62 protein-coding genes (1 of these 62 running past the window's edge) are annotated in these 53,951 nt (G+C 70.8%); 26 read left to right on the top strand and 36 right to left on the bottom strand.

Features of this window, described 5'->3' with window-relative positions; translation table 11 throughout:
* The 3 genes from AW273_RS32025 to AW273_RS32015 form a co-directional block, all read left to right on the top strand.
* Window positions 1-1,202: the 3' portion of a phosphoribosyltransferase gene (locus AW273_RS32025; RefSeq protein ID WP_062356535.1), read on the top strand. It extends 76 nt beyond the left edge of the window; only the last 1,202 of its 1,278 coding nucleotides appear in the window; its start codon lies beyond the left edge, outside the window; the stop codon is at window positions 1,200-1,202.
* A 94-nt stretch (window positions 1,203-1,296) separates the two neighbouring features.
* Window positions 1,297-1,740 (top strand): DUF2267 domain-containing protein, encoded by a 444-nt coding sequence (locus tag AW273_RS32020; protein WP_062356532.1) that lies wholly within the window; start codon window positions 1,297-1,299, stop codon window positions 1,738-1,740.
* A 5-nt stretch (window positions 1,741-1,745) separates the two neighbouring features.
* Window positions 1,746-2,627, top strand: coding sequence for a universal stress protein (locus AW273_RS32015; protein ID WP_063910184.1), 882 nt, complete (start codon window positions 1,746-1,748; stop codon window positions 2,625-2,627).
* On the opposite strand, the gene AW273_RS32010 is transcribed toward AW273_RS32015, so the two are convergent.
* The 11 genes from AW273_RS32010 to AW273_RS31960 form a co-directional block, all read right to left on the bottom strand.
* Window positions 2,581-2,877, bottom strand: coding sequence for a gas vesicle protein K (locus AW273_RS32010; protein WP_062356526.1), 297 nt, complete (start codon window positions 2,875-2,877; stop codon window positions 2,581-2,583). The genes AW273_RS32015 and AW273_RS32010 overlap by 47 nt on opposite strands.
* Window positions 2,874-3,086 (bottom strand): gas vesicle protein, encoded by a 213-nt coding sequence (locus tag AW273_RS32005; protein WP_062356523.1) that lies wholly within the window; start codon window positions 3,084-3,086, stop codon window positions 2,874-2,876. Before AW273_RS32005 ends, AW273_RS32010 begins: the two co-directional genes overlap by 4 nt.
* A complete protein-coding gene (locus tag AW273_RS32000) occupies window positions 3,076-3,843 on the bottom strand; it encodes a GvpL/GvpF family gas vesicle protein (RefSeq protein ID WP_062356521.1) in 768 nt (255 codons plus the stop codon). Before AW273_RS32000 ends, AW273_RS32005 begins: the two co-directional genes overlap by 11 nt.
* Window positions 3,836-4,186, bottom strand: a complete 351-nt coding sequence (locus AW273_RS31995) for a gas vesicle protein (protein WP_062356519.1) — start codon at window positions 4,184-4,186, stop codon at window positions 3,836-3,838. Before AW273_RS31995 ends, AW273_RS32000 begins: the two co-directional genes overlap by 8 nt.
* Window positions 4,187-4,190: 4 nt before the next feature.
* Window positions 4,191-4,448, bottom strand: coding sequence for a gas vesicle protein GvpO (gvpO, locus tag AW273_RS31990; protein WP_030452768.1), 258 nt, complete (start codon window positions 4,446-4,448; stop codon window positions 4,191-4,193).
* Between the two features lie 3 nt (window positions 4,449-4,451).
* Window positions 4,452-4,685 (bottom strand): gas vesicle protein GvpG, encoded by a 234-nt coding sequence (locus AW273_RS31985; protein WP_062356516.1) that lies wholly within the window; start codon window positions 4,683-4,685, stop codon window positions 4,452-4,454.
* Window positions 4,685-5,443 (bottom strand): GvpL/GvpF family gas vesicle protein, encoded by a 759-nt coding sequence (locus AW273_RS31980; protein ID WP_232327697.1) that lies wholly within the window; start codon window positions 5,441-5,443, stop codon window positions 4,685-4,687. Before AW273_RS31980 ends, AW273_RS31985 begins: the two co-directional genes overlap by 1 nt.
* Before the next feature lies 1 nt (window position 5,444).
* The gene (gvpJ, locus tag AW273_RS39515) at window positions 5,445-5,879 is read right to left on the bottom strand and encodes a gas vesicle protein GvpJ (protein WP_062356512.1); all 435 of its coding nucleotides are present in this window, start codon (window positions 5,877-5,879) and stop codon (window positions 5,445-5,447) included.
* Window positions 5,880-5,882: 3 nt separating this feature from the next.
* Window positions 5,883-6,098, bottom strand: a complete 216-nt coding sequence (locus AW273_RS31970; RefSeq protein WP_062356510.1) for a hypothetical protein — start codon at window positions 6,096-6,098, stop codon at window positions 5,883-5,885.
* 101 nt (window positions 6,099-6,199) lie between these two features.
* The gene (locus AW273_RS31965) at window positions 6,200-7,117 is read right to left on the bottom strand and encodes a BtrH N-terminal domain-containing protein (protein ID WP_062356507.1); all 918 of its coding nucleotides are present in this window, start codon (window positions 7,115-7,117) and stop codon (window positions 6,200-6,202) included.
* Window positions 7,118-7,136: 19 nt separating this feature from the next.
* Window positions 7,137-8,087 (bottom strand): AraC-like ligand-binding domain-containing protein, encoded by a 951-nt coding sequence (locus AW273_RS31960; protein WP_063910183.1) that lies wholly within the window; start codon window positions 8,085-8,087, stop codon window positions 7,137-7,139.
* A 137-nt stretch (window positions 8,088-8,224) separates the two neighbouring features.
* Here AW273_RS31960 and AW273_RS31955 point away from each other — a divergent pair, with 137 nt between their 5' ends.
* The gene (locus tag AW273_RS31955; RefSeq protein ID WP_062356502.1) at window positions 8,225-8,449 is read left to right on the top strand and encodes a hypothetical protein; all 225 of its coding nucleotides are present in this window, start codon (window positions 8,225-8,227) and stop codon (window positions 8,447-8,449) included.
* A gap of 1 nt (window position 8,450) precedes the next feature.
* On the opposite strand, the gene AW273_RS31950 is transcribed toward AW273_RS31955, so the two are convergent.
* Entirely contained in the window at window positions 8,451-8,921 is a 471-nt protein-coding gene (locus AW273_RS31950; protein ID WP_062356499.1) for a MarR family winged helix-turn-helix transcriptional regulator, read from the bottom strand.
* A 74-nt stretch (window positions 8,922-8,995) separates the two neighbouring features.
* On the opposite strand from AW273_RS31950, the gene AW273_RS31945 reads away from it, so the two are divergent.
* The 3 genes from AW273_RS31945 to AW273_RS31935 all read left to right on the top strand — a co-directional run bounded on the left by AW273_RS31945 (window position 8,996) and on the right by AW273_RS31935 (window position 12,317).
* Window positions 8,996-10,360 carry a TrkH family potassium uptake protein gene (locus AW273_RS31945; protein WP_062356496.1) on the top strand — a complete coding sequence of 455 codons (1,365 nt, stop codon included), beginning with the start codon at window positions 8,996-8,998 and terminating at the stop codon, window positions 10,358-10,360.
* Window positions 10,353-11,012, top strand: a complete 660-nt coding sequence (locus tag AW273_RS31940; RefSeq protein WP_198168465.1) for a potassium channel family protein — start codon at window positions 10,353-10,355, stop codon at window positions 11,010-11,012. Before AW273_RS31945 ends, AW273_RS31940 begins: the two co-directional genes overlap by 8 nt.
* A 144-nt stretch (window positions 11,013-11,156) precedes the next feature.
* On the top strand, window positions 11,157-12,317 hold the full coding sequence (locus tag AW273_RS31935; protein WP_062356493.1) for an esterase-like activity of phytase family protein: 1,161 nt from the start codon (window positions 11,157-11,159) through the stop codon (window positions 12,315-12,317).
* On the opposite strand, the gene AW273_RS31930 is transcribed toward AW273_RS31935, so the two are convergent.
* Window positions 12,308-13,591: an ArsB/NhaD family transporter gene (locus AW273_RS31930; RefSeq protein WP_062356492.1), complete on the bottom strand. Its 1,284-nt coding sequence runs from the start codon at window positions 13,589-13,591 to the stop codon at window positions 12,308-12,310. The genes AW273_RS31935 and AW273_RS31930 overlap by 10 nt on opposite strands.
* Before the next feature lie 125 nt (window positions 13,592-13,716).
* Window positions 13,717-14,160: a CBS domain-containing protein gene (locus tag AW273_RS31925; RefSeq protein ID WP_062356488.1), complete on the bottom strand. Its 444-nt coding sequence runs from the start codon at window positions 14,158-14,160 to the stop codon at window positions 13,717-13,719.
* Between the two features lie 183 nt (window positions 14,161-14,343).
* Here AW273_RS31925 and AW273_RS31920 point away from each other — a divergent pair, with 183 nt between their 5' ends.
* Both AW273_RS31920 and AW273_RS31915 read left to right on the top strand, forming a co-directional pair.
* Complete coding sequence (locus AW273_RS31920; RefSeq protein WP_062356486.1) at window positions 14,344-15,270, top strand: sensor histidine kinase; 927 nt, start codon at window positions 14,344-14,346, stop codon at window positions 15,268-15,270.
* A complete protein-coding gene (locus AW273_RS31915) occupies window positions 15,270-15,914 on the top strand; it encodes a response regulator (protein WP_062356483.1) in 645 nt (214 codons plus the stop codon). Before AW273_RS31920 ends, AW273_RS31915 begins: the two co-directional genes overlap by 1 nt.
* Here the strand turns inward: AW273_RS31915 and AW273_RS31910 are convergent.
* From AW273_RS31910 to AW273_RS31885, 6 genes are all read right to left on the bottom strand, one after another.
* The gene (locus AW273_RS31910; protein WP_062356480.1) at window positions 15,889-16,434 is read right to left on the bottom strand and encodes an SET domain-containing protein; all 546 of its coding nucleotides are present in this window, start codon (window positions 16,432-16,434) and stop codon (window positions 15,889-15,891) included. The two genes, AW273_RS31915 and AW273_RS31910, sit on opposite strands and share 26 nt — an antisense overlap.
* 41 nt (window positions 16,435-16,475) lie before the next feature.
* Window positions 16,476-17,369, bottom strand: a complete 894-nt coding sequence (locus AW273_RS31905) for a GlxA family transcriptional regulator (RefSeq protein WP_062356478.1) — start codon at window positions 17,367-17,369, stop codon at window positions 16,476-16,478.
* Window positions 17,366-17,893 carry a cysteine hydrolase family protein gene (locus tag AW273_RS31900; RefSeq protein WP_062356594.1) on the bottom strand — a complete coding sequence of 176 codons (528 nt, stop codon included), beginning with the start codon at window positions 17,891-17,893 and terminating at the stop codon, window positions 17,366-17,368. Before AW273_RS31900 ends, AW273_RS31905 begins: the two co-directional genes overlap by 4 nt.
* A gap of 70 nt (window positions 17,894-17,963) precedes the next feature.
* Entirely contained in the window at window positions 17,964-18,689 is a 726-nt protein-coding gene (locus AW273_RS31895) for an amino acid ABC transporter ATP-binding protein (RefSeq protein WP_062356475.1), read from the bottom strand.
* Window positions 18,686-19,570 carry an amino acid ABC transporter permease gene (locus tag AW273_RS31890; RefSeq protein WP_232327696.1) on the bottom strand — a complete coding sequence of 295 codons (885 nt, stop codon included), beginning with the start codon at window positions 19,568-19,570 and terminating at the stop codon, window positions 18,686-18,688. Before AW273_RS31890 ends, AW273_RS31895 begins: the two co-directional genes overlap by 4 nt.
* Window positions 19,531-20,400, bottom strand: a complete 870-nt coding sequence (locus tag AW273_RS31885; RefSeq protein WP_062356471.1) for an ABC transporter substrate-binding protein — start codon at window positions 20,398-20,400, stop codon at window positions 19,531-19,533. Before AW273_RS31885 ends, AW273_RS31890 begins: the two co-directional genes overlap by 40 nt.
* A gap of 144 nt (window positions 20,401-20,544) precedes the next feature.
* Between AW273_RS31885 and AW273_RS38240 the strand changes: the two genes are divergently transcribed.
* The 3 genes from AW273_RS38240 to AW273_RS31870 are packed head-to-tail and all read left to right on the top strand — an operon-like array spanning window position 20,545 to window position 24,664.
* A complete protein-coding gene (locus tag AW273_RS38240) occupies window positions 20,545-21,891 on the top strand; it encodes a hypothetical protein (RefSeq protein WP_062356469.1) in 1,347 nt (448 codons plus the stop codon).
* Window positions 21,892-21,935: 44 nt separating this feature from the next.
* Entirely contained in the window at window positions 21,936-23,276 is a 1,341-nt protein-coding gene (locus AW273_RS38235) for a hypothetical protein (RefSeq protein ID WP_198168464.1), read from the top strand.
* Window positions 23,273-24,664, top strand: a complete 1,392-nt coding sequence (locus tag AW273_RS31870) for a hypothetical protein (protein WP_062356462.1) — start codon at window positions 23,273-23,275, stop codon at window positions 24,662-24,664. The genes AW273_RS38235 and AW273_RS31870 overlap by 4 nt, the downstream gene beginning before the upstream one ends.
* Here AW273_RS31870 and AW273_RS31865 read toward each other — a convergent pair.
* Complete coding sequence (locus AW273_RS31865; RefSeq protein WP_062356592.1) at window positions 24,606-25,568, bottom strand: zinc-binding alcohol dehydrogenase family protein; 963 nt, start codon at window positions 25,566-25,568, stop codon at window positions 24,606-24,608. The genes AW273_RS31870 and AW273_RS31865 overlap by 59 nt on opposite strands.
* Before the next feature lie 119 nt (window positions 25,569-25,687).
* Between AW273_RS31865 and AW273_RS31860 the strand changes: the two genes are divergently transcribed.
* A complete protein-coding gene (locus tag AW273_RS31860) occupies window positions 25,688-26,839 on the top strand; it encodes an AbeC-like domain-containing protein (RefSeq protein ID WP_062356459.1) in 1,152 nt (383 codons plus the stop codon).
* On the opposite strand, the gene AW273_RS31855 is transcribed toward AW273_RS31860, so the two are convergent.
* The gene (locus AW273_RS31855; protein ID WP_369409291.1) at window positions 26,817-27,158 is read right to left on the bottom strand and encodes a winged helix-turn-helix transcriptional regulator; all 342 of its coding nucleotides are present in this window, start codon (window positions 27,156-27,158) and stop codon (window positions 26,817-26,819) included. The two genes, AW273_RS31860 and AW273_RS31855, sit on opposite strands and share 23 nt — an antisense overlap.
* A gap of 156 nt (window positions 27,159-27,314) precedes the next feature.
* Between AW273_RS31855 and AW273_RS31850 the strand changes: the two genes are divergently transcribed.
* Entirely contained in the window at window positions 27,315-28,640 is a 1,326-nt protein-coding gene (locus AW273_RS31850; protein ID WP_062356454.1) for an MFS transporter, read from the top strand.
* On the opposite strand, the gene AW273_RS31845 is transcribed toward AW273_RS31850, so the two are convergent.
* A complete protein-coding gene (locus AW273_RS31845) occupies window positions 28,637-30,934 on the bottom strand; it encodes a phosphoketolase family protein (RefSeq protein WP_062356451.1) in 2,298 nt (765 codons plus the stop codon). The genes AW273_RS31850 and AW273_RS31845 overlap by 4 nt on opposite strands.
* A gap of 40 nt (window positions 30,935-30,974) precedes the next feature.
* On the opposite strand from AW273_RS31845, the gene AW273_RS31840 reads away from it, so the two are divergent.
* The 3 genes from AW273_RS31840 to AW273_RS37615 are packed head-to-tail and all read left to right on the top strand — an operon-like array spanning window position 30,975 to window position 33,484.
* Window positions 30,975-32,015, top strand: a complete 1,041-nt coding sequence (locus AW273_RS31840; RefSeq protein ID WP_062356447.1) for an acetate/propionate family kinase — start codon at window positions 30,975-30,977, stop codon at window positions 32,013-32,015.
* A 42-nt stretch (window positions 32,016-32,057) separates the two neighbouring features.
* Entirely contained in the window at window positions 32,058-32,624 is a 567-nt protein-coding gene (locus AW273_RS37620; protein WP_062356444.1) for a hypothetical protein, read from the top strand.
* On the top strand, window positions 32,621-33,484 hold the full coding sequence (locus AW273_RS37615; protein ID WP_062356443.1) for a PrsW family intramembrane metalloprotease: 864 nt from the start codon (window positions 32,621-32,623) through the stop codon (window positions 33,482-33,484). The genes AW273_RS37620 and AW273_RS37615 overlap by 4 nt, the downstream gene beginning before the upstream one ends.
* Here the strand turns inward: AW273_RS37615 and AW273_RS31825 are convergent.
* The 7 genes from AW273_RS31825 to AW273_RS31795 form a co-directional block, all read right to left on the bottom strand.
* A complete protein-coding gene (locus tag AW273_RS31825) occupies window positions 33,428-34,072 on the bottom strand; it encodes a pentapeptide repeat-containing protein (protein WP_062356440.1) in 645 nt (214 codons plus the stop codon). The genes AW273_RS37615 and AW273_RS31825 overlap by 57 nt on opposite strands.
* Before the next feature lie 17 nt (window positions 34,073-34,089).
* Window positions 34,090-34,620 carry an EF-hand domain-containing protein gene (locus tag AW273_RS31820; RefSeq protein ID WP_062356437.1) on the bottom strand — a complete coding sequence of 177 codons (531 nt, stop codon included), beginning with the start codon at window positions 34,618-34,620 and terminating at the stop codon, window positions 34,090-34,092.
* A gap of 85 nt (window positions 34,621-34,705) precedes the next feature.
* Complete coding sequence (locus tag AW273_RS31815) at window positions 34,706-35,428, bottom strand: dienelactone hydrolase family protein (RefSeq protein ID WP_062356435.1); 723 nt, start codon at window positions 35,426-35,428, stop codon at window positions 34,706-34,708.
* A gap of 12 nt (window positions 35,429-35,440) precedes the next feature.
* Window positions 35,441-35,995 (bottom strand): TetR/AcrR family transcriptional regulator, encoded by a 555-nt coding sequence (locus AW273_RS31810; protein ID WP_062356432.1) that lies wholly within the window; start codon window positions 35,993-35,995, stop codon window positions 35,441-35,443.
* Window positions 35,988-36,809 carry an alpha/beta fold hydrolase gene (locus tag AW273_RS31805; RefSeq protein ID WP_062356429.1) on the bottom strand — a complete coding sequence of 274 codons (822 nt, stop codon included), beginning with the start codon at window positions 36,807-36,809 and terminating at the stop codon, window positions 35,988-35,990. Before AW273_RS31805 ends, AW273_RS31810 begins: the two co-directional genes overlap by 8 nt.
* A 56-nt stretch (window positions 36,810-36,865) precedes the next feature.
* On the bottom strand, window positions 36,866-38,065 hold the full coding sequence (locus AW273_RS31800) for an RNA polymerase sigma factor (protein ID WP_062356427.1): 1,200 nt from the start codon (window positions 38,063-38,065) through the stop codon (window positions 36,866-36,868).
* Window positions 38,062-38,448 (bottom strand): YciI family protein, encoded by a 387-nt coding sequence (locus AW273_RS31795; protein ID WP_062356424.1) that lies wholly within the window; start codon window positions 38,446-38,448, stop codon window positions 38,062-38,064. Before AW273_RS31795 ends, AW273_RS31800 begins: the two co-directional genes overlap by 4 nt.
* 175 nt (window positions 38,449-38,623) lie before the next feature.
* Between AW273_RS31795 and AW273_RS31790 the strand changes: the two genes are divergently transcribed.
* Window positions 38,624-39,640, top strand: a complete 1,017-nt coding sequence (locus AW273_RS31790; RefSeq protein WP_232327695.1) for an NAD-dependent epimerase/dehydratase family protein — start codon at window positions 38,624-38,626, stop codon at window positions 39,638-39,640.
* Window positions 39,641-39,644: 4 nt separating this feature from the next.
* Here the strand turns inward: AW273_RS31790 and AW273_RS31785 are convergent, their stop codons facing one another.
* A complete protein-coding gene (locus tag AW273_RS31785; RefSeq protein ID WP_062356417.1) occupies window positions 39,645-41,090 on the bottom strand; it encodes an MDR family MFS transporter in 1,446 nt (481 codons plus the stop codon).
* Window positions 41,091-41,141: 51 nt separating this feature from the next.
* On the opposite strand from AW273_RS31785, the gene AW273_RS31780 reads away from it, so the two are divergent.
* The 4 genes from AW273_RS31780 to AW273_RS31765 all read left to right on the top strand — a co-directional run bounded on the left by AW273_RS31780 (window position 41,142) and on the right by AW273_RS31765 (window position 43,902).
* On the top strand, window positions 41,142-41,750 hold the full coding sequence (locus AW273_RS31780; protein ID WP_083950204.1) for an acyl-CoA-like ligand-binding transcription factor: 609 nt from the start codon (window positions 41,142-41,144) through the stop codon (window positions 41,748-41,750).
* A gap of 153 nt (window positions 41,751-41,903) precedes the next feature.
* On the top strand, window positions 41,904-42,209 hold the full coding sequence (locus AW273_RS38940) for a hypothetical protein (protein WP_232327703.1): 306 nt from the start codon (window positions 41,904-41,906) through the stop codon (window positions 42,207-42,209).
* Window positions 42,110-42,640, top strand: a complete 531-nt coding sequence (locus AW273_RS38230) for an acyl carrier protein (protein ID WP_232327701.1) — start codon at window positions 42,110-42,112, stop codon at window positions 42,638-42,640. The genes AW273_RS38940 and AW273_RS38230 overlap by 100 nt, the downstream gene beginning before the upstream one ends.
* Entirely contained in the window at window positions 42,637-43,902 is a 1,266-nt protein-coding gene (locus AW273_RS31765) for a condensation domain-containing protein (protein WP_062356412.1), read from the top strand. The genes AW273_RS38230 and AW273_RS31765 overlap by 4 nt, the downstream gene beginning before the upstream one ends.
* On the opposite strand, the gene AW273_RS31760 is transcribed toward AW273_RS31765, so the two are convergent.
* From AW273_RS31760 to AW273_RS38935, 4 genes are all read right to left on the bottom strand, one after another.
* Window positions 43,899-44,468, bottom strand: coding sequence for a carboxymuconolactone decarboxylase family protein (locus tag AW273_RS31760; protein ID WP_062356409.1), 570 nt, complete (start codon window positions 44,466-44,468; stop codon window positions 43,899-43,901). The two genes, AW273_RS31765 and AW273_RS31760, sit on opposite strands and share 4 nt — an antisense overlap.
* Window positions 44,468-45,259 carry a class I SAM-dependent methyltransferase gene (locus tag AW273_RS31755; protein WP_062356406.1) on the bottom strand — a complete coding sequence of 264 codons (792 nt, stop codon included), beginning with the start codon at window positions 45,257-45,259 and terminating at the stop codon, window positions 44,468-44,470. Before AW273_RS31755 ends, AW273_RS31760 begins: the two co-directional genes overlap by 1 nt.
* A 10-nt stretch (window positions 45,260-45,269) precedes the next feature.
* The gene (locus AW273_RS31750; RefSeq protein WP_062356403.1) at window positions 45,270-47,063 is read right to left on the bottom strand and encodes a tetratricopeptide repeat protein; all 1,794 of its coding nucleotides are present in this window, start codon (window positions 47,061-47,063) and stop codon (window positions 45,270-45,272) included.
* A 65-nt stretch (window positions 47,064-47,128) separates the two neighbouring features.
* Window positions 47,129-47,515 carry a rhodanese-like domain-containing protein gene (locus AW273_RS38935; RefSeq protein ID WP_062356401.1) on the bottom strand — a complete coding sequence of 129 codons (387 nt, stop codon included), beginning with the start codon at window positions 47,513-47,515 and terminating at the stop codon, window positions 47,129-47,131.
* A gap of 112 nt (window positions 47,516-47,627) precedes the next feature.
* On the opposite strand from AW273_RS38935, the gene AW273_RS38225 reads away from it, so the two are divergent.
* The 4 genes from AW273_RS38225 to AW273_RS31725 all read left to right on the top strand — a co-directional run bounded on the left by AW273_RS38225 (window position 47,628) and on the right by AW273_RS31725 (window position 52,753).
* Window positions 47,628-49,592, top strand: a complete 1,965-nt coding sequence (locus AW273_RS38225) for an ATP-binding protein (protein ID WP_062356398.1) — start codon at window positions 47,628-47,630, stop codon at window positions 49,590-49,592.
* Between the two features lie 36 nt (window positions 49,593-49,628).
* Window positions 49,629-51,563, top strand: coding sequence for a WD40 repeat domain-containing serine/threonine protein kinase (locus tag AW273_RS31735; RefSeq protein ID WP_198168461.1), 1,935 nt, complete (start codon window positions 49,629-49,631; stop codon window positions 51,561-51,563).
* An 86-nt stretch (window positions 51,564-51,649) separates the two neighbouring features.
* Window positions 51,650-52,156, top strand: coding sequence for a helix-turn-helix domain-containing protein (locus AW273_RS31730; protein WP_062356392.1), 507 nt, complete (start codon window positions 51,650-51,652; stop codon window positions 52,154-52,156).
* Window positions 52,157-52,174: 18 nt separating this feature from the next.
* Window positions 52,175-52,753, top strand: a complete 579-nt coding sequence (locus AW273_RS31725; protein ID WP_062356390.1) for a PIN domain-containing protein — start codon at window positions 52,175-52,177, stop codon at window positions 52,751-52,753.
* On the opposite strand, the gene AW273_RS31720 is transcribed toward AW273_RS31725, so the two are convergent.
* On the bottom strand, window positions 52,750-53,883 hold the full coding sequence (locus AW273_RS31720) for an acyl-CoA dehydrogenase family protein (protein WP_062356389.1): 1,134 nt from the start codon (window positions 53,881-53,883) through the stop codon (window positions 52,750-52,752). The two genes, AW273_RS31725 and AW273_RS31720, sit on opposite strands and share 4 nt — an antisense overlap.
* Window positions 53,884-53,951: the final 68 nt, after the last annotated feature.

Here is a 53,951-nt window from a genome sequence, read left to right as displayed (position 1 = left end):
TCCTCGGGTTGCCTCGGGGTGGTGTGCCCGTGGCCTTCGAGGTGGCGCAGGCCCTGGGTGCGCCGCTGGATGTGATCGTGGTCCGCAAGCTGGGGGTGCCGTTCCAGTCCGAGCTCGGGTTCGGCGCGATCGGTGAGGGCGGTGTGCGGGTGGTCAATCCGGAGGTCGTCCGGATGACGGGCGTGACTCAGGAGGAGATGGCGACCGTCGAGGAGCGTGAGCAGGCGGAGGTCCGGGATCGTGCGCGCCGCTTCCGGCCTGGTCGGGCGCCGCTCGACCTCGCCGGGCGGACGGTCGTCATCGTGGACGACGGGGTCGCCACTGGGGGCACGGCTCGTGCGGCCTGCCAGGTGGCTCGGGCGCGCGGCGCCGCGCGTGTGGTCCTGGCGGTCCCGGTCGGCACTCCGGACGTGCTGGCGAGGCTGCGTCGGGACGCCGATGAGGTGATCTGCGTGGAGACGCCGTCCGCGCTCTGGGCCATTGGCGTCTGCTACTCCGATTTCACGCAGACCACCGATGAGGAGGTGGCCGAGTTGCTGCGGCGGGCCGGCGGCGCGGTGAAATCCGATCAACTGGATGTGCTGGTGGACGTCGGCCCGGTTCGCCTGCCGGGGCAGCTCGTCGTCCCGGAGAACGCCGAGTGGGTGGTGGCGTTCGTGCACGGGAGCGGCAGCAGCCGGCACAGTCCGCGTAACCGGTACGTGGCCTCGGTGCTCAATCAGGCGGGGTTGGCCACCTTCCTGTTCGACCTGCTCACGGCCGACGAGGAGGATGACCGCGGCAAGGTGTTCGACATCGGGTTGCTGGCCGGGCGGCTGGGGCCGGTGACGGCCTGGCTGGCCGACGAGCCTGTGGTGGCGGGGTTGCCGATCGGCTACTTCGGGGCCAGCACCGGCGCCGCGGCCGCGTTGTGGGCGGCGGCGGAGCCGGGCAACCCGGTGGCCGCCGTCGTCTCCCGTGGCGGGCGGCCGGATCTGGCCGGGCCGCGTCTGCCGGAGGTGCGCGCGGCGACGCTGCTGATCGTGGGCGGGCGGGACGAACTGGTGCTCGATCTCAACCAGAGGGCGCAGCAGCGGTTGCGTTGCGAGAACCACCTGGAGATCGTCCCTGACGCCACTCACCTGTTCGAGGAGCCGGGAGCGCTGGAGATCGTCGCCGGTCTGGCGCGCGACTGGTTCACCGACCATCTCCCGGCCGGGTAGGAAACGACGGTGAGGGGGATGAACTGGTTGAAACGACACGCCCGATGACAACGCATCGAGCCGGTGAGAGCGACACCACATCTCGGGGGAGACAATGTCGCACACACGAGTACAGAGCATCGAGCACACCGTTCAAACCACCAACCGGTGGCTGGCCCACCTCTCCGAGGCGATCGGCACCGAAGATCGCGACTTCTCCCAGCGGGTGCTGAGGGCCTGGTTGCACGCGGTCAGAGACGGTCTGACGGTGCAGAACGGGGCCCATTTCGCCGCGCAACTGCCCGATCTGCTGCGCGGGGTGTACTACAACGGCTGGGACCCCAACCGGGTGCCGATCCGCCGCGGCCGGGAGGAGTTCGTCGAATACTTCGCCCGCTCCGGCCGCATCGCCCTCCACGACGTCCCGAAGCTCGCTCCCACGGTCACGGAGTTCCTCTGCGGTGAGCTCTCCGAACCGGCGGTCATGCATCTGCTTGAGCGGTTGCCCCACGACGTGCGTGCCGTGTTGTGGCCCACGGAGAGGAACGGGACGGGCTGACCGGCATGTCCGAGCCGGTCGTCGTGGGCGTCGACGGATCGCGGCAGGCGCTGGCCGCGGTGTTGTGGGCCGTCGACGACGCGGAGAGACACGGCCGCGACCTGCGGATCGTCCACGTCGTGCCGCCCGTCGTCCTCGGCGGGCGGCCATACGAGCGGGCGCTCGACGACGCGGCCCGCGAGGAAGGCGAGCGGATGCTGACCGAGGCGGCCGACCTGGCCGCCGAGTCCCGTGCCGACGTCCGGACGACCACCGAACTGCTCTACGGCGACGCCACGGAGATACTGCGCGCACAGGCCGTCGACGCGGCGGCCGTCGTGGTGGGAAGCCGCGGTCTGAACGGCTTCGCGGGGCTTCTGCTGGGCTCGGTGGCCATGGGCCTCGCGGGGCAGGTGGCGGTGCCCGTGGTGGTGGTGCACGGCGCGCCCGCCGTCATGCGGCGGGAGATCGTGGCCGGGCTCGATCCCGAGGACGACGTGCACCCTGCCCTCGACTACGCCTTCGAGGAGGCGCGGGCACGCGGTTCCCGGCTACGGGTCGTGTACGCCTGGGACATGCCGTCCGGCCGGCTGGACCCCGAGATCATCGCCCAGGCGCTGCGGGAACGTGCTCGCGGCGTGCTGGCGCCCTGGACGGAGCGGTACCCCATGGTCGAGCCGGCCGTGTCGGTGGTGCGCGGGAATGCCGTCGCGGCGCTGTGCCAGGCGTCCGTGCGCGCCGACCTGGTCGTCGTGGGTTCGCGGGGCAGGGGGACGATCCGCTCGGCCGTGCTGGGGTCGGTCAGCCACGGTGTCCTGCACCACGCGTCGTGCCCCGTGGCGGTGGTGCGCGCCGCCGGCCTCACTCCTGCGGCAGGAGAGTGCCGAGAGGGCCGAGATCGAGGTTGAGCTCCGACGGAGACAACCCGAACCGTTCGCACACCTCGGTCATCGCCTCTTCCAGCCGCATCAAGGTCAGGCCCAGCACCTCGATCTGCTCATCGGTCAGATCGGTCTGCTCCATCCGCCGTATGGCCTGACGTTCCACCAGTTGCCGGACCAGTTCCACCAACGTCAGCACGAGCCGGGACAGGTCCCGCTCCATGGCCTCCGAGTCGGTCTGGATCCGCATCCGGGTCGTCCGGACAGGTTCGCTCATGCCTCCCCCAGGTTCTCGCGCACGGACATGATCAGAACCCGCAGCGAGATGCGCACCAGGTCGATGTCGGCGATGGACAACACCAGGTCGCCGCTGACCACCACGCCCCCGGCCAGCAACCGGTCGAGGAGGTCGACCAGGGCCACCCGCTCGGCCGGAAGCCGCCCCTGCTCGGCCAGGGCGGCGCCGCGAGGGTTGTCAACCGTCACCCCGCACCTCCAGGTCGGTGAAGGAGTAGGGCGCCCAGGGGCCGGTGAGCTCCACTTCCACGCCCCGGCCGCGCAGGCCGTCGACGGTCTTGAGGAACTCCTCGTCGCGCGAGCTCTCGACGAGGTAGGCCCCGTTGAGGAGCATCGCCTCCCTGCGTCCGGACAGTTCGGGGTCCTGGGCACGGTGGCGGTGGCTGGCGACGGCGACCGCCGACAGGGTGTCGTGCAGGTGTTCCGCCTGCGCGGCGGCCTGTCTCCACGCCTCCTCGCGGCTGCGCAGGCCCGCCTGGCGCTTCTTCAGATAGGCCGTTCCCGGGCCGCCCCGCGAAGGCGCGGCCGCGGCGGGGGCGGGGGCGCTCAGGTCGGCGTACGCCTTCACGCCCCACTCCCGGCGGCCGGCGACGGTCGAGAGGACGTGCACGAAATCGTCGTGGCGTTCCCGGAGGAGGTCTCTCACCTGCTCGTCGCCTCGGTAGACGGTCACCAGGCGGACGGGGGCGACGGGTGACCGGTCGGCGACCTCCTCCACCACGTGGTGGTGGGCTCCGGCCGTCTCGCCCAGCCAGTCGAGGTCTTCCATCGACCGTCTCAGCGGTTCGGCGCCGAACTGGTCGAGCGGGACGGTGCTCACGTAGGCGACCAGGCCTTCGCACGGGATGGTGCGCACCGTCGTCCCGGCGACGCCGTGCAGGCCCGCCACGCCGGAGGACGGGGTCTCCTCCGTCACCGCGTACAGGTAGGTGCCGGTGTCAGTCATGGTGGTCTCCCGATTCGAGTGACCGGTTCTCCTCCAGGGCGTCGAGGCGGGCGCGGAGCCGGCGGTTCTCGTCCTGGAGGGCCTTGCTGTCGCCGGTCAGCCACGGGTCGTGTTCCCACCAGTCGATGCCCATCTCCTTGGCCGTGTCGACCGAGGCGATCACCAGGCGGAGTTTGATCGTGAGCAGTTCGATGTCGAGCAGGTTCACGCGGATGTCGCCCGCGATGACGACACCCCGGTCGAGGACCCGCTCCAGGATGTCGCCGAGGTTGGCGGGTTCTCTGCGCGCGGCGGGCTGGGAGCCGGGACGTACGGCCGGCGCGTATCGGGACCCGTCGGTCATCTCATCAGCCTCCCGTGCCTCGCCGGTACCTGGCCTTTCTCCGGTACGACAGCAGGTTGCCCTCCTTGTCGAGGTCTGCCTCGTAGAGCGCCAGGATGTCGCCGGAGGAGGGGATGCGGCGGTCTTCGACGACCTCGACGACCACCAGCCAGCCCGACTCGGCCGGTTCGACGAGGGTGACGCCCTCCGCCTCCTTCGAGGTGAGGCCGGAGATGAGCTTCACTCCGGCCTCTCCCGCGGTCACGGCCGTCAGGGTGCCCATCGGTCACTCTCCCTCCGGCGGCATCATGCGCCGCAGGACCGCGTTCATCGCCTCGGACGCCTCCTCGTCGGTGAGCTCGCCCGCGGCCTGGGCCGCCTCGATCTGCTCCAGTTCCCGTCTGGCCACGGTCGGGTCGCGCATCGTGCGCTCAGCCTCGTCGCGCAGCAGTTCGCCGAGCCGGATCACCCCTTTGACCGGGGCCAGCGGCAGTTCGAGGATCGCGGTGAACAGGCCCATCACTCGCCGTCCTGATCCTGCGAGACGATGAAGTCGTACGGCGCCATCGGGCCGAACAGGCTCAGCGTGACCTGGTTGGCCCACTTGCGCCCGAGGTCCTCGACGGCGTGCTCCAGGTCGTCCTGCCGGGTGTTCTCGACGAGGACGGCGAGGTGGACGGCGTCGAGTTCGTGCGACGGCTGGCGGACGGTCCGCATGACGGTGACGGGTTCGACCTGGTCCCACATGGCGGCCGTGTCGGCGTCGCGTTTGGCCTCGATCGACTGGTTGATGATCTCGCCGAGGCGGATGCGGTGGTCGCGGGCGGCGTCCTCGGGCAGCGCGCTGATCTCCTCGCGGAGCCGGGCCGCCTCGGGGTTCTCGGCCAGGATCTCGCCGAGCACCGTGTCCTCGTCGAACCGCCCCTTGATCACGTACTGGGAGCGGCCCTCCAGCTCGGTGAGGGCGGCGGCGAACTCGTCGTGATAGGGGGCCAGGAACTCCTCGACGACGGCCTCGCGGCTGGCCACCACGGCGCCGAAGCGGATCGGCAGCACGGGCACCTCTGCGGCGGTGGCGTTGAGGAGTTGCTCGTGGGCGTACAGATCCTTGGGTGTGCCGAGCGGACGGCCCGGACTGACGTCGCTCACCAGAGCGGCGATCTTGCCGTGGCGGATCGACGTGATCTTCGCGGGCGGGTCGCCCACTCCGGTGGCCTCCGCGTCGACCTCGATGTCCTGCGGGACGACGCCGTAGATGTAGGTCGCCGACTGGTCCATGTCAGCCCTCCTGCCTGCGCTGGCGGGGAACCGCATCGGAGAAGTCGCTCAGCTTGTCGCCGGCGGCCTCCAGCGGGCTGCGTTCCTTGTTCTGCTCCAGTTGTTCGAGCTGTTCGGGCTGTTCGGGCTGAGGGGCCTGCTGGCCGCCTCCGCCGCTCGTGGCCGTCTGGACGACCTCGGGAAGCCCGGGTTTCCTGGACTTGGTGAGGTCGAGCCGGTTCGTCGCCTCGGCGAAACGCAGGTAGGTGTCCACGCTCGCCACGACGATCCGGGCGTCGATGCTCAGGATCTCGATGCCGATCAGCGAGACGCTGACGTAGGCGTCGATGACGAGCCCCTTGTCGAGGATCGTGTCGATGACGTCGGCCAGGCCGCTGCCGGAGGAGCCCCTCTGTACGCCGCCTCCCGGCCGGCTTCCCACAGGCTGCACCGTCATGAGTTACCTCTCCCTGCTGGTCGTTTCTCCCTGGGGTCGGGTGAGGCGCCGTACCGGCCGGGCGACGTTCGCGTTCGGCCCTTCCCGGACGACGATCGGCGTCTCGCCGGCGGAGGGCGAGGCGCGTTGGACGAGGGCCAGGAGAAGGCCGCCCAGTTCCCGGATCAGCCGCGCGAGCGGCCGTTCCCCTCCGGGGACCGGTTCCTTCGGCGTGGCCATCGCTCATCCCTTCCCGAACAGGCCCACCATCCCCACAAGTCGGACAAACAACCACATATCAGCACAGGAGGAACAAGCTTGAGGGGTTCGTGACTCGGGTGCTACATCTGCCGGAGCAGCCGCATGGCGTTTTCCTCGATGCGGGCGAGGTCGCCGAGAACGGCGCCCGCCTCGTCGAGACGCCCCTGCTCGATCAGCGCGGCCACCTCGGTCCACCGGGCGGCGGCTTCGGCGTACAGCTCGTGGGCGGCGCGGATCTCCGGGTGGTCGACCGTCTCCAGGCACTCGGCGAGGAAGTCCCGATAGAGGTTGCGGAACAGCGCGCCGCCGGTTCCGCCCTTCTCCATGAGGAGGGCCGCCTGCCGCCGGTCTTCGGCCGGCAACCGCCATTTCGGCACCAGTTTCGCGGCCTTCCCGATGCCGCGATGGCCGAGGTTGGCGATGGGCGCGGAAAGGAAGGCCACGGCGCAGTCTCTGATGGCCGGCCCGATCGCGTCCTGCCAGCGGACCGGGGTCTCCGGCAGGGCGATCGTGAACGACCGGTTCCTGGCGGTCATCGGGCCGCGTTCGGCCCGTGCCAGGGCCAGGCTCTCGCGGCTGGTGCGGACCCGCCCGCCCTGCTGATCGGTGTCGACGAGGTGGACGTCGTGCTCGTCGTAGCCGCACACGGCGACGACATGGCCGCCGAAGTGGACCTTCGACCGGAAGTACTCCAGGTGGTAGCAGTCGAGCTGCAGGCCGACCGGGCGTCCGGCGTCGAGGGGGGTCGCCACGTTCTGCCACGCCCTACGCGGCGAGGTGGTCTCCTCGACCCGCAGCGTGAGGCCCAGCCGGGTGGTCAGGTTCCTGGTGAGCTCGAACGGCTTGACCCGGCCGCCCAGAAAGGGGAACGGCATCGCCCTGGCGTCCCAATAGACGAACGACAGGCCGGCGCCGAGCCCGAACAACATCGGTTCGGACAGGTGGAGCCCTTCGTGGCGCAGCAGCACGCCCAGGGTCGTGGTCTCGCAGTGGTGCACAGGACAAGCCTGGGCCCTCTCACCGTGTGAGAGTCGAGCGCACGCCCGTCCGGTAGGCCCCCGGCGACACCCCGTAGGCGGCCCGGAACGTGCGGTTGAAGTGGGCGTCGTTCTGGAATCCCCATCGGGCCCCGATCGACCGGACCGCGAGGGTGTCGCAGCGCGGGTCGGTCAGGTCGCGGCGGACGCGGGCCAGGCGGCGGTCGCGGATCCAGCTCGCCGCGGTGAGGCCCTGGCGTTCGAAGAGGCGCTGGAGGTTGCGCAGGGACATGTGGTGGGCCTGGGCGACCGACGCGGGAGACAGGCCGGTGTCGGGGAGGTGGTCTTCGATGAAGGCCTGGATCCTGATGAGCGGGACGTCTGCGGGCTTGGCGACGCCGGCGTGGTCGGCCAGCAGTCCGGTGATCAGTTCCAGGACGGTCGTGGTCGGCGGGGCCGGGGCGGGCCGGGAGCCGACGAGCCGCATGAGCAGGCCGGCCAGCAGTCCGTTGACGCCGGTGCGGCCGGGGATCGGCCGGCACAGCAGGCGTTCGACCGTGCCCGCCGGGAGGGGGATGGCCCGGTGCGGGAACTGGACGACGATGCCGTGGGGCGGCTGGCTCGGGGTGGCCGCCGACCAGGCGTGGAAGGGGCGCGAGGTGTCGTACAGGGTGAAGTCGCCGGCATTCAGCGAGCACTGGCGGCCCTGCTGCTCCAGGCCCGATCTGCCGGTCACGGTGTAGTTGAGCTGGTAGAACCCGGGGTCCGACTGGCGGATGCGCCGGGTGGTCCGGCGGGCCTCGAACGACGCCGAGCGGACCCGGGAGATCTGGATCAGCCCGAGGTCCACGGCGGTCATCTCGGCCCAGAAGTCGGCCGCGTGCGCGCTGGCGGCGTCCACCGACACCACCGACCGGGCGACGGCCTCCCACCAGAAGTCGAACCGCTCGCCGGCCGGTAAGTGGTCCAGCCGGATGAGGGTGGTCTGCATCATTCCTCCGCTGAAGGTTTCACGAGCGGGACACCATCCGCCGAGGTCGCCGCCCGTTCCGGAGCGCACGCCTGGGAGACGGCCCGAGCCGGTGCGATATTCCGGGTGCCGGCCCCCACTCCCCCCGAAGGATCGACATGCGCAGACTGCTCGCCGCGGCCGCCCTCGTCAGCGGCGTGTTCCTCACCGTCTCGGTCACGGCCGCGCCCGCCCAGGCCGACAGCATCCGGTACGCCTACTACCTCCAGTCCGACTGCTACAACGGCGGCAACCTGGGCATCCAGTGGGGCTGGTGGACCAGCTACCGGTGCGTCTACCAGACCATGGGCGGCAACCAGTGGTTCTGGTTCCTGTACGCCTGACCTACGGTCGCTCGGTCGCGCGGCAGGGATCGGTGCCGGGGGCGGCGTTGAAGATCGCTTCGGCGGCCCGGTCGGCGAAGTCGCGAAAGGCCTCCCGCTGATCTTCCGGGAGGCCGCCGAGCACGTGCCTCTCGGCGTCGGCCATGCGTCGCTCGCCCTCGGCCTGGACCTTGCGGCCCTGCTCGGTGGCGACGATCCGGCACGCACGCCGGTCGCGTGGGTCCTGCTGACGCTCGATCAGCCCGGCCTTCTCAAGGTCGTCGATCACATAGGTCAGGACGGTCCGGTCGACGGCCAGCCTGGTCGCGAGCGCGCCCTGGGTGCGGACTTCTTCGTGCACCACCACTGAGAGTAAATGGAACCCGCGGCTGCCGTGGGGGAGGTCTTTGAAGGCCTCCTCGGCGAACTCCTGCCAGCGCCGCAGGACCATCGCCATGGACCAGCCGAAGTTGGATGCGAGCCGGGAAGCCATGCATTCCACCCTAACCCGGTGGTTGCTGTTAGCGTGGGGGCCGATCACGCCGTGCTCCCGGAGGCGTTTCTCCAATGGCTGGGTTGTTAACGGCGCGGCGCGTCCGCCGGCCGTCGATCTTTCACCATCCCGCTCGGGTGGTCGTCGGCGGGTTCGGGTTCGCCATCCTGGTGGGCACCCTCCTGCTGTCGCTGCCCGTCGCGACGACGTCCGGGACCTCACCCGGGCTGATGCCGGCCCTGTTCACCGCCACCTCGGCGGCGTGCGTGACCGGCCTGGTCATGGTCGACACCGCGGCCCACTGGTCGGTGTTCGGCGAGATCGTGATCGCGGCGCTCATCAAGATGGGCGGCCTCGGGATCATGACCCTGGCCACCCTGTTCACGGTCCTGCTCGCGCGGCGGCTGAAGCTGCGCACCCAGATGATCGCGCAGGTGGAGACCCGCGCGATGAACATGAGCGACGTGCGGCGGGTGGTCCGCAACGTCGTGTTGTTCAGCCTCTTCTGCGAGACGGTCGCGGGCACGATCCTGAGTGTCCGGTTCGTCGTCGCCTACGACGAACCCGTGCTGCGCGGCGCCTATCTGGGCTTCTTCCATGCGATCTCGGCGTTCAACAACGCCGGTTTCGCCCTGTGGCCCGACGGCCTGATCAGGTTCGCCGCCGATCCGTGGATCTGCCTGACCATCGCCGTCGCGGTCATCGTCGGCGGCCTCGGGTTCCCCGTCATCTTCGAGCTGGTGCGGGTCTGGCGCCACCCCGGCCGCTGGTCGGTGCTGACCCGGATCACCCTGTTCGTGACGACCGTCCTGCTGGCCGGCGGCACGCTCGTCTTCCTGTCGGCCGAGTGGCACAACCCGAAGACGCTGGGCGCGCTCGACGACCCGGGGAAGCTGCTGGCCGCGTTCTTCACCGCCGTGATGCCCCGGTCGGGCGGGTTCAACAGCATCGACATCGCCTCGATGGAGCCGTCGAGCTGGCTGGCCACCGAACTGCTGATGTTCATCGGCGGCGGCAGCGCCGGCACGGCCGGCGGGATCAAGGTGACCACCTTCGGGCTCGTCGTCCTGATCGTGTGGGCCGAGATGCGCGGCGAGAACCACGTCAACGTCGGCCATCGGCGGTTGTCGTCGTCGGTGCAGCGGCAGGCGATCGTCATCACGGCGATGAGCGCGGCGCTGGTGGCCGTGTCGACGTACGTGCTGCTGGTGATCAGCCCCCATCCGCTGGGAGAGGTGCTGTTCGAGGTCGTGTCGGCCACCGGCGTGGTGGGCCTGTCGACCGGCATCACGGCTGATCTGCCGCAGGCGGGGCAGGTGCTGCTGCTGGTCCTGATGTTCATCGGGCGCATCGGCCCCCTCACTCTTGGCTCGGCGCTGGCGTTGAAGGAACGCACCCGCCGTTACGAACTCCCCGAGGAGCGTGTGATCGTTGGCTGACAAGAGCGACGCGGTCGTGGTCATCGGACTGGGCCGGTTCGGGAGCTCGCTGGCTCTCGAACTCACCCGCCGGGGCACCGAGGTGCTGGCCATCGACAACAACCCCAAGACCGTGCAACACCTGGCCGGGAGCATCACCCACGTGGCGACCGCCGACGCGACCGACCTGGAGGCGCTGCGGCAGCTCGGCGTGCCCGACTTCTACCGGGCCGTGGTCGCGATCGGGACCGGCCTGGAGGCGAGCATCCTGACCGCCGCCCTGCTGGTCGAGATGGAGATCGACGACATCTGGGCCAAGGCCGTCACCAAGCAGCACGGCCAGATCCTGCGCCGCATCGGCGTCCACCACGTGGTGTTCCCCGACAACGACATGGGCGAGCGGGTGGCGCGGCTGGTGAGCGGCCGGATGCTCGACTACATGCAGGTCGACGACGACTTCGCGCTCTGCAAGACGCGCCCGCCGCGCGAATACGTGGGGCGGCCCCTCGGAGAGTCGAACCTGCGCCGCAAATACGGGGTCACGGTGGTGGCCGTGAAGAGTCCGAACGAGGATTTCACGTACGCGACCGCCGACACCGAGCTCTCCTACGGCGACGTGATCCTGATCTCCGGGCGCACCGACGATGTGGAGCGGTTCGCCGAACTCCCGTGAGTATCAGGGGAAGGTCAAGGAACCGTCCCGCTAGGCGCGAAATGCGGGGAATTGCGGAAGCGCGCCCGGATCTCCACGCGTGACTTGCGCCGTCGTACGCGATCTCATGACCCCGATCGAATTGTTCGGGGGACGAGGAGAATCGTGCGACACCATCTTGCCCGGATCGCCCTGGTGGCCATGGCCCTGATCGGCCTGGCCCCGCCCGCGCTGGCGGCCGACCGGCCGGACTTCCGGATCACCCGGTTCCTCGGTGAGCAGCGGTTGCCGCACCTGACTCAGGTCGAGGGCACCACGTTCGGCGGCATCTCCGGGATCGACCGCGACCCGGCCACCGGGACCTGGTATTTCATCTCCGACGACCGCTGGCGCTACCAGCCGGCCCGGTTCTACACCGGAAAGCTCGACATCAACCGGCGGACCGGCGAGTTCCGCGGGGTGTCGATCAAGAGCGTCCACACCCTGAAGCGGCCCGACGGCTCGCCCTACCCCGCCTACGCGCAGCCCGACTCGGCCGACCCCGAGAGCATCCGCTGGGACCCGCTGAACCGGAAGCTGGTCTGGTCGAGCGAGGGTGACCGGCCCGACCCGCAGAACACCGCCATCCCGCTGTCGCAGCAGTTCATCCGCTGGGTCAACCGGCAGGGCGAGCACGTCCGGGGCCTCCAGCTACCCGACAACCTGCTGCTGACCGACGAGAACCGGGGGCCGCGCCGCAACTTCGGCATCGAGGGCCTGACGCTGACCAAACGCCGGATCACCGCGATCGTCGAGGGTCCGCGCTTCGAGGACGGCGCCCCGCCGACCGTCGACGGCGGCGCCCCCGCCCGGATCACCGTCTGGAACCGCGAGGGCCGGGTCCGCGCCCAGTACGCCTACCCGATCGAGAAGCTGCCCGCCGCCCCGATCCCGCCGACCGGCGCCACCGACAGCGGGGTATCGGAGCTGCTGGCCATCGACGACCACCGCTACCTGGCGCTGGAGCGGTCGTGGATCGAGGGCGTCAACTACCGGGTGCGGCTCTACGAGATCGACCTGCGCGGCGCGACCAACATCCTGAACCGCGACAGCCTGATGACCCGCATGTTCTACCGGCCGGTCCGCAAGACGCTGGTCCTCGACATCAACCGGCCCGAGCCCACGCAGAACCTCGAAAGCCTGGCCTGGGGACCGCGCCTGAAGACCGGCGAGTGCACCCTGGTGATCGGTTCCGACGACAACTTCTCCGCCGAGGAGTCGACCCAGTTCCTCCTGTACGCCGCCAAGGGCTGCCCCGTGGCGCACGGCAAGGCCCATCAGAAGTAGCGGAGCCAGATGTAGGCCCACGCCATGGTCGTGCTCAGCAGGGTCACCACGATTCCGTAGCGGGTGAACTGCCAGAACGAGATCGGGTTGCCCGTCCGGGCGGCGATGCCGATCGCGACCACGTTGGCGCTGGCCGCGACGGCCGTGCCGTTGCCCCCGAAGTCGGCGCCGAAGGCGAACGACCACCAGAGGGCCTGCGAGGTCTGCGGGTCGGGGGCGGCGGCGGCCATGCCCTCGACCACCGGGGCCATCGTGGCGACGTACGGGATGTTGTCGAAGAACGCCCCCAGCACGGCCGATCCGAAGAGAAGTGACGTGGCGGCGGCGAAGTGGTTCTGGCCGAACAGGTCCACGGTCCACTCGCCGATCGCCCGGATCGCCCCGGTGTGGGTGAGCCCGGCGACCATCACGAACAGGCCCATGAAGAAGACCAGCGTGGGCCATTCGACCTCTTTGAGCACGTCCGAGAGGTCGACCTTGGTGACCAGCAGCATGACGCCGGCGCCCACCAGGGCGACGATCGACGGCTGGAGGTGCACGACCGAGTGCAGCCCGAACGCGACCACCACGCCGCCCAGCACCGCCAGCGACTTGATCAGGAGCCGCGTGTCGGTGATGGCACGCCTCTCCTGGAGGGCCATGACGGCCGCGACGTGCTCGGGGTGGTATTCGAAGGACTTGCGGAACAGCGGGTAGGTGAGCAGCACGAACGCCGCGAAGATCACGACGACGGCCGGGGCCATGTGGATCAGGAAGTCGTTGAAGGTCAGGCCCGCGCGGCTGCCGATGATGATGTTGGGCGGGTCGCCGATCAGGGTGGCGGCGCCGCCGATGTTCGAGGCGAGGATCTCGGCGATCAGATAGGGCTGGGCCGGGATGCGCAGCCGGTTGCAGACCATCACCGTCACCGGTGCGACCAGCATGATCGTGGTGACGTTGTCGAGGAACGGCGAGGCGACGGCCGTGATGGCCATCAACATGACCATCAGCCGGTAGGGCCGCCCGAGTGACCGTTTCGCCGCCCAGATGGCCAGATAGTCGAACAACCCGGTCTGCTTGACCACCCCGACGATGACCATCATGCCGAGCAGCAGGAAGATGACGTTCCAGTCGACGCCGGAATGCTCGGAGAAGAACACTTCCGCTCCGGGCGCGAAACCGAGGACGGTCATGACCCCGGCGGCGATGAGAACGACCTTGACCTTGTCCGCCTTCTCCGTGGCGATGAAGTAGAACGCGATCACGAAGACGGCGACGGCGAGGATTGCGCTCATCCCGGCCTGGCCAGCGGAACGGTGGGCATGCGAAAACGACCTCCGGGCAAGTGAGGGGTTGGACGCCGGCGGGGACCGCCCGCACAGTCACGGCCGCCGGCGCCCAAGTCAGAAAAGGTCAGGCCTCAGATGGACAGGCTGATCAGCAGACGTTCGAGCGTGATCGCGCCATGGAGTGTGCCGTCGTCGCGTACCACCGCCACCAGCGGGCTGCGGGCCCGCGCCATCAGCGCGGCGATCTCCAGCAGCGTCGCCCCCATCGGGACGGTAACGGGTCGGGCCACGGGTTTGGGCAGGCAGTCGCCCACCGTCAGGTTGCCGATCTCCTGCCAGAACACATCGGCATGGGTCTCGTCCAGCGTCCGCGCCAGGGCGGGGTCCTCGTGGATGCTCAGCGGTATCGCCAGCCGGAGCACCTGGGTGCCCGGCAGCACCGTCCAGGGCCGGCTCTGCCCGTCGACCACGATGAGGCCGGGGAGCCGGTTGAGGACCATGATCCGAACCGCACGGACGACCGGGTCGGTCGAGGTCACGGTCGGCAGGGTCGCGGCGATGTCGCGCGCTTGCATGTCACCATCCACTCGCGCCGGACGGGAGGTCGCGTAGGTTTCGGTCACGGCCTGTCACCTCCGGAGTTAGGAACTCCTTCAGTCTTCCTTGCAACCTTTTGTCCGACTATGGGGTCTGGCACCCATCTTCGGGGCCCCGCAGCCTGCATGGACAGAACCGACAAGCCTTGCCAACCTGGAACCATGGGGCCCTTGTTCTGGCGACTGTGCGTGATCAACGGCGCGGTGTTCACGATCGGCGCGCTCGCGCTGGCGTTCTCGCCGGCGACGGTGTCCTCGCCGGTCCTGCTCCGCGAGATCCTGGTGCTGGGGGCGGGGCTGGCCCTCATCCTGGTCACCAACGCGCTGCTGCTGCGGCGCAGCCTGGCGCCGCTCACCACCCTCACGGCGCTCATGCACCGCGTCGACCTGCACACCCACGACCGGGCGGTCGACCGGGGGAACGGCGACCTGACCTACCTGATCGACTCCTTCAACACGATGCTCGAACGCCTGGAGACCGAACGGTCGTCGGCCACCGCCCACGCCCTGGCCGCCCAGGAGAACGAACGCCAGCGCATCGCCCGCGAGCTGCACGACGAGATCGGCCAGAGCCTGACCGTGGCGCTGCTCGGCCTGAAGCGGGTCGCCGACCGCGCCCCCGCCGAGTTGTCGGAGGAACTGCAACTGGTCAGAGACACCGTGCGGGGCAGCCTCGACGAGGTCAGGCAGGTCGCCCGGCGGCTCCGCCCGGGGGTGCTGGAAGACCTCGGCCTGCACAGCGCGCTGACCGCGCTGACCGCCGACGTGGCCCCCGCCGTCGACGTGACCCGCCGGATCGAGGCGCTGCCGCCGCTCACCCCGGAGGTCGAACTGGTCATCTACCGCATCGCCCAGGAGAGCCTCACCAACGTGGTGCGCCACTCCAAGGCCTCTTCGGTGCGGCTCTCGCTCCGCCCTGAGGGTCGCGACCTCGTGCTCAAGATCACCGATGACGGAATCGGCGGCGCGCGTGCCGACGGAGCCGGAATGCGGGGTATGCAGGAACGGGCGCTGCTGATCGGCGCCCGCCTGACCGTGACGTCGGAGCAGGGCACCGAGGTCACGCTGACGATACCCGGGGTGATCTGATGACGCGGATCCTGCTGGCCGACGACCACGCGCTGGTGCGCCGGGGGGTGCGCCTGATCCTCGACGCCGAACCCGACCTGGAGGTCGTCGCGGAGGCCGCCGACGGCGCGGAGGCCGTCGACGCCTGCCGGGACCAGGACGTCGACCTGGCCGTCCTCGACATCGCGATGCCCCGGATGACCGGCCTGCAGGCCGCCAGGGAGATCTCCAAGCGGTGGCCGGGCATCCGCATCCTGATCCTGTCGATGTACGACAACGAGCAGTACTTCTTCGAGTCGCTCAAGGCCGGCGCCTCGGGCTACGTGCTGAAGTCGGTCGCCGACCGCGATCTCATCGAGGCCTGCCGGGCCGCCGTACGCGGCGAGCCGTTCCTCTACCCCGGCGCGGTCACCGCGCTGATCCGCGACTACCTCCACCGGCACCGCCGGGGCGAGGCGCTGCCCGACCAGATACTGACCCCGCGCGAGGAGGAGATCGTCAAGCTGATCGCCGAGGGCAACTCGGCGAAGGCCATCGCCGAGACCCTGGTCATCAGCCCGAAGACGGTCGACCGGCACCGCGCCAACATCCTGGCCAAGCTGGGCATGAGCGACCGGCTCGACCTGACCCGCTACGCGATCAGGGCCGGCTTGATCGAGCCTTGATCGACCGCTCGTCCAGCACGACGGCGTCATGCCAGGGCGCGCGGCCGGAGAACTCCATGGCCCCGGCCGCCAACGCGCCGAGAGCCAGGAGAGTCATGATCACCGGCCATGCGATGGGCGACGGCTCGTCCGTGGTCCAGACGCCGACGATCCCGCCGGGGGCCGAACCTTCGAGGTAGCGGATCTCGAACGGCTCGCCCGCCTTCGGCAGCGGCTCTCCCCTGGGGATGTAGACGAAGCCCACCTGGGGCACGCCCCCGGCCGGGGTGAACTCGACGTACACCTTCCGGTATTCGATCTCGACCACGGTCCCGGTGGCGGGCTTGCCGTAGGTCGGCCCATACCACTCGTCGTAGAGGAAGAACGCGGCGGCCGCCAGGATCACCAGACCCATGAGCCCTATCAGGACGCCGCGCACGCGATGGCTCATCGACGAGGGGGTCTCCCGCCCGCTCTCGTTCGCCTTGGCGAGGGCCTCGTGGTATTCGGCTAAACCGGCGTCTCTGTCGAACGTGGCCATGGCACCCCGCCCCTATTGAAGATCACCCCATTCGTTTCGTTTTACCCGGCTTGCACCGGGCGGAAACGGGACCGCAGGCGGCGGAGCATGCGGGCGTCGTCGAAGCCCGCCTCTCTCGCCGCCGCCTCCACCGTCGTACCGTGGCCGATCAGGTGTTCGGCGTGTTCCATCCGGAGCGCCTGCTGGTAGCGCAAGGGAGTGAGGCCGGTGGCGCGGGTGAACAGCCTGGTCAGCGTGCGTTCGCTGACGCCCGCGTGGGCGGCCAGGCGGGACAGCGGCAGGGGTTCGGTGAAGCGGGTGTCGATCAGGTCCTGGACCTCGTGGACGGTGTCGTCGAGGTGGTCACGGTGCCGGAGCATGGCGCTGGCCTGCGGTTCCGTGCCGTTGCGGCGGGCGTAGACGACCATCTCGCGGGCCACCCGGGCGGCCTTGGCCGGGCCGTGGCGGGTCGTGACCACGTGGAGGGCCAGGTCGACGCCGCTGGCGATGCCGGCCGAGGTGATGACGCGGTCGTCCACGGTGAACAGCACGTCGCGGACGACGGTGGCCCTCGGGTGGCGGCGGGCCAGGTCGTCCTGGAGGTCGTGGTGGGTGGTGCAGCGGCGGCCGTCGAGCAGGCCGGCCGCGCCGAGCGCGCGGGCGCCGGCGCAGACGCTCGCCACCACGCCGCCCGCCTCGTGGTGATGCCTGAGACCCGCGAGCAGGCGGTCGGAGAGATGGGTCTCGCCGCGCCAGCCGGGCACCACGACCAGGTCGTCCACGCCCAGAGCGGGCCACTCTCGCCCGGCCACGACCGGCAGTCCCTGGGCGCTCATGACCTGCGGGTGGTCGGCGACGTAGGCCAGGCGGTAGCCGGCCGTGTCGAACACCTGGGCCGGACCGGCCAGGTCGAGCAGGTGCACGCCGTCGACCAGGGCGAAGACGACCAGGGTCATACCAGCTCAGACACCATCGCGATGCGGGCGAAGCGGTCGCGGAGCACCGCCTCGGTGCGGGCGACGATCTCGTCAGGGGAGAAGCCGCCGACGCCCTCGGTGGTGGTCGCGTCGCTCACGAAGACGACCTGATAGCCAAGGTCACTGGCGAGGCGGGCGGTCGTCTCCACACACTGCTCGGTACGGATCCCGCACACCACCAGCTCCCGCACCCCGGCCTCGACGAGCCGCTGCTGGAGGTTGGTCGTGGTGAACGCGTTGTGGGCCGACTTGCGCAGGATCGGCTCGCCCGCCACCGGCTGGTCGAGCTCGGCCAGCAGCATGACGTGCCCCGACGCGGGGTCGAACACCCCGCCGCTGCCCGCTTCCTCGTGCAGCACCCAGACGACGAGGTCACCCTTCGAGCGGGCCGCCCGGACCAGCCGGTTGACCGGCTCGGCGATCTTGGGATTGCCGATCAGGTCCCACTCGGGGCGGGCGCGGAAGGATTCCTGGACATCGATGACGATCAGCGCTCGGCTCATGTCCACCAGTCTGACCTGGTCGGACACCGGGAGAACAGGCCGGATCGGGTCCCGCCCCGGACCGATCCGGTCACGTGCGCGACAGGAACTCCCGGGTGCGCGGGTGCTGCGGCGACCCGAAGATCTGGTCGGGATGCCCGCGCTCCAGCAGCACCCCGTCGGCCAGAAAGCACACCGTGTCGGCGATGTCGCGGGCGAAGCCCATCTCGTGGGTGGCCAGGATCATCGTCATGCCCGACTCCTTGAGCTCCCTGATCACCCCGAGCACCTCGTTGACCAGGGTCGGGTCGAGCGCCGAGGTCACCTCGTCGAGCAGCAGCAGCCGGGGCTGCGTCGCGATGGCCCGGATGATCGCCACCCGCTGCTGCTGGCCGCCCGACAACCGGTCGGGGTAGTCGCGGGCCTTCGACTCCAGCCCGAACCGGGTCAGCAGCTCGCGTGCCTGCTCCTCGGCCTGGGCGCGGCCGACGCCATGCACCTTCCGGGGGGCGAGGGTGATGTTGTCGAGCACGGTCATGTGCGGGAACAGGTTGTAGGCCTGGAAGACGATGCCGATCCGCTTCCGCACGTCGTCGGGGTCGGCCCGGACGTCGGTGATGTCGGCGCCGTCGAGCAGGATCGCGCCGTCGTCGACGGTCTCCAGCAGGTTCACGCAGCGCAGCAGGGTCGACTTCCCGGAGCCGGAGGCCCCGATGAGGCAGACGACCTCGTGCGAGTCGACGGTCAGGTCGACGCCCTTGAGGACGTCATGGTCCCCGTACCGCTTCCAGACCCCGTCGACTGTGAGGAGGGTCATGTCGCGCCTCCGCGCTGACGTGCCGCGCGGGCGGCCAGATGGTCGGTGAAGCGGGCCAGCGGCACCGTGAGCGCCACGAACAGCAGCGCGGCGGCGACGTAGGGCGTGTAGTTGAACATCTCGGCCGCGTGGATCTGCGCCTGCCGCAGCGCCTCCAGGGGCCCGAGCATGGCGACGAGCGCGGAGTCCTTCTGGAGCGACGCGAAGTCGTTGAGCAGCGGCGGCACGACCCGCCTGACGGCCTGCGGGACGACGACGTACCGCATCGTCTGCCCATGTGACAACCCGAGCGAGCGCGCGGCGGCCTTCTGGCTCGGGTGAACGGAGTCGATGCCCGACCGGAACACCTCGGCGACGAACGAGGTGTACGACAGGATCAGCGCGATCGTGCCGAGCACCACCGGATCGCTCGGCACCCCCTGGAGCTGGAGCGCCGGGACGCCGAACCCGACCAGGTAGATCAGCAGCACGACCGGGATGCCGCGGAAGACGTCGGTGTAGAGCGCGGCGAGCGCCCGCAGCGGGAAGAACACCGGCGACCGCAACCCGCGCACCAGCGCCACCCCGAGCCCGAGCACCAGCACGATCGGCTCGGCGACCAGGAAGATCACCACGTTCAGCAGGAAGCCCCGGAGGATGTCCGGCAGCGACGCGACCAGGGCGTCCCAGCTGAAGAAGGTCTCCCGCACCCGGGGCCAGCCCGGCGAGGCGAGCAGCCCGAACACGACGAGGCCGGCCACGACGATCGTCGAGATCGTCGCGGCCGACACCGAGCGCCGTCCCTGGGCCCGGAGAAGCTTCTCGCGCTCCTTCTGGCGGTCGCTCTTGACCCAGGCGGTGGTCACGAGAGTTCGGGCGCGCCCGCGGTCGCGGTCAGCCACTGCTGCTCGATCTCGCCCAGCTCACCTGACGACTTGAGCTCGGCCAGCGCCTTGTTGACGCAGCTCACGAGGGTGTTGCCCTTCTCGAAGAGCAGGCCGAACTCCTCGGGCGTGCCGCCCGACGCGGCGAACTGCCCGACGATCTTCGACCCCTCGACCTGAGCGGCGGTGACGTAGAACGCGGTCGGCAGGTCGACCACGATGGCGTCGATCTGCTTGTTCTTCAGCGCGTTCACGGCGTCGATCTGCTGGTTGAAGACGCTCGGGTCGGCGCCGGGCCGGATGACCTCGCGCACCGCGCTCAGCGCGGTCGTCCCGGCCTGTACGCCGATCTTCGCGTCCTTGAGCGCCGCCAGGTTCGCCGCCGAGGCGAACTTCGAGTCGCCGAGCGCCACGACGGCCTGCTTGACCGTGTAGTAGCCCTCGGAGAAGTCGACGGCCTTGGCCCGCTCGGGCGTGATGGAGATCTGGTTGATGTCGAAGTCGAACTTCTTCGGCCCGGGGGCGAACGAGGAGTCGAACGGCACGGTCTCCCAGGCGACCTCCTGCGGCGTGAACCCGAGCCCCTTGGCGACGGCCGCGGCGACCGCGCCCTCGAAGCCCTGCCCGTTGGCGGGGTCGTCGTCCTTGAACCAGGGCTCGTACGCCGGCTTGTCGGTGCCGATGGTCAGCTTGCCGGGCGTGACCAGCTTGAGGCCCTCCTTGGCGCACGCGTCGGCGGCGGGGCCTGAAGCGGTGAGCTCCGCCACCGGGGGCGGCGTCTCTTCCGGGGCGCAGGCGGTCGCCAGGATGAGCACACCGGCCGCCAGGACTAGCGAGGAACGGTGCATGAGGGAGCCTCCGGGGTCGTACGTGACTAACCCCCAGATGATGTCGGAAATGTCCGACCTCGGCAAATACCCGGAACCGTTCCGATGTGGTCACAGAGTGTCTGCGAAATCCTTTCGCGATCTTGGATCAGCAAGCTGGGGCGCGTGCGGCTTACCTGGATCGGCCACCCCCTGACCCTGCTGGCCCTCGTGGTGCTCATGGTGAACGACCACGTGCTGAAGGCGGCGTGGCCGGGATTCGTGACCGGGAAGCTGAGCGACGTCGCGGGGCTCCTGGTCCTGCCTCCCCTGCTCGACCTGGTGCTGCGCCGCCCGGAGGTCTCGATCGTGGTCACGGGCATCGGGTTCACGCTGGTCAAGACGACTGCGGCGGGCGCGTGGACGGCCTCCGAGGCGTGGACGGCCGTCTGGGGACCGTCGAAGGTGCTCGCCGACCCCACCGACCTGCTGGCGCTGCCCGCGCTCTGGGCGGCCTGGTGGGCCTCCCGGCGGCGGGTTCCCGTGCGGGAGGCGGTGGTGCTCACGGTCGTCCCGCTCGCGGTGCTGGGGCTGGCCGCGTCGTCGACCCTTCCTGAGCGGCTCGGCGTCGCCTATGCCGCCGGGTCGGACGGCGACCGGATCACCGTCTACACCGAGGTGCCCGGCGCCGACCCCTATCTGGCCGGTCGTCACACCACCGACGGCCGGAGCTGGACCTACGATCCCGACGTGGGCCTGGGGAAGGCGGCGGCGACCGCGTGCGTGCGGGAGCGCTGCCACCGGATCGTGCCGGGCCGCCTGAAGGTCGAGGAGTCGACCGGCGGGAGCTGGACCACCGCGTGGGAGGTCCCGGAGGAGACCCGCGACCGCCTGTCACGCGCCCACGACCCTTCCGGCCGGACATCGGTCGAGTCGGTGTCCGTGGCCGCGACCGAGCGGCTGGTGGTCGTCGCGAACGGCGCCGACGGGGTCGTCGTCCGCGACGAGACGGGCGCCTGGCGGCGTGTCCCGATGAGCGCCCTGGGCGGTCGTCACCCAGCGGTCTCCCTGACCACCCCGGGCCGGCACGACACCTTCGACTACACGCTGACCGCCGGGGTGCTCGCCGCCCTGCTGGTCCTGGTCGCGGGCTCCCGGAGAGCCTGGGTCGGCGTCGGCGCGGTCCTGGTGGCCGCCGGCTGGGTGCTGGCGGCCTGGACGCGGGACGCCCTCCTGGTCGCCCTGTCCGTGGGCGGCCTGTTCGCCGCCCCCGGGGTCCTGGTGTTGTGCCTGGCCTACGACCGGCGCAGGATCCCGTGGAAGGTCCCCTTGGCGGCCCTGGCCTTCGGGATCACGACCTTCGGCGCGACCACAACGGTGTTCGCCTCGTGGAACATCGGCCTGCTGACCTTCTACGCCGACGCCGTCCGGCTGGCGACCGTCCTGTTCGTGGTGCTGCTCGTCCTCGGGGCCGTGGCCGGGCATCGGGCGGGGCGGGGGCATCGGCGTACGTACGATCCGGTCCCAAAATGATCACGGGTATCGGTTTCAGGGCGCCTGGCGCTTTCTCTTAGGGAGTGAGGCATACGTGGGTCGGCCAGCCCCAGACCGTGCTGGCCCTGGTCGTTCTCGTCGTGAACGACCACATGCTGAAAGCGGCCTGGCCCGGGTTCGTGACCGGGAAGCTCAGCGACGTCGCCGGGCTGATCCTCTTCCCCGCGCTGCTCGACCTGGTGATCAGGCGCCCGGGGGTCTCGATCGCGATCACGGGGGTCGGGTTCACGCTGGTCAAGACGACCGCGGCGGGCGCGTGGCTGGCCTCCGAGGCGTGGACGGCCGTCTGGGGGCCGTCGAAGGTGCTCGCCGACCCGACCGACCTGCTGGCGCTGCCCGCGCTCTGGGTCGCCTGGTGGGCCTGTCGGCATCCGGTGCCCGTGCACAAGGCCGTGGTCTACCTGGTCGTCCCGCCCGCCGTGCTGGCGGTGGCCGCGACGAGCGCCGCGGCGTACGACTGGCCCTATGAGGCCCGCAACGTCGAGTCGGCGGGTGACGAGATCGTCGTCCACACCTCGGGCGGATACGGCCACGGCGACGACACGATCGCCTACCGGACCCGCGACGGCGTCACCTGGCACAAGTGGATCTCGCTCGAACAACCCAAGCCGGTGACCCGGGCCTGCCTCCCCGACGTCTGCTACCGGATCACGCCCGGTCGCCTGCGGGTCGACGAAGGACGCGACGGGCGCTGGACGACCGTTTGGCAGGTCCCTGACGAGGTGCGCGACCGCCTGGCGCGCAGCCATCCCGAGATCCCCTACAGCAACGGTGAACCGGTGGGGGCGGTGAGCGTGGCGGTGACCGAACGGCTCGTGGTGGCCGCGAACGGCACCGACGGCATCGCCCTGCGGGACGCCGGGGGCGCCTGGCACCGGCTGGGCCTCGGCCCCGACGGCTTCGACGCCGCCCTGGCCGCGCCGTTGACCACACCGGGCCGCTATGACGTGCTCGACCACGTGGCGGTGGCGGCCCTCGCCGCCGCGCTGCTGGCGGTCTTCACGGGCACCCGGCACCCCTTGGTCCTGATCGGCGGGGCCTTGATGGTCGCCGGCGTGCGATTCGGCCTGAGCACGGCCGAGGATTGGGGCCTTCTGGGGCTGGCCAACGGGGTGCTGCTGTGGTTACCGGGAGGCGGTCTGGTCGCCTGGGGGGTCGCGCTGGCCGCGCCGCCGGCGCGACTGGCCGCGGTGACGGTGGTCTCGGGGCTGCTGGGCGGGCTGGCCGTGCTGGCACCGTTCGCCGGCTGGAGTCACGGCTGGCCGGACTTCTACGCCCAGGCGAGCGACCTGGCCAGGGTCACGTTCATGGTCATGGCGATCGCGGGAGCGGTGGCCGGATTCGTGACGAGCAGGCCGCGATGAGGCCGGCCCCGTGGATCGCCCATCCGCTGACCGTGTTGTCGCTGGTCGTGCTCGTCGTCAACGACCACCTGCTGAAGTTCACCTGGCCCGGGCCGGTCACCGGGAAACTCAGCGACGTCGCCGGGCTGATCCTGCTGCCGGCCGTGCTCGACCTGCTGATCCGCCGCCCGGCCGTCTCGATCGCGATCACCGGCGCCGGGTTCACCCTGGTCAAGGCCTCCGAGACCGGCGCCTGGCTGGCCTCCGAGACCTGGTCGCTGGCGTGGGGGCCGTCGGTCATCCGCGCCGACCTCACCGACCTCCTGACCCTGCCCGCCCTGTACGTCGCCTGGTACGCCTCCCGGCACCCGGTGCCCGTGGGGAGGACGGTGGTCCTGCTGCTGACCCCGGCCGCCGTGCTCGCGATCACCGCGACCAGTCCCGCGCAGCCTTATGTGCCGCCCGCCGCCTACTCCACCCAGGTCATCGGTGATTCGATCATCGTCCACACCGGGGAGCTAGGGGAATGGGGCGGCTACGCGACCACCGACGGGCGGGCGTGGCTGCGGTGGTCGGCCCTGAAGAGCCCGCCGCCCTCCGTCTCGTCGTGCGCGGCCGGCCGGTGCTACCGGATCGTGCCCGGACGGCTGATGGTCGAGGAGTCATCCGGTGGAGGCCACTGGACGACCTCCTGGGAGTTGTCGGAACACGTACAGGATCGGCTCCGTCGTGCCGACCCGGCCGACCTGCCCAGGCTGGCCCCGCCGGTCGAGTCGCTGAGCGTGTCGGCGCTCCCCGGGCTGGTCGTGGTCGCCAACGGCGCCGACGGGGTGGCGGTCCGCGACGCCTCGGGCGCATGGCGGCGGCTGGGACTCGACTACGACGGGCCCGACGAGGCGCTCGCGGTGCCGGTGGACGCGCCCGGCCGCTACGACGACGACCTGCCCCGCCACGCCGCGCTGGTCGCGATCGCCGCCGGGCTGCTGGTTCTGGTGCTCGGGACGCGCAGCGTCGCGTTCGGGCTCGGCGCCTTGGCGCTCTCGGCGGTGGCGTGGGGGTGGATCGCGCCGCACCCCGACACCGGCAGCATGGTCTTCCCCATGGGTGTGGACGTCTTCGTATGCAGAATCGCGCTGCCGCCGATCGCGGTCCCCCTCGCGATCTTCAGTGCGGCTGACGCGCGGCCCCCGTGGTGGGTCTGGCCCTTCGGAGCCGGCACGGGCGTGGTCACCTGGCTGGTCGTGGTGGCTCCGTTCGAGGCCTGGAGTGCCGGGTTGGTGCCCACCTACAACCAGGCGACCGTGCTCGCCGTCGTGTTCGGCGCGGTGACGGCTGCCACAGGCGCGTGGGTCATGACCCGATCCGCAACACCGCGGCGCCGTTCACTCGGTCCTGGGCCAGATCGGTGAGCGCCTCGTCGGCGCGGTCGAGCGGGTAGGGGGTGGTCTCGACGGTGAGCGGGTGCTCGGCGACGAACTCCAGGAAGGCCCGGCCGTCGGCGCGGGTGTTGGCCGTCACCGAGCGCAGATCGCGCTCCTGGAACAGGTGGCGCTCGTAGTTCAGGACCGGGATGTCGGTCAGGTGGATGCCGGCGACGGCGAGGGTGCCGCCCCGGTCGAGGGCTTCGAGCGCGGTCGGCACCAGGTCGCCGACCGGCGCGAACAGGATCGCGGCGTCGAGCTTCTCGGGCGGCTGGTCGTAGGCGCCGCGGGCCGAGGCCGCGCCGAGTTCGAGGGCGAGCCGCCGCGCCTCCTCCGACCGGGTCAGCACGTGGACGGTCGCGCCCTGCTCGATCGCGACCTGGGCGGTCAGGTGGGCGGACGCGCCGAACCCGTAGATGCCGAGCCGTCCGCCGGGGGGCAGGTCGGCCCGCAGCAGCGACCGGTAGCCGATGATCCCGGCGCACAGCAGCGGCGCGAGTTTCTCGGCCGGATAGTCCTCGGGCAGCGGATAGACGTAGTCGCGCGGCGCGACGAGATATTCGGCGTAACCGCCGTCGGCGTCCCATCCCGTGTACGTCGAATTCGGGCACAGATTCTCGTTCCCCTGCCGGCAATAACGGCAGGTGCCGTCGGTCGACCGCAACCACGCCACCCCGACGCGTTCACCGGTGTCGGCGATGCGCCCGACCGCCTCGTGGCCGGGCACGGTCCGCGGCCGGTGAACGTCGAGGTCGCCGTCGAGAAGATGCAGGTCGGTACGGCACACGCCGCAGACCTCGACCTTCACGAGCACCTCGCCCGGCCCCGGCACGGGGACCGGCAACCGGGTGAACTCCAGCGTGCCCGGCCGGGCCACCACCCAGGCGTTCATCTCCACACGTCCGACGATAGGCGGCCCCCCGCAAGGAATTGACAAAAGGTAGCCAATAGCCGCATTTGCGAGCAGACAAAACGAATATCGCACCTCTTACTGGTGCTGTGGCCACAATCATGTCGAACACGACGCGTTATCTCTGCGCGGCCGGATATCTCGACACCCGGTTCCGCGAGGCGGTTCTCCGGGAACTCACCCGCGACCCCTACCGGGGCGTGGCCCCCTCGGCGGGCGACTTCGACGTGGTCCCGGTGGTGCGGCACTGCCTGCGGGCGCGACGGTTGATGGCGTACCGGGATCTGCTCGTCTCCCTGGTGATCGCGGCGGGCATGGTCCTCGACTTCTGGCGGATCGTGAGCTGGCTCGTCGTCCTGGGCGGGTTCGTGTGGTTCCGGCACTCCCGCAGGGGCGGCCCGGTCGTCGTGATGGGCGTCGGGGTGCTGCTGATGGTCAAGGTGCCGTGGCTGGAGGCGCTGGTCAGCGGCCAGCCGGTCGACCTGGGCACCATGCCGCTTGGGATGTCGCTGATCGTGCTCACCGTGGTCGTGGTGGCGGGATTCCGGGTCAGGGCCGGAGTGATCCTGGCGAGGAGGCTGCGGGCCGGCGCGGCGGCCCCGCCGGTCGACGACCCGAGGCTCGACTACCTGGTCCGCGCCCAGCACGGCAACCTCACGTTGTCGAAGCGGGCGTTCATCGGGTGGGGGACGGTCCGCGAGACGTGGCCCTCGCCCGACCTGGAGCTGCCGGAGGGGGACCACGTCTTCGTCGCCTCAGGGGTGCTGGAACCCGGTTCGCCGCTGCTCGACCACGCCCGCCCAGTGATCACCGTGACCGAGGGTCCCCGCTGCTACCGCCGGGTGGTCCTCCAGGACGACGAGATCGTCGTCACCGCCTTCCTGCGCGCCGACGGCCGTTACGGCGAGGTCGTGGTGACCGTGCTGCCGCCGGTGGCCGACGACTACCGGCTGGCCGACCTGCTGCCGCGCGGCCTGCTGAAGATCGCGCGAGGCTCGTTGTCGGTCCGCGGGGAGGAACTGGCCGTGGACGTCCTCCTGGCGCCGGTGCGCCTGTGCCGGCTGTTCGCGCCCAAGGCCAGAAGGCCCGACGTCGCCTATGACCACGGCGCCCGGCTGTCCGTACGGGAACTGGGTGCCGGCCCCCTCACCTGCGTGCAGGAACTCGACGTGCAGCGGCAGGTGACCCAGTTGCGGGAACGGCTGCGCCCGCGCACGCGGCTGACCCAGATCATCCCGGAGAAGATTCACTGACCAGGCGGTCGTAGTTCTCGCGGGCGGCGGCGATCTGGGTCTGGTGGGCCTCGGTCCAGGTCACCAGGGCCTGGATCGTCTCGTGCAGGCTCTCGCCGAGCGGGGTCAGCTCGTAGTCGACGCGGGGCGGGACGACCGGGAAGACGGTGCGTTTGACCAGGCCGTCGCGTTCGAGGTGGCGCAGGGTGCGGGCGAGCATGCGCTGGCTGATGCCGTCGATCTCCCGCTTCAACTCGGTGAAACGCATCGTCTTGTGGTCGAGGAGCGCGATCACCAGGAGCGACCATTTGTCGGCGATGCGGTCGAGAATCTGCCGCACTTCGCAGTCTTCGCGGCTGTCCCATTGGAATGCGTCGTAGTCGGGGCCGGTATCTCCACAGTGACCGGGTGTCAAAAAAGTCCCGTCTTCCATAGCTCGCCATGGTTACCCAGGATGGAGTCGCTTACAAGAGGTAACCGACTCAGGGGGCTGCACATGCGCACGTGGGGCGTGCTTTTCGTGTTGTGCGGAACGATTTTCATGGAAGGCGTCGACGTCGCTCTGCTGAACGTCGCCCTTCCGGCCATCAGAGCCGATCTCGGATTGTCGACGGGGGTCCTGAGCGGGGTGGTGTCGGCCTACGTGCTCGGGTTCGGCGGGTTCATCCTGCTGGGCGGGCGGGCCGCCGACATGCTGGGCCGGCGGCGGATGTTCCTGCTCTGGCTGGGGATCTTCGTCGTCTTCAGCGGGCTGGGCGGGCTGGCCACCGAGGGATGGATGTTGCTGCTGGCGCGGTTCGTCACGGGGGTGGCGGCGGCCTTCATCGCGCCGGCCGGGCTGTCGCTGATCACCAACAACTTCGCCGAGGGCACGTTACGGAACCGGGCCCTGGTCATCTACGGCGCGGTCGGCGGCGCCGGATACTCGCTCGGCATGGTCGCCGGGGGCGTGCTGACCACGTTCGGCTGGCGGTGGGTGTTCTTCGCGCCGGTCATCTTCGCCTCGCTGCTGCTCGCGGCGGCGGTCCCGCTGATCCGCGACAACGGTGAACGCGCCGGGGGCCGCTTCGACCTGGCCGGGGCGTTCACCGTGACCGGCGCGATGTTGCTGCTCATCTACGGGGTGGTCCGGCTGGAGCAGCCCGACCTGTGGGCGGTGCCGATCTTCGCCGCCGGATTCGGGCTGGTCGCGGCCTTCGTCGCCATCGAACGCCGGGCCGAACACCCGCTGCTCCGCCTCGGCCTGCTGAAGACCGGCACGATCGCCCGCACCAATGTCAGCGCGATCCTGTTCATGGCCTCCTTCTCGGCGTTCCAGTTCCTGGTCACCCTGCATCTGCAGGAGGAGCGCGGCTGGTCGACGCTGGAGACCGGGCTGATCATGGCGACGATGGGGGTCGACGCCATCCTGGGGCCGACGGTCACCCCATGGCTGATCAGGAAGTACGGCACGGTCCGGGTGATCTTCGCGGGCGCGGCCGTCGGGGCGGTGGCCTACCTGCTGTTCCTGCCCACGGGCGTCGACCGGGCCGCGCTGGCCATGCTGCCCGCGCTGCTGCTGGTCGGGGTGGCGTTCGCGCTGGCCTACGGGCCCTACACGATCGCGGCGACCGACGGGGTCGCCGACCGGGAGCACGGCCTGGCCGGGGGCCTGCTCTACACGTGCACCCAGTTCGGCATGGCCCTCGGGATCTCGGCCGCCACCGCCGTCTACGCGACCGGGTCGCTGCACGCCGCCCTGTTCATCCCCGTGGTGGGAGCGGCCCTGGCCGGGGTGCTGGTCGCGGCGAGGGCCGGCAAGCCGGAGACCGTCTTCGCCTAGAAGGTCCAGTCGCGGATCTCGGGCGCGTCCTCCCCGTGTTCACGGGTGTACGCACGCGCCCGCAGCCGCGCGTCGGTCATCTCCTGGCGCAGGGCGGCGTACCGGACCGCCAGCCCCTCCACCCGGTCGATCACGTCTCTGACCAGGTGGAACCGGTCGATGCCGTTGAGCATGGCCATGTCGAACGGGGTCGTGGTGGTGCCCTCCTCGCGGTAGCCGCGCACGTGGAAGTTGTCGTGGCCGTGCCGTTTGTAGGTCAGCCGGTGAATCAGCCAGGGGTAGCCGTGGAAGTTGAAGATCACCGGCCGGTCGGTGGTGAACAGGGCGTCGAACTCGGCGTCGGGCAGGCCGTGCGGGTGCTCGGCCGGCGGCTGGAGGCGCATCAGGTCGACGACGTTGATGACGCGTACCCGCAGGTCGGGCAGTTTCTCCCGGAGCAGCGAGGCGGCGGCGAGGGTCTCCAGCGTCGGCACGTCGCCCGCGCAGGCCAGCACCACGTCGGGCTCCTGCCCGGCGTCGTTGGAGGCCCACTCGATGATGCCGAGACCGCGGGTGCAGTGGGTGACGGCCTCCTCGCGACCGAACAGGTGCAGGACCGGCTGCTTCCCGGCGACGATCACGTTGACGTAGTCCCGCGACCGGAGACAGTGGTCGGCGACCGAGAGCAGCGTGTTGGCGTCCGGCGGCAGGTAGACCCGCACGACGCTCGCCTTCTTGTTCAGCACGACGTCGAGGAAGCCCGGATCCTGGTGGGTGAACCCGTTGTGGTCCTGCCGCCAGACGTGCGACGAGAGCAGGTAGTTGAGCGAGGCCACCGGCCGCCGCCACGGGATCTCGCGCGCGGTGTCGAGCCACTTGGCGTGCTGGTTGAACATCGCGTCGACGATGTGGATGAACGCCTCGTAGCAGTTGAACAGGCCGTGCCGGCCGGTCAGCAGATACCCCTCCAGCCAGCCCTGGCACAGGTGCTCCGACAACACCTCCATGACCCGCCCGCCCGGCTGGAGGTGCTCGTCGGTCGGGAACATCGCCGCCTGCCACTCCTTCCCGGTCGCCTCGAAGACCGCTTGGAGGCGGTTGGAGGCGGTCTCGTCGGGGCCCATCAGCCGGAACGAGCGTGGGTTGCGGGCGATGACGTCGCGCAGGAAGGTGCCGAGCACCTGCGTGGGCGAGGCCGACTTGGTGCCGGGCCGCTCGACCGCCACGGCGTAGTCGCGGAAGTCGGGCAGCACGAGCGGCCGGAGCAGTTCCCCGCCGTTGGCGTGCGGGTTGGCGCTCATCCTCCGCGTGCCCTTCGGCACCAGCCCGACGACCTCGGGGCGAGGCCGGCCCGACTCGTCGAACAGTTCCTCCGGCCGGTACGACAACATCCACTCCCGGAACTGCTCCCGGTGTTCGTCGTTGGTGCGGACCTCCGGGAGCGGCACCTGATGGGCCCGCCACGTGCCCTCGACGGGCTTGCCGTCGACCTTCTTGGGGCCCGTCCACCCCTTCGGGGTCCTGAGGATGATCATCGGGAGGTGTCGCGGGCGGGTCGCGATCTCGTCGAAGACCGCGTCGAGGGTGCTCGCCATCATCGGGTGCACCTCGTCGGGGTCGTCGCCCTCGACGACGTAGGGGCGGTAGCCGTAGCCCTCCATCAGCTTGGCGAGCTCGGCCGGGGGGATCCGGGCCAGGAAGGCCGGGTTGGCGATCTTGTAGCCGTTGAGGTGGAGGATCGGCAGCACGACCCCGTCCTTGCGGGGGTGCCGGAACTTGTTCGAGTGCCAGCTTCCGGCCAGCGGCCCGGTCTCGGCCTCGCCGTCGCCGATCACGCAGGCCACGACCAGGTCGGGATTGTCGAACGCGGCGCCGTACGCGTGCGCCAGCGAGTAGCCCAGCTCGCCGCCCTCGTGGATCGACCCGGGCGTCTCGGGGGCGGCGTGGCTGGGGATGCCGCCGGGGAAGGAGAACTGGCGGAACAGGCGGCGCATGCCGGCGGCGTCCTGGGAGACGTCGGGGTAGAGCTCGCTGTAGGTGCCCTCCAGCCACGCGTGCGCCACCGTCGCCGGGCCGCCGTGCCCCGGGCCGGCGATGTAGATCATGTCCTGGTCGCGCTCGGTGATGATCCGGTTCAGGTGGGCGAAGACGAAGTTGAGGCCCGGCGTGGTGCCCCAGTGGCCCAGCAGACGCGGTTTGATGTGCTCCGGACGCAGCGGCTCGGTCAGCAGGGGGTTGTCCAGCAGATAGATCTGCCCTGCCGAGAGATAGTTGGCGGCACGCCAGTACGCGGAGACCTGCTGCAGTGCGTCCATTCGGGGTCTCTACCCGGCTTCGCGGGGAAGTGTCCTCGTTGTGAGAGTTCTGACGGTCAACGCCGGTTCATCGAGTCTGCAGCTCCACCTCGTCACCTCGGACGGCGAAGTGCTCGCCAAGCACCACGTGGAACAGGCTCCGACCTCGGCCGACGCGCTCCTGGAGTTCCTCGACGAGAGGCCCGACGCGATCGCCCACCGGCTGGTGCACGGCGGGCCGATCGTGCGGCAGCCCGTACGGGCCACGCGGGAGCTGGTCGACCGCCTCACGGAGATCTCCGACCTCGCCCCGCTGCACCTGCCGCCCGCGCTGAAGCTGATCACGGCGTCGCTGGAGGCCCTGCCCGACGTTCCGCAGGTGCTCTGCCCCGACACCGCCTTCCACGCCGGCATGCCCGAGGTGGCCTGGACCTATCCGCTGCCCGCCGACTGGCGGGCCCGTTTCGGCCTGCGCCGATACGGCTTCCACGGCCTCTCCTACGCGCACGCGCTCCGGCGGGCCGGCGAGCTGGTCGGGGCGTGCCGGCTCGTCATGTGTCACCTGGGCGGCGGCGCGTCCGTCTGCGCCGTGCGCGACGGACGGTCTTTGGACACCTCGATGGGCTTCACGCCCCTGGAGGGTGTCCCGATGAGCAAACGGTCGGGCAGCGTCGACCCCGGCATGCTGCTCTGGCTCCTCGACGGGCGGCTCACCCTCGCCGAGCTGCGCGACGGGCTGGAGCGGCACTCCGGGCTGCTGGGCCTCTCGGACGGGTTCTCCGGCGACACCCGCGACCTGGTCAAAGCGGGCGACACGTTCACCCTCGACGTCTACTGTCACCGCGTGGCCCGCGAGATCGCCGCCAGCGCGACCTCTCTCGACCGCCTCGACGCCCTCGTCTTCACCGGCGAGATCGGGTGGGACCAGCCCGAGGTCCGCGCGGGTGTCTGCCGCCGCCTGGGCCTGCTGGGGGTGCGGGAGCCGGTGGGCGGCAACCGTACCGACGACGGCCTGATCAGCACCGACGGGGTGCCGGTCCTGGTGGTCGAGACCCGGGAAGAGCTCCAGCTCGCCCGCGAAGCAGGTTTTGTTCTGACGTAGCCGGTTATGAGTCGAGGATCCCCCCTGGTCTTTAGGGGTCTCATGTCGCGCACCGGATGGCCCGGATCGATCGCGATCCTGGTGATACTCGCAATCCTGGCCATCGGCCTGCCGCTGGCCAACGCCGTCGTCGCCGACGACGCGGTGCCCCTCAGAGCGGGCACGGTCATCGAGGTCGGCCAGGAGTTCGACGGCGGCTCACGCCCCGTCTCCATGCTCGTGCCCGCCGGATGGTCGCTCGACGAGGGCGCGTCGTCGTTGTCGGAGTCGGTGTCGCTGGTCAGCGGCGGGGCGACCGTCCAGCTCGGGGTCATCGACGTCGAGGCCGCCACCCCGCAGGAGCTCTGGACCGGCCAGCACCTCATCTTCCAGGCGCAGGGCCTGCCGGTGAAGGCCCAAGACCCCATGCCGATCTCGACCACTCAGGGGGTGCCCGGCCTGGCCGGCGTGATCACCGTGGACGACCGCGTCGGCACCCAGGCCGTCTTCGCCGCCCCCGAGCAGGGCGCGAGCGTCCTGGTGGCCGGCGACCCGGCCGCCATCGCCTCCCACAGCGACGACATCACCCAGATGATCTCCTCGATCCAGTTCGCCGGAGCCCCGCAGTGACCGGCCGCCCGGCCTTCTGGGTCTGGCTGCTCGGCGTCGTCACGGGCACCCTGCTGGTCTGGACGACGCTGGTCCCGCAGGCCCGGGTGTTCACGATCGGCACCCTGATCGCCCTGTGCGTGCTGGTACCGGTTCTCCTGGCCGCGTTCTGGCTGTTCACCCGCATCCGCCCGCTCCGCGCGGCGCCGATCGGCTATTCGTGGATGGCCCTGGCCTGGGGCGGCCTGGCCGCCTTCGGCGTCGCGTTCCTGGCCAACACGGCGTTCAGCGCCATCATCGCCAAGACCACCAGCCTCCTCTTCGCCGACCGCTGGGCCGACGCCATCGTCGCGCCCCTCGACGAGGAGACCGCGAAACTGGCCGGAGTGGCCCTGATCGCGCTGATCGCGCCCTGGGTCATGTCGGGCGCGCTGGCCGGATTCGGCTACGGCGCGATCATCGGCCTGGCCTTCCAGATCGTCGAAGACCTCCTGTACGTCTTCAACACCATCATCGCGACCGGCGGCATCCAGCAGAGCGGCGACACGATGAGCTCCCTGTTCGCCCGGCTGGTGTATTCGGCCTGGTGGAGCCACTGGGCGATGACCGCGGTCGCCGGAGCCGGCCTCGGCTACGCCATCGCGCGCACCGACCGGACCCTCGCCGCACGCGTGACGGTCGCCGTCTCGGCCTGGATCCTGGCCATGCTGATGCACGCCTGGTGGGACTCGCCCCTGCTCGCCGACTCGACGTTCGCCAAGGGGATCCCGCTGCTGGTCGTCGCGATCGTGGTGTTCATCGCGGCCCGGCACATGGACCGCCGGTCAATCGCGTACGGAGATGCCCAGCGAGTGAGCCATTCGTGGCGCCAGGTCGAATAGCTGGCTCATCGAGATCGTCGCGCCGCGCAGCGACTCCAGACCGCCGGCGATGCCGAGGCTGCGCGCCCCCCGGAAGTCGACCTTGGTGAGCTGGGCCTTGTCGAACCGGAGGTCCTCCAGCTCCGACCCGGGGAACGACACCTCCTTGAGGGTCGCCCCGGCGAAGTCGACCTCGCGCAGCAGGCAGTCTTCGAACGTGACGTTCCGCAGCGTGGCCGACCGCAGGTTGACCGAGTCGAGCTTGCAGTTGTGGAAGGTCACCTGGTGGACCTTCGAGCCGAACATCGGCACGCCCGACATGGCGCTGGAGACGACCTCGACGTCGAACCAGTCGGTCTCGGCGAGGTTCACCCCGATCCACCGGACGGTGTGGAACCAGACGTCGTTGTAGCGGCTCCGGTCCATGCGGCTGTCGTTGATCGTGACCTGCTGGACCGCCGACTCCATGAACCGGGCGCCGACCGTGTTGACGTCGTCGAACGTGGCGTCACGGAGGTGGACGCCGTCGTAGTCGCCCTCTCGTTCGAGACCGCCGGTCAGGGGTTCGAGGTAGGGGGCGTAGGGGAGGTCTTCGAGTTCGCGCGGCATCGCGCCATTGTCGCAACTCAGCGCGCCGGCACGTCGATCCGCCCGAACACCAGCGACCCCGACGCCCGCTGGTCGTCGCCCGACCAGAACTCCGCCCACAACTCCCCGAACTCGGTGCGGGACAGGTAGCCGTCGCCGTCGCCGTCGAGCTCGTCGAAGATGTCGTCGGTGTCGGTCGGCGCGCCCGTCCACCCCTCGATGAGCTGGTTGTACTCCCGAGCCGAGATCAGGCCGTCGCCGTTCACGTCGACCGCGTCGAACATCGACAGGGCCGTGGTGGCCATCGCGTGGGGCATCTCGTTGAGCCGGTCGACGATCAGCATCACGTCGTCGAGGGTGACCCGGTCGTCGCCGTCGCGGTCGGCCGTGAGGAGGGTGGCCCACCAGTTCATCATGATCGCGTAGATGCGGCCCTTCGGCTGGCCCTGGATCGCCGCCCACCGGCTCGCCAGCGCCTCGAAGTCGGACTCGGTCAGGTAGCCGTCGCCGTCGACGTCCATCGCGCGGAAGACGCCGGTGATCTTGCGGTGCTGGAACTTGGTAGCCATCGGGCCACTCCTTTCACGGGTGGGGGACCTTGATGGTCACCAACCCGGGCGAGTGGCCACGATGACACCCTCAGTGACAGTTCTCTTACTGGGAGTGAACCGTCGTGAAGTCCATGATCTGCCGCCACGCGTCGTCGCAGGCCTCGGCCCATTCGGCGAACGAACGGTCGAAGAACGAGTGGGGGGCGCCGTCATAAATGACAGACCTGTTGGGTGTGCCCGCGGCGTCGAGGGCGGCGGTGAAGCCGTCGAACTCCTCGGGGGTCGACGCCGTGTCGGCGCCGCCGCGCAGCAGCAGGACCGGGGCGCCGGGTGTGGCCGGCACCTCGCCGACGCGGCGGATGGTGCCGTAGAAGCCGACCGCGCCGGCCAGGCCGCTGCCGTGGGCGCCCAGCCGCCACGAGTGGGAGCCGCCGAAGCAGAAGCCCACGGTGAACACCGGCGCGGGCAATTCGGCCCGTGCGGCGGCGACGTCCATGTCGACCTGTTCCGGGGTGACCTGGGCGACGTGGGGCTGCCACTCGAAGCCTTCGCCCCGATCGTCGGTTTCCGCGGTGCGGCCGAAATAGTCGATCGCGATGGTGTGGAAACCCGCCTCGGCGAACCTGACGGCCAGGTCCCGGTAATAGGGGTGAAGGCCGCGGATGTCCGGCAGGATGATCACCGATCGGCCGTTGGGCTCGGCGGGTTCGGCCCGGTAGGCCAGGAAGCGGGTGCCGTCTTCGCTGGTCAGCGTGGTCTGCTCATGAGAGGCGACCGCCCCGGCCACCGGCGGCGCGGGTGGCCTGCTGTCGGTGCTGTGACACATGGGCCGATCCTGTCACACCGGTTTCGGCAGGCCCCCGATCACCATCCCGATCAGCCGGTGGTAACTCTCGTCGATGGCGTACGGGAGACCGAAACCGCCCACCGCCTCGATGGTGACGAACCCGTGGACGGCGGCGCGGAAGGCCCGGGTGGCGTGGATGGCCTGCTCGCCTTCGAGCCCGTACGACCGCAGCGCGGCCAGCGTGATGTCGATGAGCTTCTGGCCGGCCTTCGACAACTCCGGCGACGCGGTCTGGATCATGGCGGCGTAGCGCCCCGGGTGGTCTTTCACGTAGCCCCGCCAGGCGTCGGCGTAGGCCCGCAGGGCGTCTTCGCCCGACCGGCCGGCGACGGCGGCGAAGCCGCGGTCGGCGAGCTGGTCCATCACCCTGATCGACACCAGTTCGGTGAGTTCGGCCAGGCTGCGCACGTGCTTGTAGAGCGAGGGCGTGGCCACTCCCGCCCGCGCCGCGACCGCCGACAGGGTGACGGCGGCCGGGCCGTGCTCGTCGATGATCGCCATGGCGAGGTCGACGACGATCTCGGGCGTCAGACCCGCCCTAGCCATGTGTGTGCTCCGCGAGGAACGGCAGCACGACCTCGGCGACCTGGTCGGGGAACTGGGCGTGGGGGTAGTGCCCGGCGCCCGGGATCATCGCCACGGCCCCCGCCGGCGTCGCGGCGACGATGCCCTCGGCCTCGGCCCTGGGGTCGCCCCAGTCGGGGTCGCGGTCGCCCATCACGACGAGCGCCGGGGCCTTGAGCAGGGGCAGCTTCGCACCGGCGTCGACCGGCGGGTTCATGCCCATCTTCGCCACGACGTCCATGTGCAGCGTGGTCTCCAGAGCGGTCAGGTAGGCCGGCCAGTCGGCGGGCTTGGGGCCCGGGTAGGCGTGGTCGAGGTACTTCTTCCACATCTTCGTGCTGCGCAGGGCGGCGGTCGCCATCAGCAGCATGATCCCGCGCCGGTGGTGGCCGTTGCGCAGCAGCGCCCCGAAGTCCATCTTCTGTGCCCGCGTGAACGGCCCGACCAGCACGACGGCGGTGACCAGTTCGGGCGCGTCGACGGCCGCGATCGTCGCCGATCCGCCGGCGAACGAGTGGCCCACGACGACGGCCGGGCCGCCGAGCTCCCTGATCAGCGCGACGAGGTCGTTCGCGGTGTCGGTACGCGTGTAGGAGGCCCACGCGGTGGACGAGTCGCCGTGGCCGCGCAGGTCGACGGAGGCGACCCGGTAACCGGCCGCGACCAGCTTCGGCGCGAGGAACCGGAAGGCCTTGCGGCTGTCGCCCATCCCGTGGGCCAGGACGACGAGGGGGCCGTCGCCGTCGATCTCGTAGGCGATCCGGCCGCCCTCGCGCGCCAAGTAGCTAATACTCATAGCTTAAAAGCTAATGCTATTAGCCTTCGCTGTCAAGGCGGGTGCCGGCAGCGCCCTCAGCCGGACAACCGGGCGGCCCTGCTCTGGAGGTAGCGCTGCCGCGGCAGGCTCGTCGACGCCTCCGCGGCTTCGAGATAGGCCTTCCGCGCCGCCGGGAGGTCGCCCGTCAGCTCCAGCAGGTGGGCCCGCACGCCGATCACCCGGTGGTCGACCGGTGAGATCGCCTCCAGGGCCGCCAGGCCGGCGACCGGCCCCTCGCTCATGGCCAGGGCCACCACCCGGTTCAGGGCCACGACCGGAGTGGGGGTGAGCTCGTAGAGGACGTCGTACAGGGCGCGGATCTGGGGCCAGTCGGTCTGCGCGGGCGTCGGGGCCTCGTCGTGGAGGGCCGCGACGGCGGCCTGGAGTTGGTAGGGGCCCGGTTCGCCGCGCGGGAGGGCCTCTTCGAGCAGGGCGACGCCTTCGGCGATCTGCGCGCGGTCCCAGAGGGCGCGGTTCTGTTCGTCCATCGGGATCAGTGCGCCGCCGGGGCCGGTGCGGGCGGCGCGGCGGGCGTCGGTGAGCAGCATGAGGGCCAGCAGGCCCGCCACCTCGCCGTCGTGCGGCAGGGTCCGGCGGAGCATGCGGGTCAGCCTGATCGCCTCGCGGGCCAGTTCGACGCGCTGGAGGTCCGGGCCCGAGGTGGTCGCGTAGCCCTCGTTGAAGATCAGGTAGAGCACGTGCAGGACGACGCCCAGACGGTCGGCGCGGTCGCGGGGCAGGCCGAAGGGCTGGCCGCTCTCCTTGACGGTCCGCTTGGCCCGGGTGATGCGCCGGGTCATGGTCCCCTCGGGCACCAGGAAGGCGCGGGCGATCTCCGCCGTGGTCAGGCCGCCGACGGCGCGCAGGGTCAAAGCGATCTGCGAGGCCGGGGACAGCGCCGGGTGGCAGCACATGAACAGCAGCACCAGCGTGTCGTCTCCGGCGGCGGGCGGGTCGGCCGGTACGGGGGTCCAGCGGGCCACCGCCTCCTCGCGCTCCCGGCGGGCCCGCTGGCTGCGCAGCAGGTCGGTCAGGCGGCGCGCGGCGACGGTGATCAGCCACGCCTTCGGGTCGGCGGGCACCCCGTCGACCGGCCACTGGGTGGCGGCGGCCAGGAGCGCCTCCTGGACGGCGTCCTCGGCCGTGTCGAAGTGGCCGTACCGGCGCACCAGCGCGGCGAGGACCTGCGGCGCGTGCTCGCGCAGCAGGTCCTCCACGCCGGATCGGTCCGTCATTCGAACATGTCGTCGAGGTGTTCCATGATCGGCCGCACGTCGACGTACTGCCCCTCGGCCTCCTGGCCGGGCGTGTGGGCCAACCGGGCGGCGATCTCGGTGGCGCGGTCGAAGCCGGCGCACTCGACGATCGTGTAGCCGACCAGGACCTCCTGGGTCTCCGGGTAGGGGCCCTCGGTGACGACCGGGACTCCGCCCTTCATCGAGACGCGGCGCGTGTGGACGGGCGCCGACAGGCCCTTCGCGTCGACGAACTCGCCCGACTCGACCAGGTCGTTGTTCCACTTCTCCATGAACGCGTGCATCTCGGCCACTTCGGGGCCGCCGGTCGCCATGGCGTCGAAGTCACGCTGTGAGCCGTACAGCATGATCATGTATTTCATGATCTGTTCTCCCTTCGCTCACCTGGTACGTCGGAGCCGGGGACTCCCGCCGGACACGTCCCGAACGCCAAAATACGGGGAGTTCGAGGGTCTGAGCTCGTGGGTGAGGCGTCAACGGCGGAGGTCTAGTTTCGGGCGCATACCTTGGGGCATTTCGCCCGATATGCGAGTAATCGTGGTTGGAGCGACCGGGAACGTCGGCACGAGTGTCCTCGCGGCGCTGGAATCGGATCCCGAGGTCACCTCGATCGTGGGGGTGGCCCGTCGGCCGCCCGGATCGACGGGACGGAAGACCGCCTTCCGGGCGGCGGACATCTCCACCGACGACCTGGTGGAGATCTTCGCGGGGGCCGACGTGGTCATCCACCTCGCCTGGCTCTTCCAGCCCATGCGCGACCCGATCCTGACCTGGCGCAACAACGTCATCGGCGGGATCCGGGTCTTCAACGCCGTGGCCGAGGCCGGCGTGCCCGCGCTCGTGTACGCCTCCTCCGTCGGCGCCTACTCGCCCGGCGGTCTCGTCGACGAGAGCTGGCCCACCCACGGCTGGCCGGGAGCGCCCTACGGCCGCGAGAAGGCGTACCTGGAGCGGGTCCTGGACGTCTTCGAACGCGACCACTCCGGCATCCGGGTGGTCCGGATGCGCCCCGGGTTCATCTTCAAGCGCGAGGCCGCCACCCAGCAGCGCCGGCTGTTCGTCGGCCCGTTCGCCCCCCGGCCTGGCCGGATCCCGCTGGTCCCCGACATCCCGGGACTCAAGCTGCAGATCCTGCACACCGACGACGCGGCACAGGCTTACCGCCTGGCGGCGACCCGGCCGGTGCGCGGCGCGTTCAACATCGCCAGTGAGCCGGTGCTCGACATGCCCATGCTGGCCGAACTGCTCGACGCCCGACTGGTGCCGGTGCCCGTCGGGCTGGCCCGCATCGCGGTCTCGGCGGCCTGGCGGCTGCGGTTGATCCCGACCATGCCGGGCATGCTGGACATCGCCCTGCACATCCCGGTCATGGACACCTCGCGGGCCCGCGAGGAGCTGGGCTGGACGCCGCGTCATGACTCCCAGGAGGCGATCGTCGCCTTCCTGGCGGGGCTTCGCGAGGGCGCGGGCGCGGGCACCGCACCGCTCAAGCCGGAGACGGGCCTGGAGGGACGCGTCCGCGAAGTGGCGACGGGCGTGGGGCAGCGCCCCTGAGAGGTCAGCTCACTCCGGCCGGAACCGGGGCATCCTCCTTCTCCACGGTCTCGCGCAGCGGGGCCGGGCGGAAGAACAACGTCGCGACGACGCCGAGGGCGGCGATGGCGGCCGAGACGAGGAAGATGTGGCCGGTCGCGTCGGCGAAGGCCACCGGGAGGGGGTTCCGCACGGCGTTCTCGGCGACCTGGTCGGCCAGGATCGCGCCCAGGACCGAGACCCCGATGGTGCCGCCGAGGGAGCGGAAGAAGGTGATCGCGCCGCTGGCGGCGCCCAGGTCGTGCAGGGCGACGGTGTTCTGCAGGGCCAGCACGAGGTTCTGCATGGACATGCCGACTCCGGCGCCCACCAGGACCATCGCCGGGATGATCCACCAGATCGAGGTGGTGTGGTCGATCCGGGAGAGGCCGAGGAAGCCGACGGTGAGGATGACCGCGCCCGAGATGATCCACGGGCGGACCCGGCCGGTGCGGGAGATGATCTGGCCCGAGATCGCCGAGGAGAGCAGCACGCCGGCCATCATCGGGATCGTCATCAGCCCGGCCTCGGTGGGCGTGAAGCCGCGGCCGACCTGGTAGTACTGCCCGAGGAAGACCGCGCCGCCGAACATGGCCATGCCGACCGCGAGGCTGGCGAGGATGGCCAGGGCGGGGGTGCGCTGCTTGATGACGTGCAGCGGGACGACCGGGTCCTTGACCCGCGACTCCACATAGGTGGCCAGGCCGAGCAGGACGACCGAGCCGCCGACCATGGCGGCGGTCTGCCAGGAGATCCAGTCGAACGAGTTGCCGACGAAGGTGATCCAGACGAGCAGCACGCTGACGCCGGCCGCGATGAGGCCCGCCCCGGCGTAGTCGACGGTCACGTCGCGGCGGACGGTCTCCACCTTGAGGGTCTTGAACAGCAGGGCCCAGGCGACCACGCAGAACGGCACGGCGATCCAGAAGCACCAGCGCCAGCCGAGCCACGAGGTGTCGGCGATGACGCCGCCCAGCAGCGGGCCGCCGACGGTGGCCACGGCCATCACGCCGCCCAGGTAGCCGTTGTACTTGCCGCGCTCCTTCGGCGGGATCATCGCCGCGATGATCACCTGGACCAGCACCTGGAGCGCGCCCATGCCGAGGCCCTGCACCGCCCGGAAGCCGATGAGCTGCGCGGTGTTCTGCGCGAAGCCGCAGGCCAGCGAGCCGACGAGGAACAGGCCGACGGCGATCTGCAGGAGCGTCTTCTTGTTGTAGAGGTCGGCGAGGCGCCCCCAGATCGGGGTGGTCGCCGTCGCGGTCAGCAGAGAGGCGGTGACGACCCAGGTGTACTGCGACTGGGTGCCCTTCAGCGCGGTGATGATCTGCGGGAGCGCGACCGAGACGATCGTGCTGGAGATCATCGCGACGAACAGCACGAGCAGGAGGCCGCTGAGCGCCTCCAGGACTTGGCGGGAATTTTTGCTCACACGGCAACTTTACCCATTGCGCAAATTTGCCCGCCCAGTAGGGTGCCCCCTGTGGGACTGAGAGAGCGGAAGAAGGCCGAGACCCGGCAGGCGGTCCACGAGGCCGCGCTGCGGCTGACCGTGGAGCTGGGCTTCGACGCGGTGACCGTCGAGGCCATCGCCGACGCCGCCAACATCTCCCGGCGGACGTTCTCCAACTACTTCGCCGGCAAGGAGGACGCGGTCCTCTACGGCGAGGAGCAGCGCATCCAGGACCTCGTCGAACGCATCCGCCGCCGCCCGGCCGGCGAACGCGCCTGGCCCGCGCTCTGCCGGGCCTCCGCCGAGCTCTACGCGGCCCAGGGCAAGGAGGCCGACCGCGCCTGGGCGACGCGCACCCGGCTGGCCCGCCGCCACCCGGCCCTGCTCGCCCGCCAACTGGCCAATCAGTCCCTGCTGGAACAGGAGATCGCCGTCGAGGTCGCCGCCCGCGAGGACCTCGACGACCACACGCTGCGCCCACGCGTCATGGCGGCGGCCTTCCTGGCGGCGCTGCGCGTGGCGATGGTGGTGTGGCTCGACGAGCGCGAGTCGCGCCCCCTGGGCGAGGTCCTCCAGGCCAGCCTCTCGGAGGTGGGCGAAGACTTCACCCGGGGCGGACGGCTGAAAGTTTCGGAGTAACGTCTCAAACATTTCTCTGTCGTTTCCCGCTAGCGTTGCCTATCCTGCCGATACGAGAAATTTCACTGCTTGTCCTGCCTGGGCAAGCTGTCACTTTCCGTGCCCCCTGACCGGGTTCATGGTGGCTCGAAATATTTCGAAACGGTGGTGGCCGTGCGGGTTGACCGACACCTCACGCTTCCCGACCTGCTCGCGCTCCGGGCCGCCGAGCAGGCCGGGAAGACGGCGATCGTGGTGGCCGACGTCGGAGAGATCACGTTCGGTGAATGGGATCGGCGAGCCGACGCCACCGCCCGGTCACTCGTCGAGCGCGGGTTGTCGCCCGGCGACCCGGTGGCGCTGGTCTTCGGAGAGCGCGACTGGGTCGAACGCCGCAGGTCGAGGCGGCCCTGCACGAACACCCGGCGGTCGCCGAGGCGTCCGTCGCCGGGCTGCCGCACACGGTGCTCGGCCGGGTGACCGGGGCGGCCGTGGTGACCCGCGCCCCGGTGACGCCCGCCGAACCGCGCACGTTCCTGCTCGACCGGCTGGCGCCACACGAACTGCCCGGCCGTCTCGTGTTCGTCGCCGAGTTGCCCAAGAACCACCTCGGCAAGGTGGTGAACGCTGGAGTTGGACGTACCGACAAGGAACTTGCTCAATCTGGAGATGGCATGACGGAGGAGCTCAGGGTCCGGCTGGCAGGCATGATCGCGGACGCGTCCGGCGGCGTGATCAGCCCCGACGAGGTGCTGGCCGGGCGGCACACGCTGTCGGCGCTCGGGCTGACGTCGCTGGCCAGGATCAGCCTGATCGACACCATCGAGGACGTCTTCGGCCTGGAGATCGACCTCAGCGGTGACCTGCCGTCGTTCGAGGACGTCGACACCCTCGTCGCGGCGCTGAAATGAAGATCGAGTTCACCGGCGCCACCGAGGGAGAGGCGCCGCTGACCTGGGGCCAGCGGCTGATGTGGCGGGCCGTGCACCTGATGGGCCCCAGCCAGAACTACCTGAACTGCCCGTTCGTGTTCCCGGTCTACGGCCGGCGGGATCTGTCCACCGTGCTCGACGCGCTGCGGGTGCTGATCGAACGGCACGAGACCCTGCGGACCACCTTCTCCGACGCCGGCCAGCGGATCTCCCGCGACGGCGTGCTGGAGATCGAGCTGGTCGAGGCGGGGCCGGAACGCGGGCTCCAGGTGGCCGGGCGGGTGGCCGGGGAGATGGCACACATCGTCTTCGACCACGGCGCGGAATGGCCGCTGCGCTGCGCGGTCGTGCTCAAGGACGGCCGCCCGTTCGCGCTGGCCTGCGTCTTCACCCACCTGTCGGTCGACTACCACGCCCTCGCCCTGCTGGCCGTGGAGTGGAAGGCCCTGCTGAAGGGGGCCGCGCTGCCGCCGGTGGCGTGGCAACCCCGCGACCAGGCCACGCTGGAGGCCTCCGACGCCTGGCAGGCCCGGTCGGCGCGGTCGATCGCCTACTGGCGCGACGTGCTCGCCGACGTCCCGCTCGACGTCTTCGACCATCCGCCGGGCGAACCCGAGGACCCCCGGTTCATCGAGGTCATCATGGAGTCGCCCGCGCTGGCGGTGGCCGCCACCCGGTTGTCGAACCGGCTCGCGGTCAGCTCGACCAGCGTCGTCCTGGCCGCCTGCGCCGGGGTGCTGGGCGAGGTCAGCGCGCGGTCGCGGGTGGTCATGCAGCTCGTGCACAACAACCGCCGCGACGCCAGGACCCGGGAGATGGTCGGCACGGTCGGCCAGGACGCCCTGATCGTCCTCGACCTGCTGGAGCCCGACTTCCCCGGGTTCTGCCGCACCACCCATCGGGCCGCCCTCCAGGCCTACCGCAACGCCCACTACGACCCGGTCGCGATGACGGCGATGCGGGAGAAGGCCGGCGGGCACGACCTGGACGCCTTCTTCAACGACCGCCGGGCCGCCCCCGGCTGGCCCGCCCTGCCGCCCGACGCCGACCTGTCGGTGGCGAACACCAGGACGTACACGGAGAACGCCTGGCCGGGGGTGCGGTTCAAGGTGTTCTTCACGGTCGGCGCCGACGCCGGCACCGGCCGGCTGAGCGTCATCGTCGACACCGCCTACCTCCCCCGGACCACGGCGGAGCGGATGTTGCGCAGCGTCGAGGCCCGGCTGGTCGGGGCGGTCTAGTCGGCGATCGGGCGGCCGAAGTCGACCGCCGCGAGGATGCCCTCGGGTGTCGTGGTCCGCAACTGCGCGTCCGGGCGCAGGCCGAGCGCGTCGTTGACGGTGGAGAAGGCGATCCGGAGCGCGACGAACGTCGTGATGTCGAAGATCTGCGCGTCGGTGAACCCGGCGGCCCGCAGCTCCTCGACGTCGGCCTCGGTGGTCGCGTGGGGGCGCCGGGTGACCTTGCGGGTCCACGCGGCCACGGCGCGCTCGGCCTCGGTCAGGTCGGCGTCGGCGCCCGTGAGCACCGACACCGCCGTCTCCTGGTCTGACCAGGCCGCGAGCTTGTTGCCCCACGCCAACGCGCAGTAGGAGTTCCCGTAGGCGGCCGCGCAGGCGGCCACCATGATGCCCCGCAGTCGCAGCGGCATCCCGCGCGTGACCTCGCGGGCCAGGCCGAAGATGCCCTCGGCCACCTCGGGCCGGTAGCCCCAGAGGCGGGTGGCGTTCATGACGTACCCGAGCTCCTGGAGATCGACCTCGGCCTCCGCCGGGTCGGCCTCCACGTCGGCCAGGAAGCTGCTCATCACCCCTCCTTCCGGGCCAGGTAACCGACCACGTCGACGTTCGCGCGGAGCGGCAGCCCCGCGCGCAGCCGTTCTCCGGCCCCCTCGATCGCGGCGGCGGCGAACACGTCCTCGCCGACGTGCTGGATCGCCTCGTACGCCGGCCCGGTCGACGCCAGCGCCCGCGCGTAGGTCGCCGGGTCGGCGAACTCCCACACGAACGGCACCGTCACCCGCCGGACGCCGGTGAACCCGAACGTCTCCAGCAACCGCTCACCGGCCCCCGGACGCCCGAGGGCGACCATGTTCCGCTGGTTGTCGACCTTCGGCGGGGCGGCCAGCCGGAACGGCTCCAGCGCCCACGCGCCGGGGGACTTCTTGATGTGCCCCCACACGGTCAGCCCCACCCGGCCGCCGGGCCTCAGCACCCGGTGGATCTCCCGCAGGGCGAGCGGCGTGGTACCCCAGACCCCGCGGAAGCTGGTCACCACGTCGAACGACGCGTCGTCCCAGGGCAGGTCGTGCATGTCGCCGACGCGGACGTCCGCGCCGGGGTTGCGGTCGCGGGCCACCGCGACCAGCCGGGCCGAGGCGTCGATGCCCGCGCCCCATGCGCCCCGGAGGGCGGCCAGTTCCAGGGCCAGCCCCGCGCCGCACGCGACGTCGAGTATCCGGTCGCCCTCGCCGATGCCCAGATGCTGGTGCATGGCGACGTATTCTCGGCAGTTGCCCGGTTCGCTGAGCGTCGCGAAGTCGACCGCGCGGCGGCCCCACCCCTCGTCGACCAGCGTCCATGCCGTCGAATCGTACATTTCCCTTTTCCTAACGAAGCAGCGCGGCGAGAGCGGGGTTGTCGATCCCCGTCCCGAGCATCCGCGCGGAGGCGAGCGCCGTCCGGTCACCGAGACGGGCGTTGTGCAGATGGGCGCGGACGACCCATTCGCGCATGTCGCATCGGGCCGCCAGGGACCCGAGCGTGGTCACGAGCGGGCGGGCCCGCCGGGTGTCGCCGACGTCGAGCGCACAGGCGATCGTCGCGTCGAGCACGTTGGCGTGCACCCACTGGTAGCGGTCGGGCAGCCGGTTGCAACTGTCGGTCGCCTGGCCGAACCAGCGCAAGGCGGCGGCGTGGTCGCCCCGGTCGCGGCTGAGCAGACCGAGCCCCCGCGCGGCGGTCCCCTCCCAGCACGGGTCCTCGACCTGGCAGGCCAGCACCCACGCCCGTTCGAGGGCGTCGGCGGCGGCCTCGACGTCGCCCATGCGCAGGTCGATCTCGGCGTGCAGCGCGGTCGGCCAGGGCAGGAACGCCATCCAGCGCTGCTCCTCGGTCAGCTCCAGCGAACGCCGGAGCACCGTGTGCGCCTGGGAGCGTTCGTCGCGCATCAGGTGCACACGTCCGAGGATCGACAACGACCACGCGTGCTGTTTGTGGTCGCCGCAGCGGGCGGCCCGCTCGATCGACTCCTCCAGATGCCCGATCGCGGCCCGGTAGTCGCCCTGGTCGGAGGTGTTCTGGCCGAGCACCCCGCAGATCGCCGCCATCTCGGCGTCGGTCTGCGCCATCGCGGCGGCCCTGGTCAGCCACATGGTCGCGGCCGTCCGCCGGCCCGCCTTGACCTCGACGAAGCCGAGTTCCCGGTGGGCGGTCACCGCGACCGACCGGTCGCCCGAGGCGACCGCGTGCAGGATCGCCTCGTGCAGCGCCAGCGAACCCTCCTCGTCCCGCCCCTGCACGGCGTGGACCAGGGCGCTGCCGAGCGCGCAGTAGGCCCGCGCCTTCAGCGCCGCGTCCCCCGTCCGGGAGGCCTCGGCGACCGCCGTGCGCAGACACTGGACGCCGGCCGCCACGGCCCCGGCCGTGATCGCGGCCCGGCCCGCGTCGAGCTGGCCGATCGCGGCGGCCCGGCCGCTGAGCGGCGGCAACATCGCCGAGCCGGAGCCGACCGTGGCCGCCTCCCGCAGGGCGGGGGACGTCCGCACGCCCAGTTCGCGCCGCATCAGGTCTTCGCACACGGCGACCTGCTTCAGCGCGGCGGGCCGGTCGCCGGCCATGGTGAGGCTGCGTACCAGCAGTTCGTGGTTGCCCTCGTCGAGCGGGTTGTGCTCGACCGCTCCGGCGGCGTACGGCACCGCCTCTTTCGCCCGGCCGGCCGCGAGCAGCCGGGCGGCGGCCTGCCGGAGCCGGGCCTCGATCATCCCCGAGACCCGGTGGCGGGCCACCAGGAGCCAGGACTCGAACTCAAGGGAGGACGCGAGGTGCACACCCTCCAGCAGCTCTCCCCCGAGTTCGAGCAGCGGCGCCGGATCGGCGTCCTGGTCGAGGAGGACGTGCACGTCGACCGTGACGTCCGCCCCGAAGTCGGTGCGAACCGGGTCACCCGAGAGGGCCTCCCTGAGGCCCAGCGAGCGGCGCAGTTCGGCCAACGTCCAGCGCAGCGCCCCGAGCGGGTCGTCGGCGTCGCCGAACAGCAGCTCGGCGACGCGTCTGCGGCTGGGCGGCCGTTCGGCCAGCAGCAGATAGGCGAGCAGGGCCCACGCCTTCCGGCCGCGCGGCGGCTTCGCCGCTCGGCCGCCGATCTCGACGACCGGCGGCCCGAGCAGCCGGATCGACACCATGACCCCGCTCCCTCCCCGCTTCGATCAGTTGAACATCGATGACCGGCATCGGCCCAGATCCACTTTCAGTTCTGGCGGGTGGTCGGACGGCCGGCGTCCTTCCAGGCCTTCAACCCGCCGTCGAGGTGGGCTACGTCCCGGTAGCCGAGCGACTGGAGCGTCCGGGCGGCCAGCGCCGACCGGCCGCCCGAGGCGCAGAACAGGATCACGGTCCCGGCCGGGTCGAACTCGGCGCGGTGGTACGGGCTGGCCGGGTCGGCGTAGAACTCGAGCATCCCCCTGGGAGCGAGGACGGCCCCCGGGATGGTGCCCTCCTGCTCGACCTCGCCCGGCTCCCGCAGGTCGACCAGCGTGACGCCGCCGCCCTCGACCGCCTTGGCGACCTCGTCGACCGGCAGATTGTCGATCTGCGCGCGTGCCTGGGCGATCAGGTCCTGCACGGACTCACTCATCTGTCCTCCCCCTTCGTGGTGTGCGCCCGACTGTTCGCGGATGCCGTGTGAACCAGCGTGTGCGGTCGCATCCGCCCGCACATCCGTGGTCAGTACGGAGATACTCGGGCGTATGACCACGGAGCCGACCCCACGCGAGCGGGAGATCCTCCGGCTCGTCGGGGAGCGCCTGCAGAACCGCGAGATCGCCCGCCGCCTCCACCTCTCGGAACGGACCGTGGAGAGCCACGTGTCGGCGCTGCTGCGCAAACTCGGCGGCGAGAACCGGCTGGCCCTGGTCGCGCACGCCGAACGGCTGCGCCGCCGCGACCTTCCGGCGGCGTTGTCGTCGTTCGTCGGCCGCGAGTCGGAGATTCCGCTGGTCGCCGAGTTGCTGGCGGCCCATCGGCTGGTCACGCTCACCGGCCCGGCCGGCACGGGCAAGACCCGGCTCGCCCTGCACGTGGCGGCCACGCTGCCGCAGGCGGTGCTGGTCGACCTGGCCCCGCTCGCGCCCGGCGACGACGTGGCGGCCGCCTTCGGCGACGTGCTGCGCGGGGCGGCCGGGCGGACGCTGGTGGTGGACAACTGCGAGCACGTCCAGGTGGCGCCGCTGCTCACCGGTCTCCTGCGGAGCGGGTCCGGCGTCCGGGTGCTGGCCACGTCACACGGGCCGTTGGGCGTGCCGGGTGAACGGGTCTGTGAGATCGCGCCGCTGCCGGTGCCGCCCGAGTCGTCGCGGCCGGAGGAGGTCCTGTCGGCCGCGTCGGCCCGGTTGTTCGCCGACCGGGCCGCGTCCTCCTCGCCGGGGTTCGCGGTCACCGACGACAACGCCCGTGACGTGGCGCGCATCTGCCGCCGCCTCGACGGCCTGCCGCTGGCGCTGGAACTGGCCGCCGCCCGGGTGCGCGCGTTCACCCCCGCCGAGCTCGTCGGTCTGCTCGACAGCAGGTTCACCCTGCTCACCGACGGCCCGGTCGGCCGCCACCGCACCCTCGAAGAGGCGCTGCGCTGGAGCTACGACCTGCTGCACGCCGACGAGCGGCTGCTGCTGGCCCGGCTCTCGGTGTTCCCCGGCGAGTTCGACCACGACACCGCCGCCGACGTGCTCGCCTACGAGCCGCTCGACCGCCCGGCGATGTCCCGGCTGCTTCCCCGGCTGCTCGACCGCTCGCTGGTGTCGCGCCGCCGGGCCGGCGAGACGACGCGTTACCGGCTGCTCGACAGCGTCCGGCAGTTCGCCGCCGCCCGGCTGGGCGACGACGCCGCCGAGGCCCGCGACCGGCACGCGGACCACCACCTCACCACCGCGGTCTCGCTGGTCGCCGCGCTGCGCGGCGCCGACCAGGCCCGCGCGCACCGCTGGTTCAACCGGCACTGGCCCGACCTGCGTCAGGCCGTCAGGCACACCGACGACCCCTGGCCGTTCCTGGCCGGGGTCGGCACCGCCTGGGAGATCATCGGGGCGCGGGCCGACCTGTTCGACTGGCTCGCCGACCCGGTCGCGACCGTGCCGGCGCTGACCACGGCCGCGATCGTCCACTGCTTCCAGGACGTCCCGAAGGCCCTGGCCTTCGCGAGACGGGCCGCCGAACTGGCCGAATCGCCCGACGACCGAGCCGTGACCGCCCTCGCGCTCGGCTGGTGTCTCATGTACGCCGACCCCACCGCCGCCCTGCCCCATCTCGAAGACGCGGCGACCCGCTACGCGGAGACCGGCGACACGTGGCACCGCGCGCTGGCCCTGACCGCCCTGGGCCAGGCGGCCGGGTCGATCGGCCCCACCGCGGAGGCGGCCGACCTCTTCGGCGGCCTCGGCGACCAGGTCAAACGGGCCAACGCGCTCAACCACATGGCCCTGCGGGCGATCGACGCGGGGGTGCGCCTCGACGAGGCCGCCGCCTGGCTGACCGAGGCGGAGCGGCTGGCCGAGGCCAGCGACAACGACCACGAACGCCTGCACGCCCAGGTCTTCCGCGCCGCCCTGCGCGACCCCGAGGAGGCCCGCGACGACTATGCCCGGCTGCTCCCCGAGTTCCGCCGGATCGGCGATCTGCGCTGCGCCGACCGCTGCCTGCGCGGGCTGGCCGAATCGTGATCCTGCGGTTCGGTGGACCGCTCCTATCATGAGGTCGTGAACGCGGAGCCTGGCATACCGGCGTCGATCGACGACTATCGCATCCTCCACCGCATCGGACACGGCGGCCAGGGCGCGGTCTACCGGGCCGAAGACCGCGACGGCACCCCCGTCGCGCTGAAGGTCCTCCACGACGAACTGTCGAAGGACGCCGACCACCGGCGGCGTTTCCTGCGCGAGGTCGAGCTGGCCCGGCGGGTCGCCCCGTTCTGCACCGCCCGCGTGCTCGACATGGGCGTCTTCGGCGACCGCCCCTACATCGTGAGCGAGTTCGTGCCCGGCGCCTCCCTCCACCACGTGGTGCAGCAGGAGGGCCCCCGCACGGGCGGCGGCCTCGAACGCCTGGCCGTGGCGACCGCGACCGCGCTGGCGGCGATCCACCGGGCCGGGATCGTGCACCGCGACTTCAAGCCGAGCAACGTCCTGATGGGCCCCGAGGGCCCGGTCGTGATCGACTTCGGCATCTCCCGCGCCCTCGACCACACCGCGACGATGTCGGGCTCGATCGGCACCCCCGGCTACATGGCCCCGGAGCAGATCGAGAACGGCGAGGTCACCCCCGCCGCCGACGTGTTCGCGTGGGCGGCCACGATGGCCTTCGCCGCGACCGGCAGACGCGCCTTCCCCGGCACGACCGTGCCGCAGCTCATCAACGCCATCATGAACCGCGAACCGCAGCTCGACGGGGTGCCCGCCGGCCTCAGGCCGCTGATCGAGCAGGCGCTGAACAAGAACCCGGCGCTCCGCCCGACGGCCCCCGACCTGGTCAAGGCCCTGACGGGCGACGAGTTCGCGGTCGAGACCATGCCGCTGGCGCCTCCGGTCAAGAACCGGAAACCGGCCTGGCTGGCCGGCGCCGCGGCGGTCGTGGTGGCCGGCGGGATCCTGACCTGGCAACTCTGGCCCGACAACGGCACCGTGACCGGCGGGGGCCCGCGCATGGCCACCACGCTCACCCCCGCCCCGGTGACCTTCGGCCGGCCGGTGGGCGGCCCGGTGAACGTGCAGGAGAACGACGTCCGCGGCATCGGCTTCATCGACATCGACGGCGTGCCGACGTCGGTGAGCGGCGGCGACGACAACACCGTCCGCGTCGTCGACCTCAACACCGGCACCGAGTTGTACGCCATGGCCGGCCACGAGAAATGGGTGAGAGACGTCGCCGTCGGCCTGCTCGACGGCACCGAGATCGCCGTCACCGCCGCCGACGACGGCTCCCTGCGCATCTGGGACCTCCGCGACGGCACCCAGATGAGCAACCCCATGCTCGGCCACCAGGGCAACGTCAAGGGCGTCGACATCGGCACGCTCAACGGCGACCCCATCGCGGTCAGCGGCGGCAGCGACGGCACCGTCCGCGTCTGGGACCTGCACAGCGGCGAGCAGATCGGCGACCCGATGACCGGCACCACGGGCACCGTCTGGGCGGTCGCGCTGGGCGAGGCCAACGGCGTCCCGATCGTGGTCAGCACCGGCGACGAGGGCGTGGTCCGGGTCTGGGACCTGACCACCCGCCGACAACTCGGCGAGCCGATGACCGGCCACATCGGCTGGGCCAGGTCGGTCGAGATCGGCGAACTCGACGGCAGGCCCATCGCCGTGACGGGCGGCGAGGACAAGACCGCCCGCATCTGGGACCTGACCACCCGCACCAGCCTCGGCACCCCGCTGACCGGCCACACGAGCTGGGTCTGGGGCGTGGCCCTGGGCGAGTCGGACGGCAAGCCGATCGCGATCACCGCGAGCGAGGACAAGACCGCCCGCGTCTGGGACCTGGCGACCGGCGCCGAACTCGGCGCCCCCCTGGAGGGCCACACCGACCGCGTCTACTGCGCGGCCTTCGGCTCGGTCGGCGGAAAACCGGTCGCCATCACGGGCGGCCGCGACGAGTCGATCCGCGTCTGGAACCTGTCGCCCCCGCTACCCGGCTGATCTCCGAATAGCCGACCCAGCTTTCGTTAGTTTCGTTTTGGGGTACAGTCCCCATGAACACGGACCAGCGGTGAGGGAGGACCCGGATGGGCGACACACCGTTGACCGCCGCGGACGCCAGAACCTTCCTGCCAGAAGAGGATCCGCGCACCCAGGCGGCCATCGTCGACCTTGTCGCGGAGTTGCACAGAAGAGGGCGTGCCGTCGCCGACAGGCCCGCTCTCCTGACCGGCCCGGACGGATCTCCCCGGCTGCCGTTGCCGCTCCCGCTGTACGAGGCCCTGCTGCAAGTCGCCGAGGCGCTGTCGCAGGGTCTGGCGGTGACGGTGGCGCCCCAGCACATGACCATGTCGACCTACGAGGCCGCCGAACTCCTGGGAATCTCCCGGCCGACTCTGGTCAAACTCCTGGAGGGCGGCGAAATTCCCCATCAGCGCGCGACGGATCGCCCTGGCGCCCATCGGCGGGTAAAGCTGGAAGATGTCCTGGCATATCAGGAGAAGCGCCGGACCGAACGACGGCGGCTCCTCGATGAACTGACCCAGGAATCCGTAGGTTCGGGCATGTACGACAAGCCTGCCGGCGAATTCTGACCGGCATATGCTGGTCCGATGCCATTCTCGGCCGTGCTTGACGCATGCGTGCTCTATCCGAACGCCCTGCGCGACACTCTTCTGCGAGTGGCGGAAGCCGGCGTCTACCAGCCCTTATGGAGTGAGCGCATTCTGACCGAAGTGCAGGAAGCTCTGGTGCGAAACGGGCTTTCCGCACAAAAAGTAGAGCGCACTTTGTCTTTTGCACGGGCCGCGTTTCCCGAGGCGATGGTCGAGGGCTGGGAACCGCTCGAAGACTCGATGGGCAACCACGTCAAAGATCGGCATGTCCTCGCCGCCGCAGTCCGCGGGCACGCCGACGTGATCGTCACCTTCAACCTCCGCGACTTCACGCCGGCCGCCTGCGAACCCTGGGATGTCCAGGCCCAGCATCCGGACACCTTCCTGCTGTACGAACTGGAGGCGGCCCCAGGCGTCATCCTCAACGTGTTGACGGAACAGGCCGCGGCCACCGGCAGGCCGCCACATCGGCCGATGACCCTCGAAGAGGTGATCGGTTCACTGGAGACCTGCGGCGTCCCGGTCTTCGTCTCGGAAGTACGCTCGTGGCTTCGCCGTCAGAAGCGGCTCGGTTAGCGGGCCAGGCCTCTCGCGATGACCAGGCGCTGGATCTGGTTCGTGCCCTCGAAGATCTGCATGATCTTCGCCTCGCGCATGTACCTCTCCACCGGGAACTCGCGCGTGTACCCGTATCCCCCGAACACCTGGACCGCGTCCGTCGTCACCTTCATCGCCGCGTCCGTCGCCACGAGTTTGGCCACCGACGCCTGGCGGGAGAACGGCAACCCCGCGTCCTTGCGCCGGGCCGCGTCGACGTACGTCGCCCTCGCCGAGTCGACGGCCGCGGCCATGTCGGCGAGCAGGAAGCCGAGGCCCTGGTGGTCGATGATGCGCTTGCCGAAGGTGGTGCGCTCCTTCGCGTAGGAGACCGCCGCGTCGAGGGCGGCCTGGGCCAGGCCGGTCGCGCAGGCCGCGATGCCGAGCCGGCCCGAGTCGAGGGCGCTGAAGGCGATCTGGAGGCCCTGGCCCTCCGCGCCGATCAGCCGGTCGGCGGGCAGCACCGCGCCGTCCCAGTGGGCGCTCGTCGTGGGGACGGCGTGCAGGCCCATCTTCTCTTCTGGCTTGCCGAAGGTCAGGCCGTCGACCTGGCCTGGAGTCAGGAAACAGGAGATCGACCGCTCGCCCGTCCGGGCGAACAGGGCGTAGAAGTCGGCCCGGCCGCCGTGGGTGATCCACGCCTTGGCGCCGTTGATCTCGTAGCCGTCGGCGACGCGGGTCGCGCGGCAGGTCAGGGCCGCGGCGTCGGAGCCGGCCTGGGGTTCGGACAGGCTGTAGCCGCCGACGAGGTCGCCGGCGAGCATGTCGGGCAACCAGCGTTCGATCTGCTCGGAGGTGCCGAACGTCGCCAGCGGATGGCACGACAACGAGTGCACGCTCACGGCCACGGCGACCGCCGCCCAGCGCGCGGCGAGTTCTTCGAGTACTTGGAGGTAGACCTCGTAGGGCTGGCCACCGCCGCCGAACTCCTCCGGATAGGGGAGGCTCAGCAGGCCGGCCGCGCCAAGGGTGGCGAACAGGCCCTCGGGATAGGTCTCGGCGCGCTCGTGCCGGTCCACGATGGGCAGCAGTTCCTTGTCTGCCACATCACGGGTGAGGTCGAGCAGGTCACGGGCCTCCGGGGTGGGGAGGAGCCGGTCGACGGCCACAGGGATCTCCTGACATCGGTCGTTGGTAACCCCGATGGTCTCAGAGGCCCGTCAGTTCCTTCGCAGTG

Origin of the sequence: Herbidospora yilanensis (assembly GCF_001570565.1) — a bacterium.
Taxonomy (GTDB): Bacteria; Actinomycetota; Actinomycetes; order Streptosporangiales; family Streptosporangiaceae; genus Herbidospora; species Herbidospora yilanensis.
The sequence above is the reverse complement of the archived record's forward strand: the minus strand, read 5'-3'. Positions and strand labels throughout refer to the sequence as shown.

Coding starts and splice junctions, on each gene's coding strand:
- AW273_RS31870 (WP_062356462.1), top strand. CDS start 23,273: ATGAGGCCGGCCCCGTGGATCGCCCATCCGCTGACCGTGTTGTCGCTG.
- AW273_RS31845 (WP_062356451.1), bottom strand. CDS start 30,934: ATGGACGCACTGCAGCAGGTCTCCGCGTACTGGCGTGCCGCCAACTAT.
- AW273_RS31925 (WP_062356488.1), bottom strand. CDS start 14,160: ATGCAAGCGCGCGACATCGCCGCGACCCTGCCGACCGTGACCTCGACC.
- AW273_RS32015 (WP_063910184.1), top strand. CDS start 1,746: ATGTCCGAGCCGGTCGTCGTGGGCGTCGACGGATCGCGGCAGGCGCTG.
- AW273_RS31765 (WP_062356412.1), top strand. CDS start 42,637: ATGAAGATCGAGTTCACCGGCGCCACCGAGGGAGAGGCGCCGCTGACC.
- AW273_RS38935 (WP_062356401.1), bottom strand. CDS start 47,515: ATGAGTGAGTCCGTGCAGGACCTGATCGCCCAGGCACGCGCGCAGATC.
- AW273_RS32010 (WP_062356526.1), bottom strand. CDS start 2,877: ATGAGCGAACCTGTCCGGACGACCCGGATGCGGATCCAGACCGACTCG.
- AW273_RS31950 (WP_062356499.1), bottom strand. CDS start 8,921: ATGGCTTCCCGGCTCGCATCCAACTTCGGCTGGTCCATGGCGATGGTC.
- AW273_RS31960 (WP_063910183.1), bottom strand. CDS start 8,087: ATGCAGACCACCCTCATCCGGCTGGACCACTTACCGGCCGGCGAGCGG.
- AW273_RS31930 (WP_062356492.1), bottom strand. CDS start 13,591: ATGAGCGCAATCCTCGCCGTCGCCGTCTTCGTGATCGCGTTCTACTTC.
- AW273_RS31980 (WP_232327697.1), bottom strand. CDS start 5,443: ATGGACCAGTCGGCGACCTACATCTACGGCGTCGTCCCGCAGGACATC.
- AW273_RS31985 (WP_062356516.1), bottom strand. CDS start 4,685: ATGGGCCTGTTCACCGCGATCCTCGAACTGCCGCTGGCCCCGGTCAAA.
- AW273_RS31920 (WP_062356486.1), top strand. CDS start 14,344: ATGGGGCCCTTGTTCTGGCGACTGTGCGTGATCAACGGCGCGGTGTTC.
- AW273_RS31955 (WP_062356502.1), top strand. CDS start 8,225: ATGCGCAGACTGCTCGCCGCGGCCGCCCTCGTCAGCGGCGTGTTCCTC.
- AW273_RS31760 (WP_062356409.1), bottom strand. CDS start 44,468: ATGAGCAGCTTCCTGGCCGACGTGGAGGCCGACCCGGCGGAGGCCGAG.
- AW273_RS38225 (WP_062356398.1), top strand. CDS start 47,628: ATGACCACGGAGCCGACCCCACGCGAGCGGGAGATCCTCCGGCTCGTC.
- AW273_RS31825 (WP_062356440.1), bottom strand. CDS start 34,072: ATGCCGCGCGAACTCGAAGACCTCCCCTACGCCCCCTACCTCGAACCC.
- AW273_RS31800 (WP_062356427.1), bottom strand. CDS start 38,065: ATGACGGACCGATCCGGCGTGGAGGACCTGCTGCGCGAGCACGCGCCG.
- gvpJ (WP_062356512.1), bottom strand. CDS start 5,879: ATGACGGTGCAGCCTGTGGGAAGCCGGCCGGGAGGCGGCGTACAGAGG.
- AW273_RS31945 (WP_062356496.1), top strand. CDS start 8,996: ATGGCTGGGTTGTTAACGGCGCGGCGCGTCCGCCGGCCGTCGATCTTT.
- AW273_RS31895 (WP_062356475.1), bottom strand. CDS start 18,689: ATGACCCTCCTCACAGTCGACGGGGTCTGGAAGCGGTACGGGGACCAT.
- AW273_RS31905 (WP_062356478.1), bottom strand. CDS start 17,369: ATGACCCTGGTCGTCTTCGCCCTGGTCGACGGCGTGCACCTGCTCGAC.
- AW273_RS31910 (WP_062356480.1), bottom strand. CDS start 16,434: ATGGCCACGTTCGACAGAGACGCCGGTTTAGCCGAATACCACGAGGCC.
- AW273_RS31995 (WP_062356519.1), bottom strand. CDS start 4,186: ATGACCGACGGGTCCCGATACGCGCCGGCCGTACGTCCCGGCTCCCAG.
- AW273_RS31750 (WP_062356403.1), bottom strand. CDS start 47,063: ATGGTGTCGATCCGGCTGCTCGGGCCGCCGGTCGTCGAGATCGGCGGC.
- AW273_RS31810 (WP_062356432.1), bottom strand. CDS start 35,995: ATGGCTAGGGCGGGTCTGACGCCCGAGATCGTCGTCGACCTCGCCATG.
- AW273_RS31915 (WP_062356483.1), top strand. CDS start 15,270: ATGACGCGGATCCTGCTGGCCGACGACCACGCGCTGGTGCGCCGGGGG.
- AW273_RS31865 (WP_062356592.1), bottom strand. CDS start 25,568: ATGAACGCCTGGGTGGTGGCCCGGCCGGGCACGCTGGAGTTCACCCGG.
- AW273_RS31725 (WP_062356390.1), top strand. CDS start 52,175: ATGCCATTCTCGGCCGTGCTTGACGCATGCGTGCTCTATCCGAACGCC.
- AW273_RS31805 (WP_062356429.1), bottom strand. CDS start 36,809: ATGAGTATTAGCTACTTGGCGCGCGAGGGCGGCCGGATCGCCTACGAG.
- AW273_RS31730 (WP_062356392.1), top strand. CDS start 51,650: ATGGGCGACACACCGTTGACCGCCGCGGACGCCAGAACCTTCCTGCCA.
- AW273_RS31970 (WP_062356510.1), bottom strand. CDS start 6,098: ATGGCCACGCCGAAGGAACCGGTCCCCGGAGGGGAACGGCCGCTCGCG.
- AW273_RS32000 (WP_062356521.1), bottom strand. CDS start 3,843: ATGACTGACACCGGCACCTACCTGTACGCGGTGACGGAGGAGACCCCG.
- AW273_RS37620 (WP_062356444.1), top strand. CDS start 32,058: ATGTCGCGCACCGGATGGCCCGGATCGATCGCGATCCTGGTGATACTC.
- AW273_RS31860 (WP_062356459.1), top strand. CDS start 25,688: ATGTCGAACACGACGCGTTATCTCTGCGCGGCCGGATATCTCGACACC.
- AW273_RS31815 (WP_062356435.1), bottom strand. CDS start 35,428: ATGTGTCACAGCACCGACAGCAGGCCACCCGCGCCGCCGGTGGCCGGG.
- AW273_RS31850 (WP_062356454.1), top strand. CDS start 27,315: ATGCGCACGTGGGGCGTGCTTTTCGTGTTGTGCGGAACGATTTTCATG.
- AW273_RS31820 (WP_062356437.1), bottom strand. CDS start 34,620: ATGGCTACCAAGTTCCAGCACCGCAAGATCACCGGCGTCTTCCGCGCG.
- AW273_RS31795 (WP_062356424.1), bottom strand. CDS start 38,448: ATGAAATACATGATCATGCTGTACGGCTCACAGCGTGACTTCGACGCC.
- AW273_RS32020 (WP_062356532.1), top strand. CDS start 1,297: ATGTCGCACACACGAGTACAGAGCATCGAGCACACCGTTCAAACCACC.
- AW273_RS31885 (WP_062356471.1), bottom strand. CDS start 20,400: ATGCACCGTTCCTCGCTAGTCCTGGCGGCCGGTGTGCTCATCCTGGCG.
- AW273_RS31900 (WP_062356594.1), bottom strand. CDS start 17,893: ATGAGCCGAGCGCTGATCGTCATCGATGTCCAGGAATCCTTCCGCGCC.
- AW273_RS31755 (WP_062356406.1), bottom strand. CDS start 45,259: ATGTACGATTCGACGGCATGGACGCTGGTCGACGAGGGGTGGGGCCGC.
- gvpO (WP_030452768.1), bottom strand. CDS start 4,448: ATGGGCACCCTGACGGCCGTGACCGCGGGAGAGGCCGGAGTGAAGCTC.